At 47.7% G+C, this 57671-nt stretch carries 36 protein-coding genes, 1 tRNA gene and 2 rRNA genes (2 of these 39 cut by a window edge); 25 read left to right on the top strand and 14 right to left on the bottom strand.

The features are described from left to right. A 23S ribosomal RNA gene (locus tag ACKU41_RS18460) occupies nucleotides 1–2214 on the top strand; it begins 721 nt to the left of the window's first position. Between the two features lie 201 nt (nucleotides 2215–2415). Further along, a 5S ribosomal RNA gene (gene rrf / locus ACKU41_RS18465) occupies nucleotides 2416–2530 on the top strand. Between the two features lie 123 nt (nucleotides 2531–2653). Here rrf and ACKU41_RS18470 read toward each other — a convergent pair. Then, nucleotides 2654–3898, bottom strand: coding sequence for a glycosyltransferase family 4 protein (locus ACKU41_RS18470; protein WP_321402904.1), 1245 nt, complete (start codon nucleotides 3896–3898; stop codon nucleotides 2654–2656). Between the two features lie 197 nt (nucleotides 3899–4095). On the opposite strand from ACKU41_RS18470, the gene ACKU41_RS18475 reads away from it, so the two are divergent. The 3 genes from ACKU41_RS18475 (at nucleotide 4096) to ACKU41_RS18485 (ending at nucleotide 9093) form a co-directional block, all read left to right on the top strand. Continuing rightward, nucleotides 4096–6132 carry a molybdopterin-dependent oxidoreductase gene (locus tag ACKU41_RS18475; RefSeq protein ID WP_321402906.1) on the top strand — a complete coding sequence of 679 codons (2037 nt, stop codon included), beginning with the start codon at nucleotides 4096–4098 and terminating at the stop codon, nucleotides 6130–6132. Between the two features lie 312 nt (nucleotides 6133–6444). Next, the gene (locus ACKU41_RS18480; protein ID WP_321402908.1) at nucleotides 6445–8940 is read left to right on the top strand and encodes a PAS domain S-box protein; all 2496 of its coding nucleotides are present in this window, start codon (nucleotides 6445–6447) and stop codon (nucleotides 8938–8940) included. A 77-nt stretch (nucleotides 8941–9017) separates the two neighbouring features. Next, nucleotides 9018–9093 (top strand) — tRNA-Ala (locus ACKU41_RS18485). A gap of 128 nt (nucleotides 9094–9221) precedes the next feature. Here the strand turns inward: ACKU41_RS18485 and ACKU41_RS18490 are convergent. The 3 genes from ACKU41_RS18490 to ACKU41_RS18500 form a co-directional block, all read right to left on the bottom strand. Beyond that, complete coding sequence (locus ACKU41_RS18490) at nucleotides 9222–11369, bottom strand: topoisomerase DNA-binding C4 zinc finger domain-containing protein (RefSeq protein ID WP_321402910.1); 2148 nt, start codon at nucleotides 11367–11369, stop codon at nucleotides 9222–9224. Between the two features lie 2 nt (nucleotides 11370–11371). Beyond that, the gene (locus tag ACKU41_RS18495) at nucleotides 11372–12028 is read right to left on the bottom strand and encodes a PP2C family serine/threonine-protein phosphatase (RefSeq protein ID WP_321405267.1); all 657 of its coding nucleotides are present in this window, start codon (nucleotides 12026–12028) and stop codon (nucleotides 11372–11374) included. A gap of 93 nt (nucleotides 12029–12121) precedes the next feature. After that, complete coding sequence (locus ACKU41_RS18500) at nucleotides 12122–12799, bottom strand: VWA domain-containing protein (protein WP_321402911.1); 678 nt, start codon at nucleotides 12797–12799, stop codon at nucleotides 12122–12124. An 863-nt stretch (nucleotides 12800–13662) separates the two neighbouring features. Here ACKU41_RS18500 and ACKU41_RS18505 point away from each other — a divergent pair. The 4 genes from ACKU41_RS18505 to ACKU41_RS18520 all read left to right on the top strand — a co-directional run bounded on the left by ACKU41_RS18505 (nucleotide 13663) and on the right by ACKU41_RS18520 (nucleotide 21167). Continuing rightward, nucleotides 13663–14877: a DEAD/DEAH box helicase gene (locus ACKU41_RS18505; protein WP_321402914.1), complete on the top strand. Its 1215-nt coding sequence runs from the start codon at nucleotides 13663–13665 to the stop codon at nucleotides 14875–14877. 142 nt (nucleotides 14878–15019) lie between these two features. Beyond that, complete coding sequence (locus ACKU41_RS18510) at nucleotides 15020–15286, top strand: RNA-binding protein (RefSeq protein WP_319778964.1); 267 nt, start codon at nucleotides 15020–15022, stop codon at nucleotides 15284–15286. Nucleotides 15287–15971: 685 nt separating this feature from the next. Continuing rightward, complete coding sequence (locus ACKU41_RS18515; protein ID WP_321402916.1) at nucleotides 15972–19241, top strand: S8 family serine peptidase; 3270 nt, start codon at nucleotides 15972–15974, stop codon at nucleotides 19239–19241. Between the two features lie 120 nt (nucleotides 19242–19361). Further along, the gene (locus ACKU41_RS18520; protein ID WP_319778966.1) at nucleotides 19362–21167 is read left to right on the top strand and encodes an SLC13 family permease; all 1806 of its coding nucleotides are present in this window, start codon (nucleotides 19362–19364) and stop codon (nucleotides 21165–21167) included. Nucleotides 21168–21248: 81 nt separating this feature from the next. On the opposite strand, the gene ACKU41_RS18525 is transcribed toward ACKU41_RS18520, so the two are convergent. The 4 genes from ACKU41_RS18525 to ACKU41_RS18540 form a co-directional block, all read right to left on the bottom strand. Beyond that, on the bottom strand, nucleotides 21249–22562 hold the full coding sequence (locus ACKU41_RS18525; protein ID WP_321402919.1) for a TRAP transporter large permease: 1314 nt from the start codon (nucleotides 22560–22562) through the stop codon (nucleotides 21249–21251). After that, nucleotides 22563–23048, bottom strand: coding sequence for a TRAP transporter small permease (locus ACKU41_RS18530; RefSeq protein ID WP_321402921.1), 486 nt, complete (start codon nucleotides 23046–23048; stop codon nucleotides 22563–22565). It lies immediately after the preceding gene. Between the two features lie 210 nt (nucleotides 23049–23258). After that, complete coding sequence (locus ACKU41_RS18535; RefSeq protein WP_321402923.1) at nucleotides 23259–24269, bottom strand: TRAP transporter substrate-binding protein; 1011 nt, start codon at nucleotides 24267–24269, stop codon at nucleotides 23259–23261. A 31-nt stretch (nucleotides 24270–24300) separates the two neighbouring features. Further along, nucleotides 24301–24924, bottom strand: a complete 624-nt coding sequence (locus ACKU41_RS18540; protein ID WP_319778970.1) for a TetR/AcrR family transcriptional regulator — start codon at nucleotides 24922–24924, stop codon at nucleotides 24301–24303. 196 nt (nucleotides 24925–25120) lie between these two features. Between ACKU41_RS18540 and ACKU41_RS18545 the strand changes: the two genes are divergently transcribed. Further along, the gene (locus tag ACKU41_RS18545; protein WP_321402928.1) at nucleotides 25121–26458 is read left to right on the top strand and encodes a sulfite exporter TauE/SafE family protein; all 1338 of its coding nucleotides are present in this window, start codon (nucleotides 25121–25123) and stop codon (nucleotides 26456–26458) included. A 61-nt stretch (nucleotides 26459–26519) separates the two neighbouring features. Here the strand turns inward: ACKU41_RS18545 and ACKU41_RS18550 are convergent, their stop codons facing one another. Continuing rightward, nucleotides 26520–27479 carry an MJ1477/TM1410 family putative glycoside hydrolase gene (locus tag ACKU41_RS18550; RefSeq protein WP_321402930.1) on the bottom strand — a complete coding sequence of 320 codons (960 nt, stop codon included), beginning with the start codon at nucleotides 27477–27479 and terminating at the stop codon, nucleotides 26520–26522. 254 nt (nucleotides 27480–27733) lie between these two features. Here ACKU41_RS18550 and ACKU41_RS18555 point away from each other — a divergent pair, with 254 nt between their 5' ends. Genes ACKU41_RS18555 through ACKU41_RS18610 form a run of 12 tightly spaced genes read left to right on the top strand, consistent with a single transcriptional unit; the run spans nucleotide 27734 to nucleotide 44422 of the window. Continuing rightward, nucleotides 27734–28297, top strand: a complete 564-nt coding sequence (locus ACKU41_RS18555; protein ID WP_321402931.1) for a GNA1162 family protein — start codon at nucleotides 27734–27736, stop codon at nucleotides 28295–28297. Next, nucleotides 28213–29127, top strand: a complete 915-nt coding sequence (locus tag ACKU41_RS18560) for an endo alpha-1,4 polygalactosaminidase (RefSeq protein WP_321402933.1) — start codon at nucleotides 28213–28215, stop codon at nucleotides 29125–29127. Before ACKU41_RS18555 ends, ACKU41_RS18560 begins: the two co-directional genes overlap by 85 nt. Further along, nucleotides 29111–31195, top strand: a complete 2085-nt coding sequence (locus tag ACKU41_RS18565; RefSeq protein ID WP_321402934.1) for a polysaccharide deacetylase — start codon at nucleotides 29111–29113, stop codon at nucleotides 31193–31195. Before ACKU41_RS18560 ends, ACKU41_RS18565 begins: the two co-directional genes overlap by 17 nt. Next, nucleotides 31192–34008 (top strand): tetratricopeptide repeat protein, encoded by a 2817-nt coding sequence (locus ACKU41_RS18570; RefSeq protein ID WP_321402937.1) that lies wholly within the window; start codon nucleotides 31192–31194, stop codon nucleotides 34006–34008. Before ACKU41_RS18565 ends, ACKU41_RS18570 begins: the two co-directional genes overlap by 4 nt. A 36-nt stretch (nucleotides 34009–34044) precedes the next feature. Continuing rightward, nucleotides 34045–35880, top strand: coding sequence for an SPOR domain-containing protein (locus ACKU41_RS18575; protein ID WP_321402939.1), 1836 nt, complete (start codon nucleotides 34045–34047; stop codon nucleotides 35878–35880). A 29-nt stretch (nucleotides 35881–35909) separates the two neighbouring features. Continuing rightward, nucleotides 35910–37319: a GAF domain-containing protein gene (locus ACKU41_RS18580; protein WP_319778979.1), complete on the top strand. Its 1410-nt coding sequence runs from the start codon at nucleotides 35910–35912 to the stop codon at nucleotides 37317–37319. Beyond that, nucleotides 37300–38406 (top strand): HEAT repeat domain-containing protein, encoded by a 1107-nt coding sequence (locus ACKU41_RS18585; RefSeq protein WP_321402944.1) that lies wholly within the window; start codon nucleotides 37300–37302, stop codon nucleotides 38404–38406. Before ACKU41_RS18580 ends, ACKU41_RS18585 begins: the two co-directional genes overlap by 20 nt. Next, a complete protein-coding gene (gene pelF / locus ACKU41_RS18590; protein WP_321402946.1) occupies nucleotides 38396–39901 on the top strand; it encodes a GT4 family glycosyltransferase PelF in 1506 nt (501 codons plus the stop codon). The genes ACKU41_RS18585 and pelF overlap by 11 nt, the downstream gene beginning before the upstream one ends. Before the next feature lie 3 nt (nucleotides 39902–39904). Continuing rightward, nucleotides 39905–41275 carry an exopolysaccharide Pel transporter PelG gene (gene pelG, locus ACKU41_RS18595; protein WP_321402949.1) on the top strand — a complete coding sequence of 457 codons (1371 nt, stop codon included), beginning with the start codon at nucleotides 39905–39907 and terminating at the stop codon, nucleotides 41273–41275. A 16-nt stretch (nucleotides 41276–41291) separates the two neighbouring features. Further along, nucleotides 41292–42245 (top strand): NAD-dependent epimerase/dehydratase family protein, encoded by a 954-nt coding sequence (locus tag ACKU41_RS18600; RefSeq protein WP_321402951.1) that lies wholly within the window; start codon nucleotides 41292–41294, stop codon nucleotides 42243–42245. Between the two features lie 23 nt (nucleotides 42246–42268). Beyond that, nucleotides 42269–43336, top strand: coding sequence for an HDOD domain-containing protein (locus tag ACKU41_RS18605; protein ID WP_319778986.1), 1068 nt, complete (start codon nucleotides 42269–42271; stop codon nucleotides 43334–43336). A 54-nt stretch (nucleotides 43337–43390) separates the two neighbouring features. Next, entirely contained in the window at nucleotides 43391–44422 is a 1032-nt protein-coding gene (locus ACKU41_RS18610; protein ID WP_321402954.1) for an HDOD domain-containing protein, read from the top strand. Nucleotides 44423–44458: 36 nt separating this feature from the next. Here ACKU41_RS18610 and ACKU41_RS18615 read toward each other — a convergent pair whose 3' ends face one another. The 4 genes from ACKU41_RS18615 to ACKU41_RS18630 all read right to left on the bottom strand — a co-directional run bounded on the left by ACKU41_RS18615 (nucleotide 44459) and on the right by ACKU41_RS18630 (nucleotide 50391). Then, nucleotides 44459–45841, bottom strand: coding sequence for an MBL fold metallo-hydrolase (locus tag ACKU41_RS18615; protein ID WP_319778988.1), 1383 nt, complete (start codon nucleotides 45839–45841; stop codon nucleotides 44459–44461). 74 nt (nucleotides 45842–45915) lie between these two features. Beyond that, complete coding sequence (locus tag ACKU41_RS18620; protein ID WP_319778989.1) at nucleotides 45916–46329, bottom strand: desulfoferrodoxin family protein; 414 nt, start codon at nucleotides 46327–46329, stop codon at nucleotides 45916–45918. Nucleotides 46330–46477: 148 nt separating this feature from the next. Continuing rightward, a complete protein-coding gene (locus tag ACKU41_RS18625) occupies nucleotides 46478–48736 on the bottom strand; it encodes an ATP-binding protein (RefSeq protein WP_321402958.1) in 2259 nt (752 codons plus the stop codon). A gap of 140 nt (nucleotides 48737–48876) precedes the next feature. Further along, on the bottom strand, nucleotides 48877–50391 hold the full coding sequence (locus ACKU41_RS18630; protein WP_321402961.1) for a glycosyltransferase: 1515 nt from the start codon (nucleotides 50389–50391) through the stop codon (nucleotides 48877–48879). A 246-nt stretch (nucleotides 50392–50637) separates the two neighbouring features. Here ACKU41_RS18630 and ACKU41_RS18635 point away from each other — a divergent pair, with 246 nt between their 5' ends. Both ACKU41_RS18635 and ACKU41_RS18640 read left to right on the top strand, forming a co-directional pair. After that, nucleotides 50638–53085, top strand: a complete 2448-nt coding sequence (locus ACKU41_RS18635) for a PEP/pyruvate-binding domain-containing protein (protein WP_321402963.1) — start codon at nucleotides 50638–50640, stop codon at nucleotides 53083–53085. Beyond that, entirely contained in the window at nucleotides 53078–54151 is a 1074-nt protein-coding gene (locus tag ACKU41_RS18640; protein ID WP_321402965.1) for a dual specificity protein phosphatase family protein, read from the top strand. Before ACKU41_RS18635 ends, ACKU41_RS18640 begins: the two co-directional genes overlap by 8 nt. 80 nt (nucleotides 54152–54231) lie before the next feature. On the opposite strand, the gene ACKU41_RS18645 is transcribed toward ACKU41_RS18640, so the two are convergent. Next, nucleotides 54232–55509, bottom strand: a complete 1278-nt coding sequence (locus ACKU41_RS18645) for a phenylacetate--CoA ligase family protein (protein ID WP_321402967.1) — start codon at nucleotides 55507–55509, stop codon at nucleotides 54232–54234. Nucleotides 55510–55739: 230 nt separating this feature from the next. On the opposite strand from ACKU41_RS18645, the gene ACKU41_RS18650 reads away from it, so the two are divergent. Continuing rightward, on the top strand, nucleotides 55740–57671 hold the 5' portion of the coding sequence (locus ACKU41_RS18650; RefSeq protein WP_319779000.1) for a mechanosensitive ion channel domain-containing protein. Its footprint extends 360 nt past the window's final position; 1932 of the gene's 2292 nt are visible here — the first part of the coding sequence; it begins with the start codon at nucleotides 55740–55742; its stop codon lies beyond the right edge, outside the window.

Raw genomic sequence — 57671 nt, forward strand, 5'->3', positions numbered from 1 at the left:
GTGATCTATCCATGGGCAGGCTGAAGCTTGAGTAAAATCAAGTGGAGGGCCGAACCGTTGTAAGTTGAAAATTACTCGGATGACCTGTGGATAGGGGTGAAAGGCCAATCAAACTTGGTGATAGCTGGTTCTCTCCGAAATATATTGAGGTATAGCCTCAGGAGTTTTCTTGCGGAGGTAGAGCACTGACAAGGCTAGGGGTCCCACCAGATTACCAAACCTTATCAAACTCCGAATGCCGTAAGATATATCCTGGGAGTCAGACTGCGGGTGCGAAGGTCCGTAGTCGAAAGGGAAACAGCCCAGACCGTCAGCTAAGGTCCCCAAATCCATGCTCAGTGGAAAAGGTGGTGGAGTTGTATAGACAGCCAGGAGGTTGGCTTAGAAGCAGCCATCCTTTAAAGAAAGCGTAATAGCTCACTGGTCTAACGATTCTGCGCCGAAAATGTAACGGGGCTAAGCATGGTACCGAAGCTACGGGATGCGTCTTTGACGCATCGGTAGGAGAGCGTTCTCAGATGGGATGAAGGTGAATCGGAAGGTTCGCTGGACTAATGAGAAGTGATTATGCTGGCATGAGTAACGATAAAACAAGTGAGAAACTTGTTCGCCGTAAGACTAAGGTTTCCTGGGTAAAGCTAATCTTCCCAGGGTTAGTCGGTCCCTAAGGCGAGGCCGAAAGGCGTAGTCGATGGAAAACGGGTTAATATTCCCGTACCTGTAAGTGTGTGCGATGGAGGGACGCAGTAGGATAGCTCAGCCGGCTGTTGGATATGCCGGTGTAAATGCGTAGGCTTGAGAAATAGGCAAATCCGTTTCTCTTTAGGCCGAGACATGATGCCGTAACTTTACGTTTGAAGTGAGTGATTCCAGACTGCCTAGAAAATCTTCTAAGTTTAGCACTTATAGACCGTACCGCAAACCAACACAGGTAGTCGGGTCGAGTAGACCAAGGCGCTTGAGAGAACTCTGGTTAAGGAACTCGGCAAAATGATCCCGTAAGTTAGCGAGAAGGGATGCTCCAGACGGTGAAGTTATTTACTCTCCGAGCTGTTTGGAGCCGCAGAGAATCGGGGGGGGCGACTGTTTACTAAAAACATAGGTCTCTGCTAAGTCGTAAGACGATGTATAGGGACTGACGCCTGCCCGGTGCTGGAAGGTTAAAAGGAGGTGTTAGACTTCGGTCGAAGCTCCGAATTGAAGCCCCAGTAAACGGCGGCCGTAACTATAACGGTCCTAAGGTAGCGAAATTCCTTGTCGGGTAAGTTCCGACCTGCACGAATGGCGTAACGATCTCCCCACTGTCTCAACCAGAGACTCAGTGAAATTGAATTACCGGTGAAAATGCCGGTTACCCGCGGTAAGACGGAAAGACCCTGTGCACCTTTACTATAGCTTGACATTGGGTTTAGGGCTATCATGTGTAGGATAGGTGGGAGGCTTTGAAGCCGGCACGCCAGTGTCGGTGGAGCCAACCTTGAAATACCACCCTTGATAGTCTTGAATTCTAATCCAATGCCGTTATCCGGCTTGGAGACAGTGTCTGGTGGGTAGTTTGACTGGGGCGGTCGCCTCCCAAAAAGTAACGGAGGCTTGCAAAGGTTCCCTCAGGCTGATTGGAAACCAGCCGTCGAGTGCAAAGGCATAAGGGAGCTTGACTGTAAGACAGACATGTCGAGCAGGAACGAAAGTTGGTCTTAGTGATCCGGTGGTTCCGCATGGAAGGGCCATCGCTCATAGGATAAAAGGTACGCCGGGGATAACAGGCTGATCGCGCCCAAGAGTTCACATCGACGGCGCGGTTTGGCACCTCGATGTCGGCTCATCACATCCTGGGGCTGAAGCAGGTCCCAAGGGTTCGGCTGTTCGCCGATTAAAGTGGTACGCGAGCTGGGTTTAAAACGTCGTGAGACAGTTTGGTCCCTATCTACCGTGGGCGTAGGATAATTGAAGAGGGTCTGTCCCTAGTACGAGAGGACCGGGGTGGACGAACCTATGGTGTTCCTGTTGTCACGCCAGTGGCATTGCAGGGTAGCTAAGTTCGGAAGGGATAACCGCTGAAAGCATCTAAGCGGGAAGCCTGCCTCAAGATTAGTTATCCCTATGCTTTAGCATCTAAAGATTCCAGGTAGACCACCTGGTTGATAGGCCGGAGGTGTAAGTGTGGTGACACATTCAGCTGACCGGTACTAATAAATCGTGCGACTTATTTTTCTTCTCTTCCCTTAACTTTGCTTATGGCACGCCATCTGCGAATTTTAAAATTTAATTTGTCGGCTCACGTATTAAGATACGCTTCGCCAACAAATGAAATTTGAAAATCCACATCTGACGCACCCTAAGCCAAGTTAAGAATCTTCTTTAGAGGATTCTATTTTGACAATATATTTTGCTCATCGATAGCAAGCCAAATTTGCTTGCGACCATTGAGGAGAGGTCACACCCGACCCCATTCCGAACTCGGAAGTTAAGCTCTCCATCGCCGATGATACTGCTAGGTAGCTAGTGGGAAAGTAGGTCGTCGCAAGCTTTTATTTCAAAGCCCTGATTAAGTTCAGGGCTTTTTTTTTGTCTAGTGATTGTTGACTCGACTACCCACACAAAACCCGCACACGAAGTCGATAGTTTTCAAAGGATGAGAGTATTCGATGGCTTAGTTGGAAAATGACTGCCTGTATACAGATTCAATACGTTTGAAAATATTATTCCAAGTATATTTTTCTGTCAGTTGAGTAATTAATTTTGCATCTGGTTGTTTTCCTGACTGTACGGCAAAAATGGCATCTCTCAATGCTGACTGTAACTGCTTATTGAGCATTGGCATGTCCTCAGTGCGTGGGGCGTCTATTGTCTGAAGCGGAGGAAGCTTTACCATGTGGATCGTGTCTGCGGGATTGATTGAAAATAGCTCTTGAACACCGGGCAGGTCCGTAGTGACAATTCGGCAGCCACAGGCAAGAGCCTCCAGCAGAACAAGAGGAAGGCCTTCGTAAAATGAAGGCAGTACAAATATATCGGAATTGCGCATCAACTGCCCAAGCTGCTGATGAGGGAGGACGCCGTGAACAGTAACTTTGGTCCCCAGTTTGGCGGCAAGATGCAGGCATTCTTCTTTTTCAAGGCCGTGCCCGCCACCCACAAGATGCAGGTGAAATGGCATGTCTTTGAGATCCGTTAAACAGTGCAGCAACCATGGAACGCCCTTAGCTCGAGTGAGTTTTCCTGCATAAAGTAAATGAATTGTATTCTTATCCGCTTCGGATTTCTCTTCTTCTCTAAAAAAACATCCTTGGTTAAATCCACCGCTGATGGTTACTACTTTCTCTCCCGGCACATTCAGGAGTTTTTTGATTTCAAATTTTTGCTGCTCAAATAAAGCTATGATCTTGTCTATGCCGGAGAGAGCTTCATAAAGTGATTGACCCAATGCCGGACATAGATGGTGCTGGCGCAGGCAGGTCCCATGGCAAGTGGTCACAAGAGGAATATCAGGCGCAGCTCGCCTTGCTGCAGCTGTGGCCATCCATAGATGGTTAGAATGGATTAGGTCCGGAGAAAAACGAGTAATAGCTTTTTTTATACATTTTTCAAAGACTGAAAGGTAAGCCGTGATGTTATCCGGAGTTAAGTGTGCGCAGACTGTACTTGGGTACGGCATTACATCACTCATTCCCACGACTTTGAATCCCAGTTCCCGTTCTTCAAAATAGATGAATAGACAATTCTCAGGAGCAATAACTCCGTCAAGCGAAGTATCTTTTAATGTGAAGCCCTTTGGAACACCTGCGACCAAATACGGGGTATGTCCTCCGTGCAGACTTTGTTTGATCATTTCCTGAACGTATTTACCACTTCCGGTTGCGTCCGGTATCTGACCGAGAAGGTGCAGAATGTTCATGTCTTGAGCATGTTTTGGGTTACGCAGACATGAACAGGATCGTGACTTGGTTTTCTGAATAAAGTTGTTTTGGCCATAGGATTCCTTCTAGGGTTCTGCTGGATTAACTAACGGGAATAGTGTAAAAATTAGTTCACTTTGATGCAATAAAAAGACAAGTCTTTTCTTATATAATTTTATTCTGAGGTAAAAAGTACATGACGATATTTAAGTCAATATGTCCATACGATTGCCCAACAACCTGCGGCCTGCTTGTACAGAGTGACGGCACGCGAATCTTCAGAGTAAAAGGTGATCCTGAGGATCCGGTGTGCGGCGGGGTTATCTGCCGGAAAATGCAGCACTATGAGAAATCGATTCATTCGCCGGAACGCATTTATACACCGCTCAAACGTAATGGAAAAAAAGGGGAAGATTGCTTTGAGCCCATCTCATGGGATGAAGCTGTTGAAACCATTACCGGTAAGTGGAAACAGGCTTTGAGTGAGTACGGTCCCGATTCTATCCTGCCTTTTTATTATTCCGGTGTAATGAGCCTCATTCAACGCTTCTGCGGGGATGCTTTGTTCAACCGTATGGGGGCCTGTGATCTGGTCAAAACCCTCTGTGCTTCTGCCAAGGGAGCCGGGTATAAAGCCGTCATGGGTGATACCGGATGTCTTGATCCCCGTGAATTGGCTGATAGCGACTTTTATATTGTCTGGGGAAGCAACATGAAAGCCACCCGTCTGCAGAGCATGCCCGATCTGGTCAAGGGACGTAAGCAGGGTAAGCGCGTGGTACTCATTGAATGCTTTGCCGGGGAAATGGCTGAATATTGTGACCGGATTGTGCTTGTCAAACCGGGGACAGACGGGGCTTTGGCGCTTGCCATGATGCATGTTTTGGCTAAGGAAGGATTGGATGATGCGGACTTCCTGCAGAATGAAGCGGTCGGATACTCAGAATTTAAAGCCACACTCGGCCAGTATACCCCGGAATGGGCCGAGTCGGTATGCGGTGTTTCGGCGCAGGTAATTATTGAGCTTGCCCGTGAATATGCTGCTGCCTCCGCTCCTGCAATTATTCTCGGCAGCGGTAATTCCCGTTACGGCAACGGAGGCATGACTGTTCGGCTGATAACCATTCTTTCTACGTTTACCGGTGCGTGGCAGCGACCCGGAGGAGGGGTTTGCGGCTGTAATCCCGGTGGCGGTCCTTTTATTGATATGGATCGAATTACCCGCCCGGACCTGCGTAAGAATAAAGGTCGTAAGGTAAATATCAATCAGCTGGCCATGGCGCTAAAAGGTGAGCAAGGGCAAACACCCATACGTTGTCTTCATATTTACGGCAGTAATCCGGTCGGGTCGGTTTCCAATCAATTGGGTATCCGTCAGGGGCTTGAAAATCCGGATCTTTTTACCGTAGTTCATGAGCGGTTCATGACTGATACCGCCCGTTATGCCGATATTATCCTTCCGGCTACTTTTTCGGTGGAGCAGTCAGACTGCTACAGTTCCTATGGATATTGCTCATTCGGTGCTGCTCGTAAGATCATTCCTGCTCCTGGAGAGTGTAAAAGCAACTGGGATATATTCTGTTTGCTTGCTCAAGGTATGGGCTATGCTGAAAAACATTTTCAGCGTTCGGAAGATGAGCTCCTGGAGGAGCTGCTGAGCTATCCCGAAGAGGGGTTGCAGAACATAAACGATGCTCAACGCGAGACTTTGAAAATTGGTGGGATGATCTCCCTTCCTTTTGCAGATCATACTGACTGGAAAACTCCTGCGGGTAAGGTTCAGATTATTAACGATGATCTGGATGTGCGCATACCGCAATATCAGGAACCCCACGGAGGAACGTATCCGTTGCGGTTGATTGCAGTGCCAAGTACGGAGACTTTAAACTCCATTTTTCTTGAGAGGGAGGGGTTGGTACAGAGCCGGGGGGCTATGTCGTTGGTTATGAACCCCGCAGATGCTGCCGACCGTTCAATTTCCGATGGGGATAAGATTGTTGCATTCAATGATATGGGCAAAGTTTATTTCGATGCCCACGTAACCCCGTTGATTGCATACGGCACAGTTGCAGCGGTCGGTATTTTCAAATCTTCCCAGTCCGCCAATAGAAATCTGGTTAATGCTTTGCATCACGAACGGCTTTCCGACATGGGCGAGGCAACAACTTTGAATGACAATACTGTGGAGGTGCGTAGCCTGACAGGTCTCCAAGAATCAGACTTAGATTTGTAGTCTTTTGGGATCTTAGTTCAATTTTACATTATTTTTTGTCCGTAAATTTTGTTATATTATGTAAATTAAAGCCATGAGTCATGCATATATATGGGCGGGATATTTTTTTTAAAAAAACGTTAGAAAAAATATATTTTGCCAAATTCATAGAATAGCCAGTTAACGGTCAGGATAGCAATGCGATCTTTATACTTCATACTTTTCCGGTCTTATCTGGCATTGTCTTTGATCCCGTTGTTACTCTTGGGGGGAATGCTGACCGTCTGGATTTCGGGAGAACAGGTTGAAGCTTCGTTCAGGCAGGAACGAAGTATGGCAAGACATGTTGCTCATGATTTGAAACTTCATTTTTTAGTACTTGAAGATAAACTGTTGAGCCTTAATAGGTACATAAATTTTAGATCATTATTAGATATTGAAATACAAAGTGTCGCGGATGAATTGATATCAAAGCAGGATTCTATCTGTTCTGTTCTGTTTCTTGATTCCCGTGGACACGTAAAGGCGCGGGCTTCTTCAAGCAATGTTTATAGCAGATCCGAATCATTAGCACCGGATGAAGCTGTTCTTTTTAAAAAGATTATTTCATCAGGCAGAGTTGCCTATGGGAATGTCCGGGATAAACTTAATTGCGGAGATCCCTTGTTTTCGCTCGGCGTTCCTTTGATTGACAGGAAAGCAGGTGAGGAGAGCGGCGTAATTCTGGTTGAGTTCCGGCTTGGTAAGGCATGGCAGAATGTTACTGAAGAGAATTTTCGTGAAGGTGAGTACCTTTACCTTGTAGGTGAGGACGGAGAGATTCTGGCCCATCCTGACTTTGAAATGTTGCCTGCTGAAAGGCCTTTTGCATCTGCTGATAACGGAAAAATACGAAAAAATAGCAGCGGCGATTTTGTTATCGGGGCTTCTGCCAATCTGGAATTCGGTAATCTTACATTTCAGGTAGTTTCCGAAAAAATGGCCGCAACAGCCCTTATTCCCGCATTCCGCTCTGCCGGCATAGCCCTGCTGGCGACAATCATTACCGCCGGGTTGGTATTTGCCGCTACAATTCGTGCTGCCCGGAAAATAACCCGGCCAGTCAAGCTTTTAACTTCAGCCGCTCTGAATATTAAAGAACGTGGCTTTTATCCCGGTATATCCATTTCAGGGTTCAAGGAAATTGAAGATCTGTCTGAGGCTTTTGACTCCATGACCCGCAACCTTCAGCATATGCTCGAGGAGTTGGCCCATGAAGTTCAGATACGTAAAGCTTCCGAAGAGGCCCTTTCATTGAGTGAAGAGCGTTTTCGGGCCATGTTTGAGTTTAATTCTGTAGCAATGCTGCTTATTGATCCAGACGACGGTAGAATTCTTGAGGCCAATAATGCCGCAAGCCGTTTTTACGGCTGGTCAGTGGAGGATATAACCAAACTGAGTGTTTTTGACATTAATAACGCTGCTCCTGCTTCTGTTAAGGAGAATCTGAATAATGTGGTGGAGAATAAGTGTACGAGGATTGAGTTTGAGCATAAATTAGCTGACGGTAGCGTTTGTGATGTGGATATATATACCGGGCCGATTTCCTTGGGGGGGAAGTCGGTAGTTTTTTCCAGTGTAATTGACATTACCAAGCGTAAGAAGGCCGAACGGGAGTTAGTGGACAGCGAGGAACGTTTTCGCGCTCTGCATAACGCTTCATTCGGCGGGATAGCTATTCATGAGCAGGGGCGGATTCTGGACTGCAATCAGGGGCTTGCTGATATTTCAGGTTACGGAGTCGATGAGTTGGCGGGCATGGATATTACGCAGTTGATAGCTGAAAAATCTCAGGCTGCAGTAGAGAGAAAAATCGAAAAAGGTGTTGAAAATTCATATGAAGCCAATGGAATACATAAGGATGGAACAGAGTATCCGGTCCGGTTGGAATCAAGAAATATCCCGTATAGAGGGCGTGTTGTTCAGGTTCTGGAATTCAGGGATATGACCAGTCAGAAAAGGGCAGAAGAATTTCTTATTCAGAATGAAAAAATGATGTCTCTCGGTGGACTGGCTGCTGGAATGGCCCATGAAATCAACAATCCACTTGCTGCAATTGTAGGGTCTTGCCAGAACCTGCAGAACAGGTTGTTAAAGGACCATCCAATGAACAGGAAAGTCGCGGAAGAATGCGATACCTCGTTTGACAGTATTGTCCGCTATGTCCAGCAGCGGGACTGTGACAACATGGTGCATTCTATTTATGAATCAGGAAAGAGGGCCGCAGGCATTGTAAAAGATATGCTCAGCTTCGGCCGCAAGAATGAAATGTCCCTGATCAGTAACAAGATTACCGAGTTGATGGATAATACCATCAAATTGGTAAGCAATGATTATGATCTCAAAAAAAATTATGATTTCAAAAAGATCGACATTGTAAGGGAATACGAAGACATTCATGACAGTGTGGTTTGTTACAGCAATCAGATTCAACAGGTTTTTTTCAATTTGTTGAAAAATTCTGCTCACGCAATGGCTGAAAAAGATTTTTCTGAAGGAGTACCACGAATTATTGTCAGGAGTTACGTCAGAAATGGAATGAGTGTTATTGAAGTGGAGGATAACGGTCCTGGGTTGGCGGCTGAGTGTAGGCAAAAAATTTTTGAACCGTTTTTTTCAACAAAGAGTCCCGGCAAAGGGACCGGGCTGGGACTATCCGTCTCTTATTTTATTATAGTGAAGCAGCATGGCGGTTCCATGGAGGTTTTTTCCGAGCCTGGAGAATGGACACGGTTTGTTATCAGTATTCCCGTTGCCGGACCGCAATCTGTTGATGATGTCAGAACCTGATGGTTGTTAATTAATTGACAAAATAGTGTTGACAGTCCTCGCGGTATTCTATAAATATTTCTTCACCCAACACAAGTGGGGCTGTAGCTCAGTTGGGAGAGCGCTTGAATGGCATTCAAGAGGCCAGGAGTTCAATTCTCCTCAGCTCCACCAGAAATTTCAAGGACTTACAATGAAAATTGTAAGTCCTTTTTTCGTATGGGGAACCGGGCGGGGAACATCGGGTCTACACCAAACAAAGGGGCGCAAGCCCGAATGATCAGGTAGAGTCGGCAGAGTCCCTAAATATTCTTCGTTCCTTTGCAGATTGGATAGCGCGAGCAACCCCAGAATTGTCCGTAACGACCGGTACGTTGCCGCATAATAGAACCGCAATGTGGACAATTTGGAGTGCCAGACGTTGTGCTTATCCGCGTTGGTATAGATGTGGAGACGCGTGGGGTTCTAGGCGGAGGTGTTTGCTTAGGCTGAGCCGCCAGTTTCACAGTTGAAGCAGGAATCGACACGTTCAACTCGCGTAAGTCTTGTTCGGCTTGTGCTCGGGCTGCAACAGCGTCCGTAAGTGCTTTGTCGTGAATGGCTTTGGCAGGCAGTGCGTCAAGCTTGGTTTTAGCATTTCTCAGCGAGACTAGTCCGTTACGGATAATGGACTCTAATTTTGCTTTTTCTGCTGCAAAACGTCCGTGCAGTATCCTTTTTTCTGCAATATCGTGAGAGTTCGGTGCCGGGTTATATGTGAATTGGGACTCGATCCTTTGACGCCATGTCACAAGTTTGCCAGACATGACCTTACCGAAACCAGGTACTCGCAGCACGGCAGCTCGGTTTACATCTGCGGCGGTTTCGATTCCGAAGGAAATTAGTGTTGCTGTTTTTGCCGGACCGATGCCAGAAATGTTCGCATTGCGGATTGGAAAACGGTCGAGGTATGCTTGTCGCTGCCGTGATTTTCGATTGGATTTCATTTCCGTAATAGCACGGGCGAGCGCGTGGTCATGTTCCTTGTAGACCGCAATGGTGGTTTCCAGATCAGCATGTATCTTTATAATTTCGCTCATGCCGTTGCGTTGAACAAAAGCAGTCAGCTCACACTGCACCTTTTCATCGGCTTTTTTAAAAGCCTGTAGAAATGGCCGGGAGTCAATGCTACCCTTAAAGAAAGTACTCCATCCCCAAATTGCCAGCGCCCCCCACACAAACCACGCGGTGATGGCGTAGATAGCACCCGCGATTGCACTGCCTATCAAGAATAAACCAAGCAAGGCGCACTCTTTTTTTTTGCTCTTGGCCTTTTGTAGGGATTTACTGGCTCCATGTGGCATGGCAGCAACAGGAATGACATTTGCGGCTATCGGGAAGCGAAAGTTCAAAATTTCTTGAATTGCTAGTTTCGTACCGTACGTATCGGTTTGGATGTGGGGAGTGATAGAGTTTCTGCTCGGAAACATATCAAAACCACTACTGGATGCCAGCTTGCACCAGACACACCCCTCAGCACTACTAGGGTAATAGTGTGTCTTGATCTTGCTACAGTGCCCCAACGAACCTTCTAGGCTGTTTAGAGCATGTATCCATTCCCGTGCGCTAGGGCGTGCGCTTGGATTCAGGCCGAATGCGTTTTCAAATCTGTGGGCGATAGCATTAGGAAATGTGCCAAGTGTTAATGTTCCTGGAGGCGGGGTAGTTTGCGTCGTAGCTTGACGGGTCAGCGAAAAGGCAAAGCGGTTTTGCGCAATGGCATCGCACATGGAAATGTCTGATCCGCTGTAACGCCCGGCGTAGGGGTGGCGGCCCATGAATAGGAGATGGAAAATAGCAACAGCTAAACCAAAATTATCGTGTTCTATACTCCGTTGAATGGATGCGAGATTTTTCCCTTGTAGCTCAGGAGGAGTGAACTCAGGGACTCCAACTGCACATGGATAGGACACGCCATTCAGGTTGAATTGGAAGCTATCTGCATCAATTAGAGCAACTGTCGCATTCTGTGCCATGAGCACTCCAGAATGGTTCAGGTCGCCAATGACACCCCCGGTCTGGTGTACATTTTCAACGGCGCGTGCGATGTTTAACGCGGCACGGACTATGAATCGGTAGTCAGCCTTTGGGAAATGCTGTTGACGGGACTTCGGGCTGTATAGCTCATGCAACGGGCGATAGCCCTGTACAAAACGCATTGCAAAACCGAGGAATTTCCCGCTAAGGTCAGTCACCACCTCATTGGGATAGGCAACAAGCTCAGTCTTGACGGCAAGGCCGTTTCTCACCATGGCTCGTACCTTTTCTTCCCTTTTGGCACGTACTGTAGTGTTGTAGATTTTGACTGCCTGCCCAGAGAATCCCTTAACCGCGTAGACTTCGCCTTCGCCCCCCTTACCGATTAATTCGGAAACAACCCCTCTATTTTTCCCAATAACGATTTGGTGCACGATTATCTCTTGGAAATTAGGATTAGCGTTTTATCATCATCGGTGCGTTCGCATACAGCAGGGCTAGCAAGATATGCGCTTAGCGTGTCCGAAAGTTCAGTGAGGCGCCCTTCTCCCGAAGAAGTGTCAACAGGGTGGAACATCGGATTGAAAAACTGAGAGTGTGCGGTCTGCTTTACATACGACAATGCTAGATCTCCAACACCGTCAGAGAATAGGGCAAAGGCATCGTATCCACTTGGATGGCGGACGATATTAAGACGTGGTTTAAATGGGTCGGTGACAAAGTAGGTGCTGGAAGCATATTCTCCATTTTCTGGCCAGCAAAGTACTTGCCACGCTTTGTCCTTTCTTCCGACAATGGCACTGTCTCCAACGTGCAATGTGACGACTTCATTCTTTGCGATAAAGATTGCGGCTAACGTTGTGGCGAATTGTCGGGACGTAGTTTGTCGCTGTAATGCTATTGCAGAGATCTGGTCGCGAAGCTCGTTGATCCAGTCAATTAATTTTTCGTCAGGCGGCAGCTCTGATTTTTTTCGCACCCATTCCCGAAATCGTACCGAGAGACAGCGGCATGTAAGCCAAGCGCCATAAGCACCAAATGTAGCACTCCCAGCTCCATCCGCAACAATAGCGAAAATGAACCCGTTGCCCACACTTGAAATGACACAGGCATCTTGTAGTCTGATACCATTTTGGATGTGGGAAGTGCCAATTACGGACGCGGACGCCCATCGCCAAGCCAAGGCTTACTCTGCTACTGCCCAGCCATCTGGGGCTATAGGATTTGTGAGCGGAACGGAATCGCCAGGGTTGGACCGTGAAACGGCACTTAATGAGCTGGATAACCACTTGAAAAGTTCTTTGAATGCCAGTCCCCTAAGTTTGAGAGGTTGGCGCGTTGCTATTTGGGCTAGCACATTTAGGTCTGCCTGCTCTACACCTACTGCATAGAACATGAATTCCTTACGTTCTTCGCCTTGATGAACTCGCAGTTTGGCTTCATTCCAACTGTCGGTTGGAGCCCCATCGGTAATCAAAAATACCCACGGACGATAATATTTCACACCGTTCTCACGGTATCTTTGTTTGCGTAGATGCAGCATGTCCAGCCCGGTTATAATTGCCTCTCCCATTGGGGTTGCATTGTCAGCAGTCAGCTGTTCGGGGTAGAAATGATCTACTGTTGCAAAGTCAGACTTAATTTCCACAGGCCCGAAAGTAATCAATGCCAATTCCACCCGTTTTGCAGCCATCGGGTCGCTCAGAAGTTCTTGTCGTAAGGTCGCCAGTCCTTCGTTCAGCTCTGAGATAGGTGTTCCGCTCATAGAGTAGGAAGTATCCAACAGAAGAATTACTGGACAACGCTGCTCCGGGTTTTCCGCAAACTCCGCATCACTAAATGGTTGTTGATCGAGTTGTGTCATATATTCGCCTTGCTTATAGGTTATAGAAAGGGGGACAGCGGTAATGTTTACTATTTTAGTAATGTTTCGGCATTGCCGAGAAATATTTTTAGCATTATCCGGCACCTTCCCCGATATGAAATATGTTCTTGGAATTCTGTTACAAAAAAAATGATTATTAAGGCAAGTGCTTTTTAAAATTGATATAGCTAATTATATATTATTGAAAATGAATGGGGGGCGAATAGAAATATGAAGATTTCTCCTGATTTCCTAATTTGTATATAAGGGTATACGTTGTGTTTGTTAGTGGTCTACTATAGTGTAATGATGCGGAAATATTTTCAAAGAGGCCCATACTATCACATACTTTGGGAACCACCCACCCCCGCAAATCCCGGAAAATCCCCAAAACATGTTCCCAATGGATAAAAATAATCCAAGTATTTCAACCATTGGAGAATTGTCCCTCCGCATGGCATTCAAGAGGCCAGGAGTTCAATTCTCCTCAGCTCCACCAGAAATTTCAAGGACTTACAATGAAAATTGTAAGTCCTTTTTTCGTATGGGGAACCGGGCGGGGAACATCCGGGCTACTTCCTCTTTCCAACTGTTCAAATTTGGGTCTACACCAACCACTTGTTTTTATTGATTGTGTAAATAAAAAATAAAAGCTTTACTTCTTGCTGAAAATAGCTGACTAATAACTAACTCAGCGTGACTGGACGCACGATTACTTCTTGGCCCCCACTTGGGCAACATACGTTCCACGTAAGCTTTAGATTTACTCCCCCCGTACCAGAGCCTTCCAAATATCACCCGGAAAATCCGGGCTCGACCGCTGTCACGTGTTGTCGTTTTTCTTACTTTTTTCCAAGGCTTTTATGACCTTTACAGATTTTTCGTTTGACCGTCGCATCAACGCAGGTGTCAAACTCTGTGGCTATGACACTCCCACCCCCATTCAACGCAAAGCTATTCCGCTGGTCCAAAATGGACATGATGTGATGGGATTGGCACAGACGGGTACAGGCAAGACTGCCGCATTCGCTCTGCCTATTATTCAAAAACTCCTTACCAGTACTTCCTCTAAACAAGGTCCGCGTGTTCTGGTCCTGGCTCCAACTCGTGAGTTGGCGATTCAAATTGATGAGAGCTTCACCTCTCTTGCCCGGCAGACAGATATTACCAGCAGTATCGTCATCGGCGGCGTAAGCATGCAGCCACAAATCAAGGCGTTTAGAGCTTCGAATGTCATCGTTGCCTGCCCGGGACGGCTTGTCAGACTCATTGCAAGAGGCGCCGTAGATTTTAAGGCTATAGATACACTTGTCCTTGATGAAGCGGACAGAATGCTTGATATGGGTTTTCTGCCTGACATCAGGCGGGTAATCGCCGAACTCCCGGTTAAGAGACAAAATCTGCTTTTTTCCGCGACCATGCCTAAATCCATTCTGGATTTGACTAAGCGCATCCTTGTGAATCCCAAAACTGTTCAGATTAATGCAGCTTGCCCTGTCTCCAGCGTCGAGCATGTCTTTTACAAGACGCAGAATGACAGAAAGATCGCATTACTGGATGAAATCATCACCAGATCAGAGCATAAGAGTATGCTGATTTTTACCCGCACCAAGCACAAGGCCAAAAACCTGTCACGAAGACTGGGGGATAGCGGGTATAACGCTACGGTCCTGCAGGGAAACATGAGTCAAGGACAGCGGGAAAGAGCTTTGAACGGCTTTCGCGATGGTCGCTACTCGATTCTTGTAGCTACGGATATCGTCGCCCGCGGCATTGACTGTGATCGTATTACCCACGTCATAAATTACGATATGCCTGATTCTGTAGAAACTTACACGCACAGAATTGGCAGGACAGGAAGGGCTGGACGCTCCGGCCACGCAATAAGCTTGGTCACATCGGAAGACGCATCTCAACTGCGGTCTATTCAAATGGTAATGGATGTGTCGATTGAACAAGATGCTCATTCTGCTCATGGAACAAGCAGAAACAACGGTGCAAACCCACGAAAGCCATCTTTCCATTCCCCTGTGAAGAAAACTGGCCGGAGACGGAAGCGCAGTCCTTTACCGGCATAGCTATCTGTCGCCTGATAGGGAACTCTCCTACCAATTCCTGTCTGAATGGATAGGAAATGGATTTTTAATTTACCAATAAACAATCACAAAGACGTATCACCCAAAAATGGGGAGACGTCATAACAACAAAAAGGAAAAAATTATGTCTAAGAATATTTATGTCGGTAATCTCGCATGGTCTGCCACTGAAGGTGAAATTCGTAACGCTTTTGAAGCCCACGGTGAAGTCGTTTCCGTGAACCTGATCGAAGATCGCGAAACAGGGCGTCCTCGTGGTTTCGGTTTTGTCGAGATGAGCGAAGATTCCGCTGCCCTGTCCGCAATTGATGCGCTGGATGGTCAGAATATGGGTGGTCGTAACCTTAAGGTCAACGAAGCCAAACCTCGCGTCGAACGTCCGCGTTGGTAGTTTTATCTGCAGCGTAGTAAGTTATATAAACCGCCCCTCTTAGGGGGGGGCGGTTAACAAGCATTCATCTCTCTCACAACAAAACTGGAGATAGCTATGGCAAAGCCGAATTATTCATTTGCAAAACGCCAGAAAGAGTTGGCTAAGAAGAAAAAAAAGGAAGAAAAGAAGCAGCGCAAGTTGGCGAAAAAACAAGACGATCAGTAAAGAAGGAAGAGGGTGTTGTGCGGGTTAATGTTGTTGAGTCACAGCTTTTCCGTGAGGTGCGTAATTTTAATCCTCTAAATGCACTAAAATAGTTGGGGAAGCACCCACCCCCCGCAAATCCCGGTAACTCCCCAAAACGTGTTCCCAAAGGGTAGAATTAATCCAATTATTTAAAGTGTTGGATAACTGTCCCCCCGCATGGCATTCAAGATGCCAAGAGTTAAATTCCCCTCAGTTCCACCAGATATTTCTACGGCTTACGATGAAAATAGTAAGCCTTTTTTTGTTTGGGGAACCGGGCGGGGAACATGGGGGCTACACCAAAGAAAGGGGCGCCAGCCCGATAGAGCCAAAATCGCCGATGTTTCTATTGACATATGAAAGGTTTATTCAATATCTCCATTTAATACTAAGTATCTGGAGATTCAAGTTTGATGCGGTGGTTTTTTTTCTTATTGTTATATTGACGATTCTTCCGGTGTCTTTGACCACTCCTTCTGCTGCATCCCAGACCTCTGAGCCATCTGCTCAACTTTATTTCCACGACAGACAGGTCGATCCCCTCAAAGGGGAATTGGTTCTCAAACTTCTGCCCGAGAGTGATGAAGGTTCAGACATAAGCTCTGACTCTTCTGCATCTACAATGTCTTTTGCAAGAACTCTGACCAGACTTTTCTCGTTTTCACTTCAAACCGAAGTGGAAGAATATGATTATTATGTTGTCCAGTTCAACGGTCCGGTTCAGGAAGAATGGAAAAATTCACTGACGGAACTCGGTGCTGTTTTCTATGATTATATTCCCCAGTACGCTTTTATTGTTAAGCTTGGAACTTCCAAGGTCGATTCTGTTGAAAGACTTGGTTCTGTCCGCTGGATAGGTGAGTACGATCCTGATCTTAAATTGTCTGGGCGGGTTTTTGATATCGCCCCGTATGATCTGGAGAAGGATGAGGGGCAGGTGAAACTCCGGGTTCTGGCGTTTCCTGATGAGGACAGCACTTCTCTGCTCGGCAGCATCCGTTCTGCAGGTGGAACCGTTGATTCCGTCAATTCATCTGCGTGGGGAATAAGTGTCGGAGTCAGTATTTCCGTTGAAAAGATTGAAAAGCTCAAAGACATCAAAGGGGTAAAGTGGATAGAAAAGGCTCCTGAGCACCGGGCGGAGAATAATATTTCTACCGGAATTATTGAGGCCCGGTTTGAGCAGGAAAAAACGTGGCCTGTTTCAGGGAGTAAATTGTTCGGTAAGGGACAGCTTGTAGCAATCTGTGACAGCGGGATAGATACGGGTGATCCAGCCAGCATAAATGATGATTTCAGTGATGGGCAAGGGAACAGCCGAGTCAGCAATACTGTTTTTGATAAGGCCAGTAAAAAGGACTACAGCGGACATGGAACCCATGTTGCCGGTATTGTCGCCGGGAATGGTCTTGCGTCCGGTTCCTCGCCTCAGTCCGAATTTTTCCCATCAACTTGTTACGCCGGGATTGCTCCCGAGGCGGAATTGTATTTTCAATCTGTCGGTGCCGAGGACGGTTCCTCACAATTACCGGGGATTCCATCTGACTTGTCGCAACTTTTTCAGCCGGCATATGATGCCGGGGCGCGTATCCATTCAAACAGCTGGGGAACTGCCGGCGCTGGAGAGTATGACAGTGAAAGTGTCTCCGTTGACCGGTTCATGTGGGACAACAAGGATTTCTTAGTGCTCTATGCTGTAGGTAATGCCGGGTATGATAAGGATATGGACGGGGTTATAGATCCTTACTGCATTGATTCCCCGGCTACAGCCAAGAACTGTCTCTCTGTTGGAGCTTCAGAGTCCTACCGCAAAGGGGCCGGTGAGGGATTTTTCTCTGTCGGTTACGGGAAATTCCGTACCTATGCAGAACCTATCGGTTCTGATTTGTTTTCGGATAAACCATATGGTCTGGCAGCATTCTCCAGCCGTGGCCCGACACTTGATGGAAGGTACAAACCTGAAGTAGTCGCTCCGGGGACTAATATTCTTTCCACCCGTTCCTCCGCGCAGCTTGGCAATGGCTGGGGGGCTTTCAACAATAGTTATTACTGGTCCGGTGGCACCAGCATGGCGACTCCTCTTGTCGCTGGTATGGCTGCGGTGATGCGGGAATATCTGATGGAAGAAGAAGGAATTACTGATCCCAGTGCAGCATTGCTAAAGACCAGTATCATTCACGGAACAGTTTCGCTTGCGCCCGGACAATATGGAACAGGTTCCTATAAGGAAATAGCGGGAAGTCCTGATTTTGCACAGGGGTGGGGCCGGATTGATCTTGAAGCATCTATTAATTCTGACGAAAGCTGTGAAATCGAATACCACGACATCAAAAGTTCGGCTCCTGCTGATAATTCATATGTGAGGACATTTACATTTGATGTGAATGATGACTCCAAACCTTTTAAGGCCACGCTCGGCTGGACAGATTATCCGGGGTCTACAGTGGCATACGGCGGTCTTGTTAATGATCTTGATCTTCGTGTCCGCAAGCCGGACGGCACATGGGTTTACCCGGATAACGCCGTAGGTTTGAGTTCTTTGACAGGATATGTATATGTTTCTTCGGTTTCAGGTTTTTATGGAGCAGAGGTATGCGGACTGTTGTTTACACCTCCAAGCTACCCATCAACTCTGGAATCGGTAGCTCTTTCCTTTCAAAACGAGAACAGTATTGCTTCAAAAGTTGATATTGTCGTCCACAGTTATGATGGGGCAGTTGGGGATGAACTTTTTAGAAAGTCGTTCGCCTATATTCCTTCAGGGAAATATGCCCTGCCCGTGGGATTGACCGTTTCATCCGGAAATATTGTGGTTGCCGTTGAAAAGACCAACTCTTCTCTAGGTGTTTACTGTAATGGTGAAAATCCTACAGCACGCGGATTGTTCAAAACCGGTGGGGTTTGGCAGGAGGCTTCATTTACACCTGCGATTATAGCCAATTTTCGGACGGTTTCAGCTTCCACCAGTTCAGACAGGATCAATAATACAGAGTCTGTGACCATCGACAATCCTGTTCCCGGAACTTATAAGGTCGAGGTCTCTGCATATAATATCCCTATGGGACCGCAGCCTTATGCCCTTGTCATGAGTGGTATGGTCGGGGATAAACCTTCTGATGGGGATATTGAAATTAATGAAGAGCAACCGGATGCTCCCGTCAGCACTTTTTTAAATAAATCAAGCACAAGCTGTTCTGCTGAAAGTGTGAATGCCGGATACGGCACTTCTATGGAAACTGTATACAGCGCGGAATCAGCGTTCAGCGTGCAGACTGCTGAGTCCGGTACGGTAAGTATTAAATATGCCGTCAGCGGGTTACCTGAAATCAAGGCCCGGGATCTGGAACTGGCCAAGCTGTTCAGCAACGGTACGAACAAGCCTTTCAGCTATGCAAGTTACGAAGATTATACTGACGGCAATTGGTGGCTTTCAGATGTTTCTGGTAATTTTATTGATCCCGTAAATATCTTGAATGCAGATAAGTCATATTATGTAGTCTCGGTAATAAAGGATGGAGGGGACTATGACGCGAATGCCGAAGCCGGTGTGATTGATGACCCGCAGGTTTTAGGGATCGCATCGTCTTCAACAGGGGCTGCAGGATGCACTGTCGGGACCGCTAATGATTTCGGAATGGTCGGTTTGTTGCTGTTCGCTCTTTTTTCAATGTTGCCGAGATGTTTTGCCGAATATCTTTCCCGGAGGGCTTTGCGTAGCCGTAAATAACGGTAATCTCCAGACGAGCTCTTTCCCCTCTCTTTTTCAACTCTTCCTTGTTTTACATTGCGAACTGAGGCATTTTTATAATGATGTAAACCAAAATATCTAAAGGAAGTGAAAATAGTTATGCCCATCACTCCTGACATTATTCTTGTCCTTGCTGTCCTTTTATTAGTTGTGATTTTCTTTGTTTTTGAATGGGTGCGCGTGGATATGGTAGGTATTATGGTCATGGTCAGCCTGCCTTTGCTTGGGCTGGTCACTCCGCAGCAGGCAATAAGTGGATTGAGCAGTAATGCTGTCGTATCCATCATTGCGGTTATCATTATTGGTGCCGGGCTTGATAAGACCGGGGTCATGAATAAGCTGGCCCAGTTTATCCTGAAGTTTGCCGGGCATGATGAGAAGAAGATCACTTCAATGGTTTCTGCAACTGTCGCAGGGATTTCCGGTTTTATGCAGAATATCGGTGCCGCTGCTTTGTTCATGCCTGCGGCGCGTCGCATTTCCATTCAGACCGGTGTTCCGGCTTCCCATATTCTGTTGCCCATGGCTTTCTGTGCCATCATCGGCGGAACGTTGACTCTGGTTGGTTCAAGTCCGCTTATCCTGCTTAATGATCTGCTTACAGTCCGTGGTGTTTCATATGAGCATTTCGGTATGTTCAGTATGACACCTATAGGGATTATTCTGGTCATTTCCGCGTTGCTGTATTTTAATCTTTTTGGGAGGTGGATTCTTCCCTACAGCAAGCCCGGAAAGGTTCGTGGGCCGCTTTCACCGTTGCTGGATCAAACCTATCATAATGTAGGCGACATTTATGAAATGATAATTCCTGCAAATGGTTTCAATGAACAATGTCTTTCCGAATTGCGGATCCGTTCAGATTATGCATGCTCTGTCTTAGCTTCTTATAACCCGGTCACCCACAAAAGAAATGTTGCGCCGCGTCCTGAAGATACACTGTGTCCCGGTGATACTATTGCAGTAATCGGCGAGGAGATATTTATCAAAAGATTGGCTGATGATTTTGGGTGGACATATTCGCATGAGCTGAAAGTTTTTGCAGATGACCTTGGTCCGACAAATTCGGGAATCATGGAAGGGATAGTTTCCCCCCGGTCACAATTAGTCGGCAGGACTGTTGCTGAAATCCAGTTGCGTAAGAAATACGGGGTTGTGCCTCTGGCTGTTTTCAGTGGGCATGAGATGATTATCAGCGATCTTTCAGATCTGGTTGTCAGCGAAGGAACCGCTTTACTTCTGCATGGGAAGTGGAGTGTCTTTCACCAGTTGAAAGACCAGAATGACCTTGTTTTTACCGAACCTGTCCGCGGCGAACCCATGCGTGAGGAAAAGGCTTTATGGGCGCTGGGGTGTCTTTTGGTTTCCCTGTTTATGATTCTGGTGCTGGATATTCAGCTTTCCATCTCGCTGCTGTTCGGTGCAATGGCGATGATTTTAGGCCGTGTACTCACCATTGATGAAGCTTACCGGTCCGTGGACTGGATGACTGTTTTTTTGCTGGCCGGATTGATACCGCTCGGGTTGGCCTTTGAGAATACCGGGGCTGCAAAGATGATTGCAGATATGCTTATGAATGCTGTAGGAGTTCCGTCATCCACGGTACTGCTCATCTGTATCGGGTTGCTTACTTCTTTTTTTACCCTGTTTACTTCCAATGTAGGGGCCACAGTTTTGCTGGTCCCATTATCAATGAACCTTGCCCTTTCCTGCGGGACCGATCCTCGGGTTGCGGCCATGACCGTGGCCCTGGCTGCTTCCAATACTTTTATTCTGCCAACGCATCAGGTTAATGCTTTGGTTATGCGTCCTGCAGGTTTGAAAGCAGTGGATTATCTGCGGGCCGGGGCCGGAATGACGGTTATTTTTATGATTGTGCTGGTGGCGGGGATGCAGGTCTTTTTTTAGGATCTGAATCAGAATGCAGACTAAATAATCAAGCCGCAGTTCATCAGGAACTGCGGCTTTGTTTTTGGTGCCGGTTGTTTCTTAATACATAGCCTGCGGCAGATACAAAATAATCTGCGGGAAGATGGCAAAGAGCAGAATTCCGGCCAGAATTGCCAACAGGAAAGGCATAGTACCTTTGAAGATATCTTCAAGGGTTATATCCGGGGCGAATTTCTGGGCCATGCCGTAAACCACGTAAACATTGATCCCCACCGGCGGGGTGATGACCCCTATCTGGGTTACCAGCACGATAATGACCCCGAACCAGATGGGATCGAAACCGAGAGTGGTGATGACCGGATAGAACACCGGAATGGTAAGCATGATCAGGGCCAGCGCGTCCATGATGCAGCCGCCGATGAAATAGACGACAAGTATCATGGAAACAATGATCAGCGGGTGGAGATCGAAAGAAGCAGTCCATTCCGCTACATTGAACGGGATGCGGGTTACTGCCAGAAATTTACCGAAAATAATGGCACCGGCCACCAGAAAGAGCACCATCACAGAGGTACGCAGGGTTTCATAAAGGGAATTGACGAAAGCCTGCCAGGTTAGCTGGCGTTTGATGATACCCAACACGAGAATGCCCAGCACTCCCACGGCAGCGGATTCGTTGGGGGTAAAAAAACCGAAGAACATACCGCCGATTACAAGTGCAAATACGGCAAGGGTATCAAGCAGTCCTATAAGGGATTTCAGTTTTGCGCTTAAGGGAAAAACTTCCCCTTTGGGGCCGAGGGCGGGGTCGCGGTGGCAGACTATGGCAATGGCAATGATAAAAAGGATAGTCAGGACTATGGAGGGCAGTATCCCGGCCATGAACAGCTCACCGATGGATTGCTCGGTGAGTATTCCATAAACGATGAGTACAATGCTCGGCGGCATGATCATGCCCAAGCCTCCGCCGGAAGCAACTGATCCCGCTGCAAGTGAATTGGAGTATCCGTAACGTTTCATTTCCGGGATACCCACGGTTGCCATGGTGGCCGCAGTTGCCGGACTTGAACCGCAGACAGAGCCGAATGCGGTGCAGGCAGCAACAGTCGCCATGGCCAGACCGCCTTGAATATGGCCGAGGAAATGGTAGGCTGTGCTGTAGAGCCTGCGGCTGATTCCGCTATTGAAGGCCAGCTGGCCCATCAGGATGAACAACGGAATGGTAGACAGGCTGTAGGATGAAAAAGTGTCGTAAAAGCTGCGTGAAAGCAGGTTCATACCGCCTTTTACGGAGATGAGCATAGAAAAGCCGCCAAACCCCACAAGAGTCATGACGTAGGCTACGGGCATGCGGGTCATGAGCAGGGCCAGCATTACAAATATGCCGATAATTCCAAGGGTGGTCGGTTCCATTTATTTTTCCCCCGTAAAAAGCACGATTAGTTCTTTCAGCAGGGTGAGGGTGAAGCATCCGAAACCGAAAGTGAGTGCGAAAATGACCATGTCAGTAGGTAATTCGAGAGTCATGGAGACCTCGCCGGATTCCCGCATGGAACAGCCGTAAAGGTAGAGCCTCCAAGTAACCAGACTGAACAGTGCTGCACTCAGGGAAGTGGTGGTGACTTTGACAATTTTACGGGTGCGGGCGTTCAGCTTGCTGTACAGGAATTCTACACCGATATTCGCTTTCTGGGACTGGGCATAGCCGAGGGCCAGCCCTGTGGTCAGCACGGCAAGAACTCCCACAATATCTTCCACTCCGAAAATGGGAGTGCCCAGCACGCCGCGTGAAAGAATATCCGCCCCGGTCAAAAGAGCCATGCCGATAAGGCATACGGCGGCAATATTTTTTAAAAGTGCCTCAAATTTATCAACAAGGCTCGAAATCTGATTACCCACAATTTTCTCCAAATCTAAGAAGGACTCCGGCGAACCCTCAGGGACCGGAGACTCTCCTAAAACTTTTCTCAGGGCTTTACCGTTCGAATTATTCGAAGGTAGCCTTATAGCATTATACGCGAAGCAAACTAAAAGGTTTTGAAAGGGATGGGGTCTGGGGAAGGGGAAACTTTTGCAAAAGTTTCCCTTCCCCAGCCGCCGGAGGCATTCTTATTGTACTTTATTCAAAGTTTCGACAGTGAAATCCAGAACGGCTTTACCGTCTATTTTTTTCTTGCCGACTTTCTTGATGTAGTCATCCATCATGGGAGCTGCTTTATCTTTCCAGCGCTGACCTTCGGCTTCGCTCAGCTCAATGAACTGTCCGCCTTTCTTGCTCAGGAACTCACGTCCTTCCTTGTCGCTCTCATCCCAAGCCTGAGCGTGCTTGGCTGCGTATTCTTTGCTCAGATCCATGATGATTTTCTGGTCCTGTTCGGAAATGGAGTCCCACTTATCCTTGTTTATGACCGCGAAAAAAGTGGTGGTGTAGCCTACAGGGTAGTCGAGGGTACAGTAGTCGACTACTTCGCCCATTTTCCAGCCTTTGTTGGTTTCCATGGGGTAGACACCACCGTCAACAACGCCTTTGCGGATGGCCTGATAGGAGTCGGGCATGGACATGGCAACCGGTGCCGCACCGAGGGCTTTGAGCAGCTGTGCTGAGTTGCCTGTGCCGCGCAGTTTCATGCCTTTGATGTCTTCAAGTTTTTTGACCGGCTTTTTAGCAGTGAAGAGCAGGCCGGGACCGTGGGCATGGAAAAAGAGAACTTTAACGTCGCGCAGTTCTTTGGGCTGAAATTTATCGTAAACCGCGTTTGCAACCTCGGTTGCGGCAACTCCTGATTTGTAACCAAGGGGCAGGTCAACTGCTGCCATGGTCGGGAAACGACCGCGGGAATATGCCAGTGCGGACATGCCGATGTCGGAAAGGCCTTCCACAACACCGTCATAGCACTGCTTGGCTTTGGTCAGGGTTCCGCCGGGGAAGTAGGCGATAGTTACCCGACCATCGGTGAGCTTGGTCACTTCTTCGCTCCACTGCTGAGCCAGCTTGGACTGGATGTGGGTGGGTGGAAAAAAGTTGGAGTAGGTCAGGTTAATGGATTTTGCGCCTGCTGTAAGGGGCAGGGCGCACATGCACATGGCTGCGGCCACTACTGTAATCAAAAGTTTTTTCATGTTCCCTCCGTTTTTTTTGAAAAATAGTTGATTATTCGGCTTTTTTAAGTCCGTTGGTTAAAGCAAGGGTAACCGCAGCATCGCGGACATCCTTGAATCCGATCAGCCCTTCATTGCTGCCTTGGATCATAAAGCCGGTTTCAATGGAGCTGCGAACCATGTATCCCTCAAAGAGTACTGTGTTGAAGGCTCCAATTTTTTCCGGCGGATAATCTGTATCCACAAAGTCGCGGACCAGATTGGCAAAGACTTCTTCAGAGAGCCTGTACTGGCTCAGGCTCATGTCCTCGCGCAATTCCGGAACCCGTGAGGCATAGATTGTGAATTCCAGAAAGACCTTGGCCCAGTTCTGGTCGCTGACAATGTTTTCCAGAAAATCCCAGATAATGTTCATTACCTCTTCAAGCGAACTGGCCTTTCCCAGGCGGTCATCACGGGAGTTGCGGTATTCCTTCAGCTTCTCTTCCACGATTTCCAGAAATAGTTTGTCCTTGCTCGCCCAGTGACGGTAAAAGCTTCCTTTTGCATATCCGGCATGTTTGGTGATTTCGGCCACCGTGGTTTCAATGAATCCCTTTTTTCCAAAGAGTTCGTTGGCCGCTTCCATTAGTTCTTTCTTGGTCTGGAGCGATTTTTCCTGTTGTTTTCTGGCCATTTATTGTTTTTTAAATAACTTTTGCGACCCTTGGTCATAAAGTGACCGCTGGTCATTTTTCTGAGCTATAGCTGTGAGGGTAGTTGCTGTCAATACCTATCTATGAGAACTTGTATGTGAAAATACAAAAGACCAAAAGGAACGATTTGAAGTGCGCAAGTTGTTTTTCTCTATAATTGTTTTGACCTGTTGCCTTATGAGTACCGTTGTACAGGCCCATCCGCTGGGTGAAGTTGTACAGGAAACCACGGTTATGAATGAGGGGGCAAGGCTGCTCATAGTTTATGATACCTCTATCGGGCCGTCCATCACCGCCACGCTCATTCCTGATGCAGATCATGACGGTGAAGTTTCCGCTATTGAAGAGCGTAAACTCTCGCAGGACATTAACAGGCTGCTGCTGCCTAATCTGGAAGTATATCTGGATGACAGCCTGATCATACCTGACCTTTATTATGATTCCGTGAACCCGGCTCCGGGGGGATACAACAACGGTCTGCGGTCAAATCTGGTCTACGCTATTCCTTTGCCGCAAGAGGATTTCGGTAAGCATTACCTGAAGTTTTCCGATAACAATTTCCAGACCGGAGAACTTAAGTGGCTGAAGTGGAAAGTTCAGGCCGACCCGCAGTTCAGCGTGGTCAAGACTTCCCCGGATTCACGGGAGCTCAACTATCAGTTTTTCGCTAAAAAAGCTGAGGGCGAAGGTGGGTCATTTGCAGCTTCGGCACCGACTATGGGCGGCAGCGGAATCAAGCCCAGTCCTCAGGAGGATTCCAGTCAGGCCGCTCTCAAGGAGTATCTTGCTCAGGAAAATCTGGGTCCGGGAGCAATTCTTTTTGCGCTCGGTCTGGCCTTTTTTCTCGGGATGGGACATGCCCTCAGTCCCGGCCATGGAAAGGCAATGGTTGCCGCATATCTCATCGGCCGCAGCGGCCGCATCCGTGACGCTTTTACCCTTGGTTCCATTGTGACCATAACTCACGTTGCCAGTGTGATTGTGCTCGGTATCGCGGCCTTGCTGCTTTCGCGTTATTTCCTGCCCGGAGATCTTTATCCGTGGCTGGGGGCATTTTCCGGTGCGCTGGTTTTTGCGGTCGGGTACATGATGCTGGCCCGCAGGGCAGTTCATCACGTACATCATGCACATTCGCATGACCATAATCACGACCATGGCCATTCTCACGAAGGAGATTCCGGACCGGTTTCGTGGTGGTCAATGCTCAGTCTTGGAGTTGCCGGGGGTATGGTGCCATGCCCTACAGCCTTAGTCGTCCTGCTTGCTTCAGTGGCCTTCGGGCGTATTGTTTTCGGGCTGCTGCTGATTCTTTCTTTCAGCTTCGGTCTTGCCGCAGTGCTGATCCTTATCGGCATTCTGACTGTGAGGGCTTCCAAACTTACCGAAAGGTTTTCCGGTTCACGCAGGTGGATCGAGAATCTGCCCGTCTTGAGTGCCGGACTGGTCATGCTGGCCGGGATTGCCATTGCCTTGAATGCTTTGAATGCCGGGGGGATATTAAAATTTAATTTGTGAATATTTTCGGCGGCCCTCCGGGATTTCTAGCAAGCTTAGCAAGCAGCTTATTTGAGCTGCGCTATTTTAAAACTTTCCAAAAATCCGTAATCTTGTCCAATGCTGCATCCGGTGTTGAAGCATAAGGGATAAGCTTGAAATCGAGTGCTTTTACCTGTTTAAGGTAATCGGCGTATTGTGATTGCTTGATGTACTCCACATCGAGGATTGTTTTTCCTGCTTCGGCCAGTTGTTTTGCCAATTGCAGACGGTAATTCTTGTCCGCCTCGCTGTAGTAGTTGAAAAGCAGGCTTTCAAGGCCGACCATATTTACGGTTTTGAAGTAGACGTCCTTGTATTCCGCTGAGCAGTCCTTGAATACACCCATGCCGTTCTGGGGGCAGATGATGAAATTTTTACCGGCCTTCTGGCGGCAGTAGTCGGCAATTCTTTTGATCAGTTTGACCATCTCGTCCGCTGTGTCCCTCACTTCCATACCCTGTTCATGCCAAAACCAGTAACCGTCGATGATGTCCATATAAACACCGTCGAATCCTGCTTCGAGGATGCGGTCCAGATAGGGTCGTAAAGCATTTTCCCACCAGTCTTCACGCCAGTACTTTACCCTGTAGTTTCCGGCCCAGTCCGGGTTTTCCTGGTCTAGGAAACGGGGAGTATTTTCTGCCCATTCTTTTTGCCAGTAAAAACGGTAGTCTTCCGCTTCCCCTATTGAAAAATAGCAGAGTACGGTCTTCTTGAATTTATGCAGGATGGATATGTCTTTGGCGGAAAACCTGTTTTTGTCCGAACTGTCTTTAGAATAGTCGATTACCAATAAATCATAGGGAGATTCCGCCAGTGTAGCCACTGACGGACCTTGCAGTTGGTAGGCCCAGTTGTTGATAGTGTTGTGGGGTGTGGTTTTTTTTATTTCCGGCATGGGCGGTTGTGCTGTTGTGGAAGATGAAGGATTGACCGTTGATGATACGCAAGCACTGGTCAGGAATATTAACGTTATGAATATTGTTAAATTTGTTTTCATTTGTGTTTCTTCCCTGGGTGAAATTAGTATGAAAGATGTTATGTGATTTATGATACAAAAAAGAAAGTGTTTTTTAAAGGTTATAAATAAATAATACTTTGCATAGGTGCGAAATCTGATTATAGTAAATAGAAATAATGGGATTTTTTTAGAAAAGAAAATCTTTTTTTCTGCTGTGCGTGAGTTTGTTTTTTATTTCGGATAGTTAATTGAGATAAGAGATAATTTTTTTGCTTAAATATAAGGAGGAGAATGTGAAAAAGAGGCTTGGAGTTTTATTGATTTTTGTTTTCATTCTCGCCGGTTGTTCCGGTACCTACATGAAAGATTACGTACAGCCTAACGGCGTCGCCAGTGAGGCCCGGCATGCTGCTGTTCTCCCGCTGGTCAACCTGACCAATACTCCCAACGCGGGACGCATGGTCGGTGATCTTTTGACCACCGAACTTTATGCTTCTACAAAGTTCGACCTCATGGAATCAACTGAAATGCTTAAGCGCATCAAAGGTGATGAAGATGATCTTGAATTCGTCATGGAAGATGCGGTGGCCCAGAAGCTCGGCAACAAGCTTGGCGTGGACACCGTTATTTATGGTTCTGTGACCGAGTACCAGTATAAGCGCGGGGTCAACCAGAGTCCATCCGTAGGCATCAACCTGCGTATGATTGATGTTTCTTCCGGTAAAGTTCTCTGGGCTTCATCTTCTTCCAAGAGCGGGGGGTGCTTTTTCGGATGTACGGAATCCCTGAACAGCGTTGCACAGGAAACTCTTGCGGATATGGTGACAGCCATGTCTTCCGTTTCTGCGCAGCAGTAGCACTGCTTGTGGCAGCCTTTTCCCTGTTCGGCAGTTTATTTGCCTTTGGCGGAAGCAATGCCGTAAACTCTTGGGCCTGCTATTACGGCAGCGAAGACCGGACAGACAAATTGTCCGGTTTTGACCTGCTGATTGTTGCCCCGAATGGTCAGGACACGGTGCCTTTGCGTGCAAAAGGGAGGAAGGTGCTGGTCTATGTCAGCCTTGGGGAAGTGGCCGCAAAGAGTCCTTATTACGAGGAAGCCAAAAGTCTGGGCCTGCTTGTGCGCCATAACGACAACTGGGATTCATGGGTGGTGGACGTGCGCCGCCCCCAGTGGCAGGAACTTCTTTTCACCCGCATAATACCCGATGCACTTGCGGCGGGATATGACGGGCTTTTTTTTGATACGCTGGATTCGCCCATTGATATGCAGCGTCGTGATCCGGACACCTATAAGGGGACTGAGAGGGCTTGCGTCGATTTAGTTCGCTCGATCAGGAAAAGGTTCCCAAAACTGCTCCTCTGTCAGAACCGGGGATTTGAGATAATCAGCCGCACGGCTCCGTATCTCAATTATTTGCTGATTGAGGGATTGAGTAGTTCCATGGATATTGCCACCTCCACCCGTTCTGATGTGCCGCAGGCCGATCGTGATTTTCTAATCGCCAAGGCTAAGGCCGCGCTTAAGGCCAACCCGAAACTGGTGGTCCTGACTCTTGATTATGTTCCTGCCGGCGATAAGCTGGAGACTGACAAGGCTTACAAATTTTCGCGCAAGCTGGGGTTTGTCCCTTATGTCAGCACTCCCGCATTAAACGAGGTATTTATTCATGCGGTTGCTGAATAGGATTATTGTTGCTTTTTTATTGGTCTTTCTGGTTTTGACCTGTGCTCAGGCCGGGCAGGTCAAACGCAAGGTGCTGGTTCTCTACAACGGCGCCGAGCAACGTACTGCAGTAGATAACAGTTTTATCGAAGGTTTCGCGGCGCCGTTGAATTATCTCGGTTTCATGTATGAAATGCGGGATGTTTCTTTGCGTCCACTTCCTTCGGATGAAGCTATGAAGGAATACCGGGCGGTTTTTACCACTTTTTCAGAAGACCTGATGAATAATCCGGATGAATATCTAACATGGTTGATCAGGCAGCAGAAGCACGGAAAACAGCTGATTGTCGCCGGGACTCCCGGAGCGTTCAGCGACTATGACAAGATTTCCGCTGATCCTGTGTTGATAAGAAAATTGTTTTCCAATCTCGGTTTCTCATATCAGGGGAATGCCACAAATGATGATTACCTGTTGAAATATGAGCATGTTGATCCGGTATACATGAATTTTGAACGTAAGTTGCCATTGTTTCCTGACAAATACATGCAACTCGTGCCTGTCGGAAAGGATGTCCGCTCATGGGTGAGCATCGGGCTGAAAGGAAAGCCTGAAACTATAGCTGCGGCTGTCGGTGTGGGACCGCACGGCGGGTTTGCCCTTGACGGTTACATGCGCTGGCAGGACCCGGTTAATTACCAGAAGCAGTGGTATTTGAATCCGTTTGAATTTTTGCGGGTCTGTCTTGATTTGAAGGGGATGCCCGCACTTACACCGACTACTTTGAACGGCAAGCGAGTTGCCTTTGCCCATATAGATGGGGACGGCTTTGCCGGTTATACTGAGATCGATAAGGAGAAGGTCTGCGGTGAAATTATCATGGAGCGTATTCTGGGGCGTTATGATTTTCCCACTTCAGCTTCTGTTATTGCAGGGGAGATTAATCCTGCAGTAAAGGGCAGTCCTGATAATGTTGAAATGGCCCGGACCCTTTTTGAGATGAAAAATGTGGAGACCGCATCCCATTCTTATACCCATCCGTTTGCATGGAATGCCAAGCTCCGCAATTCCGAAGAATATAAGGATGAATTTGTTGTCGGGCAGTATGAGCTTTCCGGGTATAAGTTTGATGCCCATTACGAGATTGTAGATTCCTGCGATTATATTTCTGAGAATCTGGCCCCGGCGGATAAGCCCTGCCGGGTGCTTTTCTGGTCTGGTATGTGTGAACCAACCGAAGCTCAGGTTGCCATTGCGGATAAGGCAGGCATCCTGAATTTAAACGGTGGGGATACTGTCTTTGACTCTCTCCGTAATTCTTATTTCGGTGTATCCCCCCTTTACCGTGCGCTTGGTACTCGCAATCAGATTTATACCGGGCAGGCCAATGAGAATATTCTGACCAACCTCTGGTCGGGACCTTATTTCGGTTTCCGAAATATTGTGGAAACCATGAAGCGTACCGGTTCTCCGCGCCGGATCATGCCCATCGATATTTATTACCATTTCTACAGCGGTGAGAAATTTTCCTCCCTCAAGGCTCTTGAGGATGTTTATGAATGGGCTCTCAGTCAGGATACGGCAAGGGTCTTCGCTTCAGCCTACATCAAAATGGTCAACGGTTGCCTGGCTGCGAAAGTGGATAAGATTTCCTCGGACCGTTTTGTTTTTCAGGATTATGCGGATTGCCTTTCCATTCGTCTGGGCGGCATGGAAAAGGTGCCTGATTTGGCAAAATGCAGGAATGTACTTGGTTATGACATTCAGCCTGAAGGTATTTTTGTGCATCTCAGGCCCGGAACAAAAAGGGCGGAACTGGCTTTGACTGTAGATAAAACAGTTAACGGTAACTTGCCGTATCTCAAGAATGCTTCCGGATGGGTGCGTAATTTTGAACGTACAGCCAAGGGTGTGCGTTTTGATTTTGATTGTTTCAGCAAAGGGCGTTTTGAGCTGGGCGGCCTTTTGCCGGATAGAAAATACAGGGTTGTCCGCAAGGAAGGTTTGCCGTTGGAAATCAGTAGCAGCAATGATGGAGTGCTTGGTGTAAATGGTGTTGTTTCCGGAACTGTGGAGATTGATTTGATTTGAATATAAAGCTCTGGCGGGTACTGCTTTTTGTACTCATCATAATCGGGACGACCGTACTTATATATCCCTTTCCAAGGGATATGGTGCCGTTGTACCTGAAAAGTGATGAAGTCTCCAAGGCTGCGGACCTGCTGGATGAACTACTTCAAGAAGATCCTTTTGATTTGCGGCTGCTGTCCCTCGGCGCCGATGTTTATCTGAAACGCGGGATGCCGGAAAAGGCCATTGCCTGTATTGAGGAAATTCTCAAGCAGAAGCCCGCGCGTATTCCCGAACTCAGGAAGCTGGTACAGGTCTACGAATGGAACGTAATGCCCCGTGAAGCCCTCCACACATGGGAAAAACTTTCACGAATTGAGCCGGGGGAAATTGAACCGCTGGAGCGGATGGTCATGTATTACCGCTTCTTTAATATGTTTCCGCAGGAAGTGGATGCCATCATCAAGCTGAATAAGTTGCAGGCCAAGACGCCTTTCAAAGGTGATTTTCTGCTGGTCCTCAATGAGGAAATAGAACGTCTTGGAGCTGAGCATGCCCGGAAATCTGATGATTCGTACCTCAATTTTTTGATCCAGCGTATTTTTATTGTCGGTGAGCAGTTCAAAGGGGAACTCGAGTTTAAAGAAAAGGTCGATTTTTTGCAGTATGTCACCTATGTGCTTGAATATTTTGTTGCAACTGACCGCTTGGATGAGGGGTATAAATACGCAGCCCGTATGGACAAGCAGGCCGGACTTGAGGTGGAGAGCAGGGTGCAGTTGGTTAAGGTTCTCGGATGGTCTGGTTCTTATGATCAAGCTCTCGATATCGCTGAGAAACTGCTCAAGATCAGCCCTGAAAATGTGGACTTGCTGACTGAAACAGCGTGGATGGCTCGTAGTGCCGACAGACTTGATGTGGCTCAGGATGTGCTCGAACGGCTGGTGAAGATAGAGCCTGATAACGAAGCGCATCAGCAGGCATTAGGTGCTGTTTACATGGAGTCCGGGAATCACCGCAAGGCCGTTTCCCTGTTTCGCCGCTTGGCTGAGCGACTGGGCAAATGGCTTGTTTATGCCCACGATATGCTCCGGGCGGCTCTGTTCAGTCAGGATAAAAAGCTCATGGCTGAAGTTATTAAAGACACTGGAGATATTGATATTTCAGAGCCTGATTACCTGCGCACTCGCGGGGAATTGCTGCTGACACTTGAGCGTCCGCGTGAGGCTTACGATACCTTGCGGAAAGTAGTGGATTCCCCCGAAGCCACTCTGGATGATTACCGGCGGTTGGTTGATGCAGCCGCAACTACTGCAGATAACCAGCTCGTCGCGGACACTGTGGAACTGGCGCTCAAGGTTTACCCCGGCGATATCAATCTCATGCGTACCGCCGGTTCAGCATGGCTTGATGTAAAGCAGCCGTACAAGGCTTATCACGTTTACCGTGAACTGCTTAAGCGTGAACAGGAACAGCAGGATATCATCAATATGCTGCTGGCTGCTTCCGAGACTCAGGACTTGAAGCTTGCAAGGCAGGCTGCTCAATATGCTGAAAAGATTGCTCCGAAGGATGTGAAGGTAATCGCGCAGGCCGGGGAGATTATGCTCTGGTTGAATTCCCCCAAAGACAGCTATCCCTACTACAAAAAGGCCGCCATCATGACCGGGGGTAATCGTGAATACGTGATGACTCTTATTCAGATTGCATCATATACCGGAGATAAAGCAATTTTTCGTGATGCTGCAGAAACAGCCATCAAGCTGCGCCCTGATGACGAGCAGGTTGCTTTGCTGGCCTCGGCTGTCTGGGCTGCTGCCGGTGATAACGAAAAGGCAAAGCTGCTTATAGCGCGTTTTGCCGGACAGGGTACGAAGAGTCTGGATACGCTGCATAAATGGGCTGATTTTGCGGATAAGGCCGGGCTGAGTGAAGAGGCTTACCGAATTTACGATGAGCTATACTCCCGTGGATATAAGCGTAAAGAAATCCGTGAGCCTTTGGCAAGGCTGGCAGGTTGGACTGAACGTCCTGCTGTGGCAGCAAAGCTTTATGCTGAAATTTCAGATGAAAATCCGGGTGATTTTATGCTTGCCGGACAGGCAGCCAAGGCTTTGTCTGATGCAGGGGAATATATTAAGTCAGTGGACTATTACGAGCGGGCGTTGAGGATCAGACCCAGCGATTATGAATTGAAACTGGAACTGGCCAAAACGTACGGTTTTGCCGGAAAAATTGCTGACCAGATCAGGGTTTTCAAGGAATTGCAGGCTGCCGGGAAGCTCCCCGAATCTGAGCGGATCGAGTTGGCTCGGGCTTACCTTGAGGAGCGTGAACCCGAACCGGCACTGCGTATTCTGGAGCCGTATGCCAGCTTGAATAAACTGCCCCGTTTTGAAGGCTTCTTGCTGGCTTCGGCCTTGCAGATGGCCGGGCGCGGAAGTGAGGCTTCTGATGTTTATAAAAGGTTGAAAATAGAGTACAATAACGATGAAGTATTTATGGCCCGACTTGGTGCGGAGGCCTTGTTTAATAACTTTCAATCTGATGCTTATGAGCTTTTTGAAGCAGCACTCAAAATCAACCCGGAAAACCATACAGCCCTTAAGGGGTTGGCGATTGTTTATGGAGAGCGTGAGCAGTATAAAAGAGCTGTGTCCAAGTATCGAAAATATTTACGGCTTGTTCCCAAAGATGCCGAAGCACGGTATCAGCTGAGTGAAATGTACCAGCTAATGGGCCGTGAAAGTGAAGCCATTCGTGAGCTGAAGCAGGCTGAGCGCATTCTCCGCCGTGAAGGACGAAAGAATGATACAAACAGGATCAACAGGTAAAAATTGAAGAAAACAGTAGTGTTGTTAGTTTTATTTATGACGGTTTTATTGCCGGTCATGCATGTTACTCCGCTTCTGGCGGAGGAAGCTACTGTTACGCCTGTTGAAGAAAAGGATAATGTTATCTGGACCGTCAGGGCCGGTTCATTTTTAAATACCGATACCGCCTGGGATACTTTGTACTATCTTAGGAATGAAGGCTTCAAGCCGGTCATGGTCTATCTTTATGACGGTCAAGGCAGGGGCTGGAGGGTAGTACAGATGGGTGATTATCCTACCCGTAGTCAGGCCCGCGCAGCCGGACGGATTTTCAAGAAGAAAACCGGGCTTGATTATTTGGTCCGCTCCATGTCTGTTGAACTGCTTGAAGAACGTACTCTGGAATCGCGTAAAAGCCCTGTGCCGCAGATGGTTACGGTTTTAAAGCCCGGAGAGCAGCCAACAAAATCAGGCAGCCTTCCATTATCCGGTCGGGAGCTGACAGGGGCGCCTGAATCTCTTTTCTATGAGCTTGGGCAGCGTGATGTGCTTTTGAATACTGAACAGAGGCTGCAGAATGTGCTTCTTGCCCGGATTATGCTCCGCCGGGGATACGTGCAGGAAGGACTCAGGCTTTATGCCAAGCTGTTACGTAGTTATCCGGGGGATAATGATCTACGTGAAGAATATGTCGGCGCACTTATCGATAACAACGAGATTGAAAAAGCACAGTCCATGCTGCGTCGCTGGCTTTACCTTGATCCGGAGTCGCCAAACGCCTTGAGGCAGGAAGCACGCCTGCGCATTCTGGCCGGGGATTATTCCGTACAGATCGATACCCTTGATTATCTGCTGCGTCTGCGGCCCGGTGATATTGATTCCATATCCGCCAAAGCCTACAGCAACCAGCAGGGCGGGGATTGGCTGGGAGCCATCAATAGTTTTTCCGCGCTTATTGATGCCGAGCCGGACAATTACGAAGCGCGGCAGGCCCTTTCGAGTCTGCTGATGGAACGCAGGCCCAGATTGGTTCTCACGCCCAGCATCAACCTGCAGTCTGATGAATCTGTGACTACAACGCTGGGCAGCCGTTTTTCCATGCAGCTCACCGATCAGACCAGAGGGGAATTTTACTACGGCAACACCCGCATTTACCGTCCGCAGCAGGACGGTGTTGAGAAGATCAACAAGGATGTGAATCAGGCTGCGTTTCTGTTTAAACGCGAGTTTACCCGGACTTTTACCGGCATAGCCGGTGTGGGGGCTTTTGAAGGGACTTCTTCTGGAGTATCCGGTGCTCTGGGATTCGACTGGCGGATTCACGACCCCGGGACTTTTTCAGCCATGATCGACTATAATAATCCATGGCTTGATGAGCCTTCCGCCGCTAATTATGAAGGGCATTACAACCAGCTTTCCCTGACTTATGACGGTTTTTATGATGATGAGTGGGGGCTGTTTCTTAACGGTCAGCTGCGCCAGTACAAACTAGAGTCTGATAGGAACTACGGAGCCAAGGGGATTTATAACATTATCCTGACCCGCAGGATTCTTGCCGACCCGGATCTGTTTATCTCCTATTCGTTCTATCGTTCTTTTTTCAAGTATGATGATGAAAACTACAAACCTTTCGAAGTGGTGGAGAATGAGAGCATTCATACTCTGAGTGCCAGTTTCAGCAAGTCACTTTGTGATACGATTATTTTTCAGGCTGCAGGCGGTATCAGGCTTGATGAGTTCAAGGAAGGTCCCAGCTACTTCGGCGGGCCCTCATTGGCCTTTAGGCTGGGCCGGTTTGAGTTGAACCTGAATTATGAATACAGCAGTGATTCCGGGCTTGCCGGAGGCGGTGAAAGCCAGTTCCTCAGCGGTGGGGTCGGTTTTGTTTTTTAATGTGAATGACAATATGCAGGCCGGAGAAAATGTTTAAATTTAATAAGACTGCTAAAAAATATAAGCTTTCCCAATATTATGAAGTCCTGCTCGGCCTGATTACCATTACTGCGGTCAACCTGATTTTTTTTCGCACTGATCCGGGATTCATTTCCGTTTCCCCCCATCCTTACTGGATAGTGGTATTGCTGACTGCCTGTCGCTACGGGTTTGCAGGGGGGCTTTTTTCCGGAATCATGGCCGGGTTGTTTCTTATTGTTTTTAGAAGTTTGTCCATTCCGGAGATCGAACTTGCTGATTTTCGCACATTAGCCATGTGGGGAAAGCCCATTCTTTTCGGTCTGGTGGGAGTTGTTCTCGGTGAAATGCGCCAGATTCACATCCGCGAATATAATGCGCTCAGTGAGGAGAGAGACGCCTTTCATGATGCTTTTGACAAGGTCAAAACCAAGTACGACGTCCTCAGTGAAGCCAAACAGGAACTGGATAGCAAGATTCTCTCGCAGGAAAGTACACTGGGCACCCTTTATGAAGCCGCGCAGGGGTTGCGTACCCTGAGTATTGACAGCATTTATCCGGCTGTACTTGAAATACTTCGTGAGTTTATGGATGTGGATGAATGTTCCGTTTATTTGCTGGACGGCACTGAGTTCCGTCTTGATACGGCCCTGCGTCATGGAAAGAGCTTTGTACCCGAAGTTGTCCCGTATGGTGAAAGTTTGATGAGCGTTGCGGCAGAGCAGAAAAAAGCTGTTTCAATCAGGGATATCGCCAGTACAGAGAGCATCTCCAGTGGTATAATTGTCTCCGCGCCGATCATGGCAGACAACCATAAGCACGTGGTCGGTGTGCTCAATGTTGAAAAAATGCCCTTTCTTAAATTTACCAGTGATTCTGTGCGGGTGGCCGGGCTGGTCGCAGACTGGTGCGGCAGCAGTGTTGAGAATGCGACTGTTTTTGCCGAAACGAAAGATAAGCTGATTGCCGATGAAATTACGGAAGCCTACACTTATGATTATTTCCAGCGCAGGTTGCGGGAGGAGTTTATCCGGGCGCGTCGGTACAAGCTTGATCTTGCATTGCTCATGCTGGAATTCCCCGAGCTGTCCAATGTTTCAGATGTGGGACGTGACGAAGTGCTTATGGCTTTCAGTCTGATACTCAGAACCCATGTCCGTGAAATTGATATTTTGTTCATGAGTGAAGATCCGGGGGTGTTTTTCATGATACTTCCGACCACCCCTGCAAGCGGAGCGCGGATCGTCGTCAATAATCTGCTTACTTCTTTCAGGCAGCTTAACAAAATGGCTTATGAAACCGACCAGAACCTTGTAAATATAAGAATCGGGGTTGCCGGTTTTTCCCTTGGTATGGAAGATCCTTCGGAGATGGTAGAGGCAGTGAAAGGGGACATGATTGATGTCTTTTTATCGGAGTAAGGTTATAAGAAGAGCGCAGCTTAGGCTGCTGGGAGCTTTTGTTGCTTCATACCTGTTTGCAGGGGGGGCGGTCTGGCTGTACCTGCACAGGGATGCTGTCTCCTGGTATATTTACGCCGCTGTTGCAGCCCATATTTTTTCAGGTCTTTCCTTCATTCTTTTTACTGCAGCCAAACCGCGGGCCCTTCCCGGAACCGGGTTTTATTATCCCCGTATTGCAGCCCTGTTTACTCTTTTCATGCCTTTGATCGGGCTGTTCGGGGTTACTATGACCCTGCTGGCAGCCCGTGTTTTTATGAAAAGTCATGGGCTGGCTGAGGAGTATAAGGAAAAGGCTTATGAAGGGGGCGGTATAGATATTGATTTACCCTCGGATATTAGCGAATTTTTATACGAAGAGGTCGATGTCCATCCTATTGCGGATATTCTGACAGGTACAGATATGGAGATGAAAAGGGGAGCTGTTAACCTGCTGCGGCGTATCGGTTCTGCCGAGGCTGTCAAGCTTTTGCGCAAGAGTCTCTCCGACGAAAGTGCCGAGGTTCGTTTTTATGCCCATACCGCTTTGACAAGACTTGAAGAAGATTATGCTCAAGCCTTGGACAAGGCCCGGTTCCGCGCTGAAAAATATGACAGTGCCCAGGCCCATGCCGAGCTGGCTTCTACTTACAGAAATTATGCCCGTAGCGGTTTGCCGGAAGTTAATATGCAGGAGCGTTCCATGGTCCTTGCCTGTGATCATTGGCGTTTGGCAGTTCAAAAAGATCAGGAAAACAAGGATTACCTGATGCGACTTGCCGAGTCGTATGTCGATAGTAAAAATTTCAGCGATGCATTGTCTATTTACAGGAAATCAATGAATGACTCAGAGCTTGAACTGGAATCCCGGCTGGGTTCCTGCAGGGTTTTTTTTGAGGTGGGCAATTTTATCGCTTTGTTTCAGGAAGTGGAGCAAATGCGGGCAAGGCCCGAGCTTGATTCGACAGATCCCTTTAAGGGGGGGATTTACAAGTTTTGGATGGATGAACCTACTGTAGGTGATAAGTCGTTAATGGAAAATTTTGCAAAGGTGGGGCATGAAATCTGAAAAAGAATACGATGTATGCCTGCTTCTGGAGGGAACCTATCCGTTTGTGTCCGGGGGTGTTTCCTCTTGGATTCATAACCTGATCAAAGGTATGCCGGAGCTTACTTTTACGGCTGTCTGCATTCTTGCTTCATCTAAAGAGAAAGCTGAATACCGTTACGATGTTCCGGATAATTTTGTTGATCCAACAATAATATATCTGCACGATCAGGTGGAAATATCCCAGAATCCGTTCAAGAAGATTTCCAGATCAAATATGGAAAGGCTCAGGCAATTTCATTATCGCATGGATAGAAAAGATCTCAGCATGATGAAAGATATGGTTGAACTCTTCCGCCATGATAAATTTCCCCTTTCGGAGCTGTTCCATGGCAAAAGGGCTTGGGATCTGCTTGTGGATCGTTACAATCCGGAAACCAATGACGAGTCCTTTATTGATTACTTCTGGACTTACCGGTTCACCCATCTGCCGATTTTTAAAATGCTGCCTCTGGGGCTGCCTAAAGCCAAAGTCTATCACACTATTTCAACAGGATACGCAGGTCTACTGGGGGTTGTGGCAAGAATGATGACCGGACGTCCGTTGCTGCTGACCGAGCATGGTATTTACGTCAAGGAACGTAAAATTGAAATTTCGCAGGCAGAATGGGTTTACCGCAAGGAAGACGAACGGATGCGTGTTGAGAGCAAACTCGGTGCGTTTCAGACTTTCTGGATCAGGATGTTTGAGCAGCTGGCCCGCATGTGCTATGACTATTCGTCTGCTATCTTTACTCTTTATGAAGGAAACAGGCAGCTTGAAATTCAGGAAGGGGCCGATCCGGATAAGATCAGGATTATTCCCAACGGCATCAGTCTTGATAACTTTCTTGGGCTGAAACCCAAGGATCATGACTATATGGGGCAGACCGAGTTCGCGGTGGGCTTCGTGGGGCGTGTGGTTCCCATCAAGGATGTGAAGACTTTTCTGAGGGCTATTAAAATAGTGTCCATCAAGATCGAAAAGCTGAAAGTCTACATCATGGGACCAACCGAGGAAGATGAGGAATACTATGAGGAGTGCGTGAACCTTGTCCGGCTGCTGCATCTTGAGAATGTGGTGGAATTTACCGGCAAGGTCCGGGTTACCGATTATCTGCCGAATCTTGATGTTATAGTTCTGACCAGTATCAGTGAGGCTCAGCCGTTGGTTATAATGGAGGCTAATTGTGCCGGAATTCCGGCTGTAGCTTCTGATGTGGGGTCCTGCCGGGAACTGCTTGAAGGAAGAACTATCCCAGATCAGGAGCTTGGGCCTTCCGGTATTGTGACAAAAGTTGCGGACCCCGTAAGCACCGGGGAGGCCATCATCACGATTCTGACCAGTCCTATCCTGCGCAAGAAGATGTCTAGGGCCGGTATTGAGCGGGTAAAGACTTTTTATAAAGAGTCAGACCTCAATGAGAAGTATTTGAAGATTTACAAATATTACATGGCGATGGATGATCTGGAGTAAAATATGGCTGGAATCGGTTTTGAACTGAGAAAAATGCTGCGCGGGGACAGCTTTCTTGCTGATGTCTCGGCCTATCTGTATGCGGCAATGGTTTCTTCCGGTCCGTGGCTGATGAGTGTTATTTGCCTTGCTGTACTGGGGCTGTATTCTTATTCCGGTTTTTCCCCGAAAGATCAGGATATCTTCCGCACTACCATCGTCTATGTTTACGCCTTCACCCTTATATATGTGGGCTATATTCAGCTGGTGGTGACCCGTTATCTGGCCGACCGCTTTTATCTTGGTGATGAGAAGATAACCCTGACCGCTTTTTCCACCAGTGCAATCATAGTTCTTGCAGCCGGAGCGGTTATCGGTACAGGGGGCATCTGGCTTTTTGAACTTACTTTCAGCTACAAGATTATCTCGGTGACGCTTTTCCTCATTGTAGCAATGATCTGGCTGACCATGATTTTCCTTTCAGCGGTAAAGGATTTCCGGTCAATTGTGCAGGCTTTCGGAGTGGGGACATCGTGTAGTGTGGGGGGAGCTTTTCTGCTCTATCCGCTGGCCGGGCTAGAGGGGTATCTGCTGGGTTACACCATTGGGCAGGCAGTAATTTTTTTCTGGTTGCTGGCCCGGTTGCTGGCTGAATTTCCTCCGGGCAGGGTCTGGGACTCAAGGGTGTTCTCCTATTTTATCAAATACTGGGAACTGGCCTTTATCGGCATGTTTTTCAACCTCGCCATATGGGTAGATAAGATTATGTTCTGGTTTGCCCCGGATTCGAGAATGGTGGTTCCATATCTGCGTACACATGATATGTATGAGGGGCCGATCTTTTTTGCCTACCTGACCATTGTGCCGACTCTGGCTATCTTTCTGGTCAAGATTGAGACCAAATTTTATGAACACTATCATGATTATTTCGCCAAAATTATATCCAAGGAAGATCTTTCCAGTATTTTGAAGGAAAAAAAGGGCATGATCAGTATGCTTAAGGAAAGCCTGCGCGAGATACTCATTGTGCAGGGCGCCCTGACCATGCTTTGTATTTTCATGGCTCCCGAATTTATTGAGATGGTAGGTCTTTCTCCTTTGCAGCAGCCTTTGCTGCAGATTGCTCTTGTGGGATCTCTCATGCAGGTCATGCTTTCTGTGGCAGTTATTATCCTTTTTTATTTTGATTTGCGTAAGGAAGTTCTGGCGGTAACATTCGTCTTTCTGTTCAGCAATATAGGATTGACCTGGCTGAGCATGCAGCTGGGTTTTACTTTTTACGGTTACGGCTATTGTTATTCCTGCTTCATCTCTTTGATGTTTTCCTATTATCTTGTTTCCAAGAGTGTGAACGAACTTGAATACATAACTTTTTCAAGTCAGCCTTTATTTTAAAATTTTGGGAGATGATATGACAAAAACATGTCTCGTAACCGGATGTGCCGGTTTCATCGGCAGCCATCTTACAGAGGCTTTGCTTGCTGATGGCCATGTTGTTGTGGGGGTGGATAATTTTTCCAGCGGATATGTCCATAATATGGAAGGGTTTAAGAATCATCCCGGTTTTAGGTTTTACGAAAGGTCCATCACCGAAAAAGAGCTGCTTGCTGAGCTTAAGGAAAAACATCAGGAACTGGATGTTGTTTTCCAACTGGCGGCTGTGGTTAGTGTGCCTTATTCAGTGGAGCACCCTGAATTGACCATGCAGGTCAATTTCGAGGCCAACCGGGATATGCTGGATGCTGCAAGGCGGATGGACTTCTCGCATTATGTTTTTGCCGGTTCGGCAGCGGAATACGGCAATGAAGAGCGTCTTCCGGTCAAGGAAGAGTACGCTGAAGATGCTGTACAGTTAAGTCCTTACGGAGTAGCCAAGTACAAATCTTCAACCTATATTGAGAAGTCCGGGTACGGTTGCGCGTTACGTTTTTTTAATATTTTCGGGCCGAGGCAGGATCCCACCAGCCAGTACAGCGGGGTGATTTCCCGGTTTGTGGATTTCGGGTTGGCCGGTCAAAAAATGGTCATTTTCGGTGATGGTGAACAGAGCCGTGATTTCCTGTACGTATCAGACGTGGTGACTTCTTATCTTATTGCTGCCGGACTAGATAAAATGGGACGGGGGCCGTTGACCGGAATTTATAATGTAGGAACGGGCAAAGGGAGGTCTGTCCGTGAGCTTGCGGCCATTGTAGCCGGGCTGACTTCTGCCCCTGGAGATATTGATTTCAAGCCTGAACGGGCCGGGGATATCAAGCATTCCCGAGCCGATGTGACCAAAATTAATGCAGCCGGGTTCACAGCTCAGGTGGCTTTTGACGAAGGATTGGCAAAAACTGTCGAGTGGGCTGGAAAATCCAGATAGTAATGAGTTTTTAAGGGATAGATATGCAGCAATATGTTGGACAAACAACAACGCTTAATCCGCAGATAAAAGAAGCGGCAATTAAATACGTGCGACAGATGTTCCGTCAGGCCGGTGATTCCGATTTGATCCGGGTTTTGAAGAAAGAATCTTTTAAAGATATTTACAAAAAGATGATTGTGGAACCGGATGAATTTCTTCCCAAACCGCGCCCTGCAGGTGTGGAGCCGTGGGTAGGGCCGGTACCCGAAGGACCGCGTGATTTTTTGAAGTCAAAGGTAGTTCTTCCGTCTTTGCCTCAGGTTCTGATCGAAATTCAGAAAGTCATCAAGGATCCTGACAGTTCTGCGGAAGATCTGGCAGAAGTAATCAACAAAGACCCGAAACTGGTCGCCGCTATTCTGCGCTTGGCTAACAGTGCCATGTTCAATTTTAGGTCCGAGGTGGATACACCATCCCGTGCTATCGCTTTGTTGGGGTTTAAACAGGCCAGCTCTCTCGCATTAGGTACCGTTTCTCTTAGTTTATTCAAGCGTACCGCAGATGCTCAGATCCTGAAAGTTGAAAAGTTCTGGAAACATTCCATTGCCTGCGGAATAATTGCGCAGGAAATAGCAAGAGAAGCCGGTTATAATGATATCGAGCATTTTTTTGTGGGCGGCATGCTTCATGATATCGGTCTTTATGTTGAGTTTGAAAGTGACAGGTCGCTTGCTTTGGAAATTTATGAATCTGCCCGTACCAATGGCATCAGTCTTTATGATGCCGAGATTAATCTGCTCGGTTTTGACCATGCTACTCTGGGGGGGGTGATTGCTGAAGACTGGAATTTTCCTAAATCTCTGGTGCTTGCTGCTGCCGGGCACAATGATCCGGTGTTAGCCAAAAAAGAACCTGATGCCGGTGTTATTTATGTTGCTGATTTTATTGCTCGGGCTATGGGCTTTGATGTCGGACTGTCTCCTGTTCTTGGTGTTTTTGACCATGAAATCTATGAAAGTTTTGGGCTTAGTGCCGAATCATTTGTTTATATGATACCGGAAGTTCGAAAGCAGATTGATGAAACTTTTGAAATTTTGAATCCCGCTTAACAGCAATGAATTATAAAAGTGATGTTAATGAGTGAAAGAAAGGTGTCTCATAAAGTGAGACCAGATATCAAAGAGGCTGCATCGCACTATGTGCATAGACTCTTTTTGCAAGCCGGAAATAGCAGCCTTGTCCGTCTGCTCAAAAAAGAGGCTTTTAAGCGTATCTATAGACAGATGATCAATGATCCGGATTCTCTTTTGCCCCGGACTTTCCCTTCTGATGTAGAGCCATGGAGCGGGGAAAAACCGCAAGGTCCAGAAGATTTTCTTAAAGGAACAGTTACGTTGCCTTCGCTGCCTCATGTCCAATCCCGGTTGCGAGAAGTTCTTAACGATCCTGAAAGTACAGCTCAGGATCTTGTTGATATTATCTGCAAAGATCCCAAGCTTGCGACCTCGGTACTGCGGCTGGCAAACAGCGGCATATACGAGATAGAAGAAAAAATAGAGACCCCTTCCAAGGCCGTTGCTCTTCTTGGTTTTCAGAAAGCAGGTTCTCTGGCCCTCGGGACTGTCTCTCTCAGCATGTTCAAACGTAAGAACAAGGCTGTCCTTGATTTGGAGAAGTTTTGGAAGCATTCAATAGCCTGCGGGGTTGTGGCGCAGGAAATTTCTGTAGCTGCCGGCCTCGGTGATCCCGAGCTTTTTTTTGCGGGCGGTCTGATGCACGACATAGGGCTGCATATGATTTTTGAAAGCGACTACAGCTTGGGTGTTACGCTGTTCAGGTTGGCCGGAAGCGAAGGATATAATCTTTACGAGGCTGAGCAGGATATACTCGGTTTCAATCATGCTGATCTCGGTGGATATATCCTTGAAAAGTGGAAGTCTCCGCGACAGCTGATTGCTGCGGCAGGGGGGCACCATAATCCGCACAAGGTGAAAACAGACCCTGATGCCATGGTCATTCATGTTGCTGATTTTATTGCACAGGCTTTGGGATTTGGATTAGATATTTCTTCGGTGATCGGTTCTATCGACCCTGCCGCGTGGCAGAAAATAGGTATTACGGCAGATCAGCTGATTGAGCTGTTGCCGAAGATTAGACGATTGATTGATGATATTTTTCAGATTCTTGAAGACTAAAAAAATCCCGGAACATAATGTTCCGGGATTTTTGCATTAATGTTCCATTTCAAAACCTGAGCGTGTCCACGCTATGGCTCCGCCAGCCAGAGAGCAGACCTGCGTGTAGCCGTTACTCTGCAGGTAGCTTCCAGCAATATTGGAGCGGTAACCGGAGCCGCACATGACTATAATCGGGCTGTCCTTGTCCACGTCGATACCTTCATCAAGAATTTTGGCAAAAGGTTTGTGGATAGCCCCTTTTATCTTTCCTGCGGCTACTTCAGCCGGTGTACGCACATCGATCAGGGTGAATTCTTTGCCTTCAGTTATGGCATCATGCAACTGCTGGGTTGATTTCTGGGCCAGCCCTTCCACCGGGTATCCGGCAAGCAGCCACGCAGCCATGCCGCCGTGCAGGTAACCGAATATCCGGTCATAACCTATGCGGTGCAGTTCGGTGCACATGCGGTCATAATCTTCCTTGGAATTGACTACCAGCAAGAGGTCTGAATCCGGTTCAACAGCCATGCCCACCCAGTTGGCGAGTTGTTTCTCAAGGCCGATATTCAGACTGCCGGGTATGTGGAAGCCACCGAAACCGGCAGCGTCACGGACATCAATCACCGTACAGCCCTGATCTATCATCTGTTTGAATTTTTCCGGGTTCATGGCCCGGTCCAGCGGACAGCGTTCAAGCAGCGGAGCGCCTTTGAAGTTGGTATTGATAATGTGGGTAAAGGATTTCGGACGGCTGGGGAACGATTCCATGACTTTGACTTTGAAATCCTCAAAGGTTTTGAACCGGAGCATGGGATTGTATCGCCGCTCGTAGCCGAGGGTGCTGCTGGGCTTTGCGCTCATGCCTTTACCGCAGAGTGACCCCTGACCGTGAGCGGGGTATACTTCCAGATAATCAGGCAGTTCACCCAGTTTTACATACAGGCTGTTGTAAAGGTTCTCGACTTGTTCATCCAGAATTTCATCTCCGGGCAGATCAGGTCTTCCTATATCACCCACAAAAAGCAGGTCCCCGGTGAGGATCATCCACGGTTCCGCCCCGCGCATTATGTCGGTGACCAGAATGGAAATGGCGTTGGGGGTGTGTCCGGGGGTATATAGAAAGTCCAGTTTGGCTGCACCCACGGTGATTGTGTCACCTTCTTTGATGGGGGTATGTTCGTAACCTACATCCGCGTTTTCGTGGATGAAAAGTTCAGCACCGACAAGCGATTTCAGCTCCTGCTCACCTCCCACATGGTCGGCATGGACATGGGTGTTGATGACTCCGGTGATCTTCATGCCTTCCTCGCGGGAAATATCAAGGTATTCCTGAACATCCCTGCGCGGGTCCACAATGACCATTTCGCCTGCGGCAGGACAGCCGATAACGTATGAATAACAGCCGAGACCTTCTGTTGTCAGTTGTTTGAAATACATCTTTTTTTGTTCTCCGTTGAGCACGAAACATGTTTATTGATGTAAAGATACCTTTTGCAGGTATTTCAAGTGTACTAGATGGTTACCGGGCTGACCCAGAAATCGTGTTTGTTACAGAAGCTGGTGGCATAGAATTTTTTACCCTTGCTGCCCTCTGGAAGTTTAAAACGGGAGACCGCTTTTGGGTCAGTGTTGGAGAAAGTATTTGTACCCACAACATTTCCATTATCATCAACAAGCGTATGCCGGACAATATAATGCTCCTTGGTCATGGGGTGCAGAGTGCGGATTACAGCCTCACCGTTTTCCACTTCCATCTGCGGAAGGTGGGTGGCAGCTTTTTTAGCCCATACGCCCGGGTCTTTGCTGGTATAGATTACGTTTGAAGGGTACATTGGGCTTTTGTCTGCAGCAGCTTTGGTTAAAGGCATAAAGACAGCTGCTGTGGCAGCGGCAGACATAACCATGAATTTTCTTCTGGTATTCATAATTTTCTCCTTGCGGCTTGAGGCAGTTTTGATCCCTGCCTACGGGCATTCAGCTGATATAGCTGTTTTGTACGTTATTGATTTAAATGCTCCTTATAAACTCTTTAGTCAATACCAATTCCTGTTATTGTTTAATACTTTTGAGGATTTAATTTAAATCCGTGTTGTATTCCCCTTCAATTTTTTCAAGGAATTGTGTTTTGGTGACCGGCTTGGTCATGTAACTGGTACATCCAGATTTACGTGCTTCTTCAGCTGTCCCTTTGATTGCATGGGCTGAAAGGGCAATGATCGGTATTTCAGGCTGACCGATGATCTTTTCCCAATCGCGGATTTCCGAGGTGGCCTTATAACCGTCCATTACAGGCATTTCTATATCCATGAATATTATGTCCGGTTGGAATTCTTTGAATATTTCGACTCCTTCTTCTCCGTTTGCAGCACATTTCATTATATGCGGAGAGTCCGAGATAAAATGTTCGAAAAGCATCCTGTTGCTTCGGTTGTCTTCGATGAGCAAAATTTTACGGGGCAGTTTTTTGTTTTCCGGTTTAGCCGCTTCCTTTGTTTCTGCTGGAGGAATTGCTCCGGTTTCCGGCATGGTTATGGTGAAGATAAAAGTGCTTCCGCTGCCCGGTATACTGGTCACGCTTATATCACCGTTCATTAGTTCGCAGAGTTTCTTGCTGATGGATAAGCCCAGTCCTATTCCCATAGATTCGCGGGATATGGAATTATCATACCGGGAGAACTGGTCGAAGATTGCTTTCTGCCTTTCCGGGGGAATTCCCGGTCCGCTGTCTCGAATTTCAATTTTTAACTCAACCATCTGATTTGACAGGTGAGTGCAGCCTGCTTGAACATATACTCCACCTGAATCGGTGAATTTGACCGCATTTCCAATGAGGTTGAGCAGAATCTGTTTGAAACGTGCTGGATCTCCCATGACTCGTTCAGGAAGTATGTCATTAAAGGTGCAGACGAGTTCAATCTCCTTCTGTGCTGCGCTTACTTCAAAGACTGTGCAGGCCTGACGTATAATTTCTGAGGGATTTAACTCAATATTATCGAGATCAAGAAGTCCGGCCTCCGCTTTGGACATATCAAGAATATCGTTGATCGAGGCCAACAGTCCTGCCCCGGAATCATCAAGAAGTTTGATGTATTTCTTCTGCTCTTCGCTGGGATTGGAGTGTTTGAGCAGGTCGGTAGTGCCTAGTATGACGTTCATGGGTGTTCTTATTTCGTGGCTCATGACTGCCATAAACTGGCTTTTGGCATGATTGGCAGCAATAGCATTTTTTTTAGCGGTATCAAGTTTTCGGGCTACAATCCAACCGATGAGTCCAGAAAGCAGAACGGCCAGCGCTGCGGTAATCAGGCTGAACATGTAATCTTCCTTGATTTCTCCAAGGTAGTCGTTTTCAGGAATGTAGATGCCTATAATCCAAGGCCAGTGGCTATTTTTGAACGGAGTGAAGACAGCATTGTATCGGTCGCCGTTGTGCTTAAAAGTAGTAAAAACAGGGGCCTTAGGAAGCCTGTCCGGAAGTATCCTTAAAGAATTGTATGCTTTTATGCATAACGGGTCCGGCAACTCAGTGATCTTGCTCAAGCGGATTTTGTTGTTCTGGGTGGTCTGCTTAAGCGCGTTTATATCCGGGAAGGCTACAACATTTCCGCTGGTATCCACAATAAAAGCCTTCCCGTTTTTGCCTATGTTCAATCCGCCTAGGAAAGTTGAAAGTTCATCTATGGTTATGTCTACACCTACAACTCCCTGCAGGTTCCCTTTTTTATCGTAGACCGGGCTTGCCGTAGTTATTCCCGGTTTTTGGCTGGTGAAAAAAATATATGGAGAGGTCCAGATCACATCGTTATTGATAAGTGCGTCAATGAACCATGGCCGCTTTCGCGGGTCATACCTGTCCAGCGGGTCAATTACGTTTTCAAATTCTTCCATTTTCGGGGTTATCCAGGTCTTTTTTGTGATTCTCCCGCTATCTTTGATTCTGACTGTTTTTGTTAATAATCCCCCCTTAACTTTATCCTCAGAGCGGGCGACCATGAAGAATTCACCTTTGGTGCTTCCATAATAAATTCCGTAAAACTGTTGATGCAGGGAAAGTTGCTCAATGAAATATCTGAGCATATGTGCGGACTGCTCACTGCTGACAATATTACTGTCTGCAAGAAAACGGGTTAGTTCTGCTGCTTTTTCAGCTGGTTGAAGATAGCTTTCGGATTTATCCAGCGTATATGCTGATATGTTGAGCATGATGTCACGGGAAAGCCCGGTCAGCACATTGCGTGAAGTGGTGGAGTGGGGAATAATAATGATTGCCGTCAGGATCACCGTCAGCAAGATGAAACAGAGGGTCAGCCACCACTTTTTCAAGTAAGCCATTATAATTGATATCTCCTTACTTTTTGCAGAAAGGGCATTTCCCGTAATTACCAGCCGTCCACGCAATGGTCAGTATTTTTTATTTATCTTGTGGTGGGAATAAAATCAATATGTTCTGCTGAAAAGAAGGTTGGTATGAATTATTTTTTAATGCTGCTGCTGTAGCGCTCTTTGTAATCGTTGAGTATATCCAACTGCTCTTTAGTCATTTGTTTTGTTCTTCCCGCAAGTATTTCCAGCACCTCTCCTGCAAAATTATCCTTGAGCATTATGCCTACTGAACAGGCCATCAGCAGGCTGGCGGTATCTGAATTACTATTTATACAATCTTTGAATACGGAAAGGGCTTCTTTCGGCTTTGCTGTGCGTAACAGGCAAACTGCATACATGAGCTGGGCACTGTATAGCCTGGTATAGTATTTTTGCGCCTGCATGAGACTGCGGGAAGCCTGTTGCAGATCGTTTTGGTCGAGTGCGTTTGTGCAGCTGAATACAGCATAATCAAATTGTGCGCGTCGCCGGACTTTTTGAAGTTCAGATTTCAGGTCAGGGTCACTCAGGTGGATATTTTTGGACAGGATTTTGATGCGCTGTTTTCTGTATTCCAGCGGTTTTTCTGCTGCAAGATCGGTAATATGTGAGCCTTTGCTTCTATGCAGGTAATACTCTGCAGTCGTGTAATTCACATGGTGCGGCTTGGCTAAACAGGCCAGTCTGCGCCACATATCAAAATCTATAAGAACCTTTAATGAGGAATCAAAGCCCCCGGCTTTTGTGAATAATGAACGTTCGTGCAGTACATTAATACCTGTGATGTAATTGAATTCAAGCAGCTCTTTCAGTTCCACCTGCCGGGCATAGCGCAGCGTGCGTGAGATTTCTTTTGGATCAGTTTTAGACTCCAGCAGCACTTCAATTCCATTGGAATATACGAAATCCTGATTCAAAAGCCTGACAGCAACCATGAGTCGCTCAATATGGTTTTCATACCAGACGTCGTCATCATCCAGATAGGCTATGTAATCTCCTTCACTTGTTTCAAAGGCTTTGTTGAGGGCGGCTCCTTTTCCTCGGTTCTGCTCATATGAGGTCAGTTTGATGCGTGAGTCGTTCAGCTCGGCAACAACATCGTCCACAGCTTCTCCGCCGTCTCTGACAAGACATATTTCTAAATTTTCATATGACTGGGAAAGAATACTTTTGAGGGCCCGTTTGAGAAGTTTCCTGCGGTTGTGGGTTGCCATCAGCACAGATACGGTAGGGCCGTGAGTCCGAAATTCATGGTCGGTGAGCATAGCCCGCGTTGAAGTCGTGCGGGTGGATACTTTTGTATGCATTTCCTGAAATATTGTAATTACCTCAGATGCGAGTGTTACGCTGTCTTTTAAATCAGAAACAAGGACATGGTCATACGGGGAGGGGGACTGTGCTGATCCGGCTATCAGGATATTCAGGTGCCATGGCTTGGGTTGGGGGGAATGGGGGCCGCCCAGATATATAGCGGCATCAATCTTCGAATCCTCTTTGTTCCACAGTTCTTCGTTGTTCAACTGGCAATTGTGACCAGAAAGCTTAAGCTGATCTGCCAAGCCCTGCACAAATTGCATTTTGTGGTCCTGATTCTGGTAGTTGATGCTGAAATTGATTTTATTCATATTAGTTTTTTGAAAATAATTAACAGTGCGGTTTATTTGATTTTTGATATTGTTAAAAATTGCATATTTGTTTTTTCATGACAAGATTCTTTTAAGCTTATAGTTGTGTGGTTGGTCGGAATATTCCCGAGCAGCCTGACTGTGATTTTGTCTGTAGATGTCGTTGAGCTTGTCACTTACCGCTGCATTGAGATATCGTAAGTGTAAGGTTAAAAAATATAAACGAAAGAGTACCCTGGAGAATAGATGCTGCCGTATGATTTTCTGAAATTCTGGTCTGAAACAATGTTCGCCCCGCGGGCTTTGCTACAGCGTAAATATGAGGCTTTCAAGATTCTGCTTGAGTACGATTCTCAGGCATTGGATCTGATTGCCGACCTTGAGGAGCTGTTTTACGGCAGAAAGCTAGTGGACAGGAATCAGGCTGATTGCTTGCGTAAACAGCTTTCTTCGGCTGTGTCCGGTATGATCCGGGAGCTACAGAAAATGCATCCGTACAAGTTTCGGGATTTGACGGAAGCCTTTAACCGTATAGATGAGTATGGTCAGCGTGCCATGCTCCTGCCTGAGCCAGATTACGGTCCTCCATATACTGTTCCTCTGGCTACTGCAGGGGAATGTCCTGATCTTGCCGGAGGCAAGGCAGCCAACCTAGGGCGGGTGCATGCGCTGGGATACACCGAGGCTCTTCCCGGTTTTGTTGTTACTGCCAATGCTTTTCAGGCATTTGTGAAACACAATGATTTGCGCAGTAAGATCAATGAACGTCTTTGCCGTATGGAGGCGGGAAATGTTCGTCTGCTTTCTTCGCTGACCCTTGAATTGCAGGAACTTTTTTTGAACGGGGAGGTCCCGGACCATGTCGCAAGTGAAATCCGGCGCGGGTTAAGTGTCTATCTTGATGGAAACGGCAGGTTGGCTGTGCGTTCGAGTGCTCTGGCTGAGGACAGTGAAATATCATTTGCCGGGCAGTATGCCAGTGAATTGGATATCCATCCAGAGGATGTGCTGGAGGCTTACAAACGCGTTCTGGCTGGGAAATATTGTCCCCGTGCAGTCTCTTACCGGATATCACACGGCCTGACTGATGACGATACTGCCATGGCTGTACTTATCGTACCAATGATAGATGCCCGTAGTTCCGGCGTTGTTTATTCCATGGATCCGGATTGCCTGAGCCGGGACAGTGTAGGTATTTACGGAGTTTCCGGTCTCGGGGCTTCTCTTGTGGACGGCAGTGTTATTCCGGTCAAAGGATCGCTTTACCGAGGAAAGAAACCCCGGCTGGTCAGCGAATGCTCATTTGACCGTTCTGTGCTGCCTGATGAAGAAATACTTGTCAGGCTGGCAGAATGCGCCTTGAAGCTTGAAGAACAATTCGGATGCCCGCAGGATATGGAATGGGCTGTTGATCACAAAGGACAGTTTCACATTCTTCAGACCAGGCCGCTGCAACAGGAGCCGGAAGGCAGGAAAGCGGAAAAAGGACCTCTTGCCGCCATGCCTGTTCTAGATGGTTTGGAGCGCGCTGCCGGGGGTGCCGGTTGCGGCGAAATCTATTTTGCAGGCAGCGGTGAGGAAATTGCCCGTATTCCTGAGGGGGCAATTGTAGTTACTCCGGCCCTGAAACCGTCTTTGTTGAGCTTTTCCGCAAAGATGAATGGAGTGCTCTCTTTAACCGGGAGCAGGGCCAGTCATTTCAGTTCAGTGGCCCGTGAAATGGGTATCCCTGTGCTGGTGGGGGATGTTGCGGACCGGTTTGAGAAAGGACAGATAGTTACTGTGGACGGTGCGGCAGGAGCTGTTTACGAGGGATGTGTTAAGGACGTGCTGACCCGCTCCTGCTCGGAAGCACAAATTTCACCACGGGTGCTGGAATTGTATGAAGGGATGATTCCTGCATTGGTGCATCTGAATCTTGTTGATCCCCAAGGTGAAAACTTCAGTCCCGCAGGTTGCGAGTCTTTTCATGATCTCGTGCGTTACTGCCACGAGATGGCTGTGCAGGAGATGTTCTCGCTGGTGGACAAGCGCGGATTGGGAATGGGCCGGGCGAAAAAATTGCAGACTGACCTTCCGCTGGTTGTTTATCTGCTCGATCTCGATATGGGAATTGATCCCCGGATGACCAAAAAGAAAGTAATCGGCCCGGAGTCAGTGGTTTGCGCTCCCATGCAGGCTTTCTGGAAGGGGCTGTCAGATGAGAGGGTTGTCTGGCCTGAAGAAATGACCCATGTGGACTGGGATGAATTCGACCGCATGTCCGCCGGTATTTTCAGTAAAGATTCCAAATTGCTTGCCAGTTATGGACTGCTTGCCGAAGATTACCTGCATCTGCTGATCCGTTTCGGTTATCACTTCTCCGAGGTGGATTCCCTGTGCGGGGACATGCCCGGCCAGAATTATGTGAAGTTTCGTTTCAAGGGCGGCGGGGCCGGATTTGATAACCGTGTTCTGCGCTTGGACTTTATCAGCCGGGTACTTGTGCATTACGGCTTTGAAACTGAAATTCGAGGGGATATGCTGGATGGATTCAGTTCCCGTCTGGACCGGTCGGAAACGTCACGGCAACTGACAGTTCTGGGCTATCTCATGGCGGTAACCCGGATGATGGATATGCGGATGGAGAATGAAGCCCAATTGGAAACCGAGTTCAAGGGGTTTATTTCTGCGATGGAGGGGATTAATGGCTGATCAGGGCAGTGGCCATGCTTACAAGCTTACCTGGATTACGGATCAGCTTGCAGTGGGCTGCGCGCCCATGAGTCATGCCCAGCTTGATTCCCTGCTGGCACAGGGCATTGACGGGATTGTCAATCTTTGCGGTGAGTTTTGTGATCTGCACGAAATTGAGCAGGAAGCCGGATTTGAAGTCTATTACCTTCCTGTCGAGGATGAGGAGGCCCCCGGCCTTGTAGAGCTGGAGAAGGGGCTTGCATGGTTGGACGAGGCCATTTATCTGGGCAAGAAGGTGTTGGTTCATTGCCGTCACGGCATCGGCAGGACCGGAACTTTTCTCAACGCCTACTTGCTGCGGCGCGGTCTGGGGCATAAACTGGCCGGAAAGAAGATGAAGGATCTTCGTTCCAAACCGGCTAATTTCTCTCAGTGGTGGACTATCCGCAAGTATGGGCGCAAAAGCGGGAAGCTTACCGCGCGTACTCCTACTGTGGAATTTAACCGTAAAGTAGATCTTTCTCCGTTTTTTAATGATTACCTGCAGTTGGCTGGTGAGGTGGAGCAACTGGCTGCAAAGTCGGAAGGGCTGCAGCAGTGCGGACTTGATCATAAGCGTTGCTGCAGGACTCCGCTGAGTATAACTCTGGCCGAGGCCCTGCATCTCAGCCATTGCGTAAATCTTGAACTTACTCATGAGGCCCGGCTTGAAGTCATTGAAAAAGCCATGTCAACAGCGCGTATAGAACGGCGGGCCATGCGTGAACTTGCAGCTGATAATGAGGCCGGATTCTGCCTTTCAGGAGTGGACTCAACCTGTCCGTTGCTGGAAGCCGGTAAATGCAGGCTTTTTGACTTCCGCCCTTTGCAGTGCCGGGCTTTCGGGTTGGATTCTTCGGAAAACGGACGTCTATGGCGGGAAACCCTCAGTCCCGGATTGGACAGCATATCCTCCCAGATATGGTTTGCCTGCACCGGGGTAATGCAAGGTGGCTCTCTGCCGCATTTCTCCCTGCCCGATGTTGTCTCCGGGAAGTTCATAGAGGTTCTTTTCAAGATTATGATGGAGCAGGGGGTCGGGTGAGTTGCAGAACGTACTTTTCTCATAAAACAGCCCCTCTTCGCCATTTGAGGCAAAGAGGGGCTGTTTATTCTTAATTCCCCTTACATGAACCGTTTATCAATAACCCGCCGAATTTTTCCGGTGGTTTCCACGCGTGGGATGCCGCCGGAGGGAACTACCAGGATTTTGAAGGCACGGATGTTATTCTTCTGGCGGTTGTCACCAACTGCAGGAATATCGTTACTCAAGCATTTGTAAACCTGAGATGCCAGTTGATAGTCATCCACAGCATCGCAGTCCGCTGCTTCCACGCGGATGATGATGTCTGTTTTGTCTGCGTTAAGGTCCAGCAGGACCTGAAAGACCGGGGCCAGTTCACTGAACTTGCCAAGACAGGAACCAAGCTGTTCAAGTGACATGGAATCGTGTCTGAATTCAAGGATTTCATCGGAACGTTGCAGGAGCCTGAAGCGCGGACTTGTTCTTCCGCATGGGCATTTTCCTTCTATCCATTCTATGTTGTCGCCAACCTTCATGCGGATGGCCGGCTGCAGGGTTCTGATCAGGGATGTTGCGATAATTGCTCCGTCATCATCCTTTTCCACAATACAATCGGGCAGCAGGATGTGGTGCTCGGTTCCGGTGCAATGTTCACACTGGAAGCCTATCGGGCCGACCTCGGCGGCTCCGTATCCGGCGGAATGAAATGTCGCCCTTGGCCAGACCGAAGAAAGATAACTTTGTTGTTCCGTAGTCAGGGGAGTAGAGGCGAAGGCCACTTTTTCAATATCAAGTTTGGAGTCGCGCCGCGTGGCTTCCTGCGCAATCTGGACCAGTGTCGGGGATATGCCGAACAGGGTGTTTGGTCCCATCATTTCCAGATATTCCAAAGTCTTTTCCACGGGCTGGTTATCTGTGATGGGCAGGATATTGCAACCTATAATCTCTAGGGCGCGGTAGCTGGTCAGAAAGCCGGTCCAGAAGGCTCCGGCCCGGATGCAGTTGGCTACAACGTCTTCAGGGGTGATGCCGCAGGCCATGAGTCCATATGCTGCGCCATCGCAGATTTTGCGGAATTCATCCAGCCCGTAGCGGGCAAAACTCATCCTGCCGGAAGTTCCGCCGGTGGAGAATTTGTAAAATCCCCCTGTGGTGCGGGTATAGAGGGACTTCTTGCAGGTTTCCCCTTCAGTGCAGAGGGTCTGCTTGTCAATTACCGGGATTTTCTTGAGCTCATCCAGACTCTTCAGGGGAAGATCTATGCCCTGATAAAGTTTTTTATAGAATGGGGCCTGAATGGCAATGCCCAGTATCTGGTTCAGTTTTTCCAGTTGATGTATTTCAGCGGTCTTTCTATCGGCGAAATGGAGATCGGTCATGCTGGCCTCCCATGGTTATGGCTGCGTGGAGAACATGCTTTAATTCAGCATAACAGATTTTTATTATAAGTGTACACAGGATAAGTCAGATTGAATTCTCGTTTTGTGGCCTGCATGATGGCTGGTGGTTGGTTGCTGATTTGTGGAGCCTTTTGTATAAGGATTACTTGCAGCGTAAAGATGAATCACGGTTCAAACATAATTTTTTCAAGCAGTTTTACGGAGTTTTTATGCCGGTTGTACGCAGGTCTATTTTCTTTATTTTCTGGATTGTCTGCCTAAGTGCCATCCCGTTGGAAGGGCTTTCCTATGGATCTGAAGATGTGGATTACAGTCTCTTAAGAAGCCGGATTAACAGCTACAAGGAATTTGAATCAGAAGAAATAATTAACTATTCTCGGATGGAAGATTTTTTGAGTGAATCAAAGGAGAGCCTGCCCCTTTGGCAACAGGATTTTCAGAATTTAGCCCTTTCAGAACGGTCTTCGTTGGTTTCTCCTGTACAACGCAAACGGTTGAAGGTGCGTCTTTTCAGTATTCAGAAAGAATCCAGCGAAGCTTTGGAAGATCTTACCCAGGCCCGTGAAGAGTGTTCGTCACGTTTGGAGATATTGAATTCGTTTTCCAATATCTGGTCTGCCCCGCCAGCCGAAGCCCCTGAAGACATAAAAATATTGCTCAAGGAAGGCGGCATGGGGCTGAAACAGCTGAAAACAGGTACCGAGAAGCAATTATTGAAGGTTGATTCCTTATTGAAACGGACCAATCGTTTGCATGACCGGATTATTGATCTACAGCAGCGCGAAAAGAATAACTTGTTTCAGGTATGGAAGACGTGGCTTCTGGAAGGGGGGGACCCTGTTGTTTCCACTGATTTTTGGGAAAAAGTCGTTCCCGGAAAAGCTTGGCTGGATTTAAAGCAATCGGAATTAAGTGTCAGCAGCAGGCAGTTCTCTAATCAATCCCTGCACTTTATGTTTATTGTGCTGGGAGTCTTCATCACCGGTGTTTTTCTGATCCGCATGATGGATAGCAGTGATTATTTTTTGAACAGGTCTGAAATCGAGCGCAAGAAATCACTTCGGCTTCTGTTTATCTCATGTTTCGCTTTTGCCGTATACATGGCTTCCAGAATTGTATTTCCCTATTCCTTGGATTCCATAGCCATAGTTGCTTTCGGTGTCCTTTATTGGGCTGTGCTAAGGCTTTCCAAGCTGATCTGCAGAGAAAAAATGGTCTTCATTGACGGAGAAAAAAGAGCCGCAACCTTGTTTGTAGTAAGTGGATTGCTTCTTATTCATAACGTTCCCGAAAGGATTGTGGTTTTTGCTTTTCTCCTGCTCCTGTTGTCCTTCTGGGGGTATGCAACTTATAAAGTCTGGACCAAAAAGCGCGGGCAGGGGGTTTCTATTGTTGCCCGGCAAGGCAGTCTGCTTTCACCTTTTTTCGTGATAGCAATGTTCGGCTACGGGAGACTGGCCTGTGTGCTGGTTCTCCTCTGGTCTCTGGGGCTTTTCATCAGGGGATTCGGTACTGCTTTTTCCCAGATTCTCTTCCTGCGTACCGAGATGAGTGTGGAGTTGAAGAAAGGGTTGATCCGAAGTCTGGCAGTTCCGGCAGGATGGGCGGCTGCGTTTGGGATAGCTGCATTCTGGCTGATTGATTTTTTCGGGGAGAGTGCTGTCTACGGTTTTATGGATACGAGTATCTCTCACGGCGACTATTCAATTTCACTGGGGAGCATTGTCTGGATGGCGGTCTTCTTTTTTATGACCAGACAATGTGTATCCGCATTTAATGTATCAATTGAATATGTGGGCAGTAACTGGTCCAAGGCAAAGAAAGGGGCTGTCCCTTCCATTCAGACCTTGTTTGCCTATGCCGTGTGGGCGGTCTTTTCCCTTGCGGCTTTCAGGGTTCTCGGTCTGAGCCTGACCAGCGTTACTGTTATCGCCGGTGGTTTGAGTGTCGGTATCGGTTTTGGTCTGCAGAATATAGTCAATAATTTCATTGGCGGACTTATCCTGCTTTTCGGACGTTCTATTCAGCAGGGCGATGTTATCGAGCTAAATAATATTTGGTGTACGGTTCGCAAGATCAACATCAGGACTACGGTCGTGGAAACATTTGAAAATGCGGTCATCATGATTCCGAACTCTGAC

It is taken from the genome of Maridesulfovibrio sp. (assembly GCF_963678865.1).
Taxonomy (GTDB): domain Bacteria; phylum Desulfobacterota; class Desulfovibrionia; order Desulfovibrionales; family Desulfovibrionaceae; genus Maridesulfovibrio.

Bases quoted from the DNA above. Each gene is read 5' to 3' on its own strand.
- ACKU41_RS18540 (WP_319778970.1), bottom strand. From the start codon at position 24,924: ATGGCCAGAAAACAACAGGAAAAATCGCTCCAGACCAAGAAAGAACTA.
- ACKU41_RS18635 (WP_321402963.1), top strand. From the start codon at position 50,638: ATGCTGCCGTATGATTTTCTGAAATTCTGGTCTGAAACAATGTTCGCC.
- ACKU41_RS18535 (WP_321402923.1), bottom strand. From the start codon at position 24,269: ATGAAAAAACTTTTGATTACAGTAGTGGCCGCAGCCATGTGCATGTGC.
- ACKU41_RS18625 (WP_321402958.1), bottom strand. From the start codon at position 48,736: ATGGCTTACTTGAAAAAGTGGTGGCTGACCCTCTGTTTCATCTTGCTG.
- ACKU41_RS18605 (WP_319778986.1), top strand. From the start codon at position 42,269: ATGCAGCAATATGTTGGACAAACAACAACGCTTAATCCGCAGATAAAA.
- ACKU41_RS18645 (WP_321402967.1), bottom strand. From the start codon at position 55,509: ATGACCGATCTCCATTTCGCCGATAGAAAGACCGCTGAAATACATCAA.
- ACKU41_RS18475 (WP_321402906.1), top strand. From the start codon at position 4,096: ATGACGATATTTAAGTCAATATGTCCATACGATTGCCCAACAACCTGC.
- ACKU41_RS18470 (WP_321402904.1), bottom strand. From the start codon at position 3,898: ATGAACATTCTGCACCTTCTCGGTCAGATACCGGACGCAACCGGAAGT.
- ACKU41_RS18480 (WP_321402908.1), top strand. From the start codon at position 6,445: ATGGCAAGACATGTTGCTCATGATTTGAAACTTCATTTTTTAGTACTT.
- pelG (WP_321402949.1), top strand. From the start codon at position 39,905: ATGGCTGGAATCGGTTTTGAACTGAGAAAAATGCTGCGCGGGGACAGC.
- ACKU41_RS18560 (WP_321402933.1), top strand. From the start codon at position 28,213: ATGTACGGAATCCCTGAACAGCGTTGCACAGGAAACTCTTGCGGATAT.
- pelF (WP_321402946.1), top strand. From the start codon at position 38,396: ATGAAATCTGAAAAAGAATACGATGTATGCCTGCTTCTGGAGGGAACC.
- ACKU41_RS18640 (WP_321402965.1), top strand. From the start codon at position 53,078: ATGGCTGATCAGGGCAGTGGCCATGCTTACAAGCTTACCTGGATTACG.
- ACKU41_RS18510 (WP_319778964.1), top strand. From the start codon at position 15,020: ATGTCTAAGAATATTTATGTCGGTAATCTCGCATGGTCTGCCACTGAA.
- ACKU41_RS18580 (WP_319778979.1), top strand. From the start codon at position 35,910: ATGTTTAAATTTAATAAGACTGCTAAAAAATATAAGCTTTCCCAATAT.
- ACKU41_RS18550 (WP_321402930.1), bottom strand. From the start codon at position 27,479: ATGAAAACAAATTTAACAATATTCATAACGTTAATATTCCTGACCAGT.
- ACKU41_RS18525 (WP_321402919.1), bottom strand. From the start codon at position 22,562: ATGGAACCGACCACCCTTGGAATTATCGGCATATTTGTAATGCTGGCC.
- ACKU41_RS18615 (WP_319778988.1), bottom strand. From the start codon at position 45,841: ATGTATTTCAAACAACTGACAACAGAAGGTCTCGGCTGTTATTCATAC.
- ACKU41_RS18620 (WP_319778989.1), bottom strand. From the start codon at position 46,329: ATGAATACCAGAAGAAAATTCATGGTTATGTCTGCCGCTGCCACAGCA.
- ACKU41_RS18545 (WP_321402928.1), top strand. From the start codon at position 25,121: ATGAGTACCGTTGTACAGGCCCATCCGCTGGGTGAAGTTGTACAGGAA.
- ACKU41_RS18600 (WP_321402951.1), top strand. From the start codon at position 41,292: ATGACAAAAACATGTCTCGTAACCGGATGTGCCGGTTTCATCGGCAGC.
- ACKU41_RS18585 (WP_321402944.1), top strand. From the start codon at position 37,300: ATGTCTTTTTATCGGAGTAAGGTTATAAGAAGAGCGCAGCTTAGGCTG.
- ACKU41_RS18520 (WP_319778966.1), top strand. From the start codon at position 19,362: ATGCCCATCACTCCTGACATTATTCTTGTCCTTGCTGTCCTTTTATTA.
- ACKU41_RS18630 (WP_321402961.1), bottom strand. From the start codon at position 50,391: ATGAATAAAATCAATTTCAGCATCAACTACCAGAATCAGGACCACAAA.
- ACKU41_RS18565 (WP_321402934.1), top strand. From the start codon at position 29,111: ATGCGGTTGCTGAATAGGATTATTGTTGCTTTTTTATTGGTCTTTCTG.
- ACKU41_RS18575 (WP_321402939.1), top strand. From the start codon at position 34,045: ATGACGGTTTTATTGCCGGTCATGCATGTTACTCCGCTTCTGGCGGAG.
- ACKU41_RS18505 (WP_321402914.1), top strand. From the start codon at position 13,663: ATGACCTTTACAGATTTTTCGTTTGACCGTCGCATCAACGCAGGTGTC.
- ACKU41_RS18500 (WP_321402911.1), bottom strand. From the start codon at position 12,799: ATGACACAACTCGATCAACAACCATTTAGTGATGCGGAGTTTGCGGAA.